45 protein-coding genes, 1 pseudogene and 1 riboswitch (1 of these 47 only partly in view) are annotated in these 57,671 nt (G+C 74.2%); of the genes and pseudogenes, 25 read left to right on the forward strand and 21 right to left on the reverse strand.

All coding sequences use genetic code 11. The features are described from left to right. Positions 1-111 precede the first annotated feature (111 nt). On the reverse strand, positions 112-1,197 hold the full coding sequence (locus ACWDBE_RS09640; RefSeq protein ID WP_449789387.1) for a pyridoxal-phosphate-dependent aminotransferase family protein: 1,086 nt from the start codon (positions 1,195-1,197) through the stop codon (positions 112-114). Positions 1,198-1,316: 119 nt separating this feature from the next. Here ACWDBE_RS09640 and ACWDBE_RS09645 point away from each other — a divergent pair, with 119 nt between their 5' ends. The 7 genes from ACWDBE_RS09645 to ACWDBE_RS09675 all read left to right on the forward strand — a co-directional run bounded on the left by ACWDBE_RS09645 (position 1,317) and on the right by ACWDBE_RS09675 (position 8,971). Continuing rightward, positions 1,317-2,408 carry an amidohydrolase family protein gene (locus tag ACWDBE_RS09645; protein ID WP_449789388.1) on the forward strand — a complete coding sequence of 364 codons (1,092 nt, stop codon included), beginning with the start codon at positions 1,317-1,319 and terminating at the stop codon, positions 2,406-2,408. 185 nt (positions 2,409-2,593) lie between these two features. Continuing rightward, positions 2,594-3,271: a uracil-DNA glycosylase gene (locus ACWDBE_RS09650; RefSeq protein ID WP_449789389.1), complete on the forward strand. Its 678-nt coding sequence runs from the start codon at positions 2,594-2,596 to the stop codon at positions 3,269-3,271. A gap of 183 nt (positions 3,272-3,454) precedes the next feature. Then, on the forward strand, positions 3,455-4,474 hold the full coding sequence (locus ACWDBE_RS09655) for an SCO1860 family LAETG-anchored protein (RefSeq protein WP_449807639.1): 1,020 nt from the start codon (positions 3,455-3,457) through the stop codon (positions 4,472-4,474). Between the two features lie 223 nt (positions 4,475-4,697). After that, the gene (gene glnII / locus ACWDBE_RS09660; protein ID WP_449789391.1) at positions 4,698-5,720 is read left to right on the forward strand and encodes a glutamine synthetase; all 1,023 of its coding nucleotides are present in this window, start codon (positions 4,698-4,700) and stop codon (positions 5,718-5,720) included. A 302-nt stretch (positions 5,721-6,022) separates the two neighbouring features. Further along, a complete protein-coding gene (locus tag ACWDBE_RS09665; protein ID WP_449807640.1) occupies positions 6,023-7,120 on the forward strand; it encodes an LLM class flavin-dependent oxidoreductase in 1,098 nt (365 codons plus the stop codon). Between the two features lie 93 nt (positions 7,121-7,213). Beyond that, positions 7,214-7,807, forward strand: coding sequence for a hypothetical protein (locus ACWDBE_RS09670; protein WP_449789393.1), 594 nt, complete (start codon positions 7,214-7,216; stop codon positions 7,805-7,807). Positions 7,808-7,903: 96 nt separating this feature from the next. Beyond that, positions 7,904-8,971: a cobalamin-independent methionine synthase II family protein gene (locus ACWDBE_RS09675; protein WP_449807641.1), complete on the forward strand. Its 1,068-nt coding sequence runs from the start codon at positions 7,904-7,906 to the stop codon at positions 8,969-8,971. 58 nt (positions 8,972-9,029) lie between these two features. Here ACWDBE_RS09675 and cobC read toward each other — a convergent pair whose 3' ends face one another. After that, positions 9,030-10,586: an Rv2231c family pyridoxal phosphate-dependent protein CobC gene (gene cobC, locus ACWDBE_RS09680; RefSeq protein ID WP_449807642.1), complete on the reverse strand. Its 1,557-nt coding sequence runs from the start codon at positions 10,584-10,586 to the stop codon at positions 9,030-9,032. Positions 10,587-10,881: 295 nt separating this feature from the next. On the opposite strand from cobC, the gene ACWDBE_RS09685 reads away from it, so the two are divergent. From ACWDBE_RS09685 to ACWDBE_RS09700, 4 genes and pseudogenes are all read left to right on the forward strand, one after another. Further along, positions 10,882-11,835: an alkaline phosphatase family protein gene (locus tag ACWDBE_RS09685; RefSeq protein WP_449807643.1), complete on the forward strand. Its 954-nt coding sequence runs from the start codon at positions 10,882-10,884 to the stop codon at positions 11,833-11,835. A 5-nt stretch (positions 11,836-11,840) separates the two neighbouring features. Beyond that, positions 11,841-13,178, forward strand: a pseudogene (locus ACWDBE_RS09690) (MFS transporter); the annotation flags it as partial. Between the two features lie 175 nt (positions 13,179-13,353). Beyond that, positions 13,354-14,385, forward strand: a complete 1,032-nt coding sequence (locus tag ACWDBE_RS09695; RefSeq protein ID WP_392878372.1) for a TolB family protein — start codon at positions 13,354-13,356, stop codon at positions 14,383-14,385. Between the two features lie 123 nt (positions 14,386-14,508). After that, positions 14,509-15,318: a hypothetical protein gene (locus tag ACWDBE_RS09700; protein WP_449789400.1), complete on the forward strand. Its 810-nt coding sequence runs from the start codon at positions 14,509-14,511 to the stop codon at positions 15,316-15,318. Positions 15,319-15,453: 135 nt separating this feature from the next. Here the strand turns inward: ACWDBE_RS09700 and ACWDBE_RS09705 are convergent, their stop codons facing one another. Then, a complete protein-coding gene (locus tag ACWDBE_RS09705; protein WP_449807644.1) occupies positions 15,454-16,404 on the reverse strand; it encodes an EamA family transporter in 951 nt (316 codons plus the stop codon). A gap of 159 nt (positions 16,405-16,563) precedes the next feature. Between ACWDBE_RS09705 and ACWDBE_RS09710 the strand changes: the two genes are divergently transcribed. Next, complete coding sequence (locus ACWDBE_RS09710) at positions 16,564-17,073, forward strand: MarR family winged helix-turn-helix transcriptional regulator (RefSeq protein ID WP_449807645.1); 510 nt, start codon at positions 16,564-16,566, stop codon at positions 17,071-17,073. A gap of 179 nt (positions 17,074-17,252) precedes the next feature. After that, positions 17,253-17,801 carry a hypothetical protein gene (locus ACWDBE_RS09715; protein WP_449807646.1) on the forward strand — a complete coding sequence of 183 codons (549 nt, stop codon included), beginning with the start codon at positions 17,253-17,255 and terminating at the stop codon, positions 17,799-17,801. Here the strand turns inward: ACWDBE_RS09715 and ACWDBE_RS09720 are convergent. Beyond that, on the reverse strand, positions 17,731-18,399 hold the full coding sequence (locus ACWDBE_RS09720) for a class I SAM-dependent methyltransferase (protein WP_449789406.1): 669 nt from the start codon (positions 18,397-18,399) through the stop codon (positions 17,731-17,733). The genes ACWDBE_RS09715 and ACWDBE_RS09720 overlap by 71 nt on opposite strands. Before the next feature lie 476 nt (positions 18,400-18,875). Further along, positions 18,876-20,069, reverse strand: coding sequence for an FAD-dependent monooxygenase (locus tag ACWDBE_RS09725; RefSeq protein ID WP_449789407.1), 1,194 nt, complete (start codon positions 20,067-20,069; stop codon positions 18,876-18,878). Between the two features lie 119 nt (positions 20,070-20,188). On the opposite strand from ACWDBE_RS09725, the gene ACWDBE_RS09730 reads away from it, so the two are divergent. Beyond that, positions 20,189-20,800 carry a TetR/AcrR family transcriptional regulator gene (locus ACWDBE_RS09730; RefSeq protein WP_449789408.1) on the forward strand — a complete coding sequence of 204 codons (612 nt, stop codon included), beginning with the start codon at positions 20,189-20,191 and terminating at the stop codon, positions 20,798-20,800. A gap of 9 nt (positions 20,801-20,809) precedes the next feature. On the opposite strand, the gene cpt is transcribed toward ACWDBE_RS09730, so the two are convergent. From cpt to ACWDBE_RS09760, 6 genes are all read right to left on the reverse strand, one after another. Then, positions 20,810-21,394, reverse strand: coding sequence for a chloramphenicol phosphotransferase CPT (gene cpt / locus ACWDBE_RS09735; protein WP_449807647.1), 585 nt, complete (start codon positions 21,392-21,394; stop codon positions 20,810-20,812). 163 nt (positions 21,395-21,557) lie between these two features. After that, positions 21,558-22,979: a cobyrinate a,c-diamide synthase gene (locus ACWDBE_RS09740; RefSeq protein WP_449807648.1), complete on the reverse strand. Its 1,422-nt coding sequence runs from the start codon at positions 22,977-22,979 to the stop codon at positions 21,558-21,560. 4 nt (positions 22,980-22,983) lie between these two features. Then, positions 22,984-23,589: a cob(I)yrinic acid a,c-diamide adenosyltransferase gene (gene cobO, locus ACWDBE_RS09745; RefSeq protein WP_392878351.1), complete on the reverse strand. Its 606-nt coding sequence runs from the start codon at positions 23,587-23,589 to the stop codon at positions 22,984-22,986. Positions 23,590-23,595: 6 nt separating this feature from the next. Next, positions 23,596-25,761 (reverse strand): putative cobaltochelatase, encoded by a 2,166-nt coding sequence (locus tag ACWDBE_RS09750; protein WP_449807649.1) that lies wholly within the window; start codon positions 25,759-25,761, stop codon positions 23,596-23,598. Further along, positions 25,758-27,272 carry a cobyric acid synthase gene (locus ACWDBE_RS09755; protein ID WP_449789412.1) on the reverse strand — a complete coding sequence of 505 codons (1,515 nt, stop codon included), beginning with the start codon at positions 27,270-27,272 and terminating at the stop codon, positions 25,758-25,760. Before ACWDBE_RS09755 ends, ACWDBE_RS09750 begins: the two co-directional genes overlap by 4 nt. After that, the gene (locus ACWDBE_RS09760; protein WP_449789413.1) at positions 27,269-28,318 is read right to left on the reverse strand and encodes a cobalamin biosynthesis protein; all 1,050 of its coding nucleotides are present in this window, start codon (positions 28,316-28,318) and stop codon (positions 27,269-27,271) included. The genes ACWDBE_RS09755 and ACWDBE_RS09760 overlap by 4 nt, the downstream gene beginning before the upstream one ends. A 107-nt stretch (positions 28,319-28,425) precedes the next feature. Then, positions 28,426-28,558, reverse strand: a riboswitch (cobalamin riboswitch). Between the two features lie 371 nt (positions 28,559-28,929). Between ACWDBE_RS09760 and ACWDBE_RS09765 the strand changes: the two genes are divergently transcribed. Then, positions 28,930-30,036: an alpha/beta hydrolase gene (locus tag ACWDBE_RS09765; RefSeq protein WP_449789414.1), complete on the forward strand. Its 1,107-nt coding sequence runs from the start codon at positions 28,930-28,932 to the stop codon at positions 30,034-30,036. Positions 30,037-30,807: 771 nt separating this feature from the next. Then, positions 30,808-32,133, forward strand: coding sequence for a hypothetical protein (locus tag ACWDBE_RS09770; RefSeq protein ID WP_392878342.1), 1,326 nt, complete (start codon positions 30,808-30,810; stop codon positions 32,131-32,133). Positions 32,134-32,343: 210 nt separating this feature from the next. Here the strand turns inward: ACWDBE_RS09770 and ACWDBE_RS09775 are convergent, their stop codons facing one another. From ACWDBE_RS09775 to ACWDBE_RS09815, 9 genes are all read right to left on the reverse strand, one after another. Next, positions 32,344-33,222: a CDP-alcohol phosphatidyltransferase family protein gene (locus tag ACWDBE_RS09775; RefSeq protein ID WP_392913973.1), complete on the reverse strand. Its 879-nt coding sequence runs from the start codon at positions 33,220-33,222 to the stop codon at positions 32,344-32,346. Further along, positions 33,209-33,901, reverse strand: coding sequence for a phosphatidylserine decarboxylase (locus tag ACWDBE_RS09780; protein WP_402405705.1), 693 nt, complete (start codon positions 33,899-33,901; stop codon positions 33,209-33,211). The genes ACWDBE_RS09775 and ACWDBE_RS09780 overlap by 14 nt, the downstream gene beginning before the upstream one ends. A 488-nt stretch (positions 33,902-34,389) precedes the next feature. After that, a complete protein-coding gene (locus ACWDBE_RS09785) occupies positions 34,390-35,592 on the reverse strand; it encodes an acyl-CoA dehydrogenase family protein (protein WP_392913972.1) in 1,203 nt (400 codons plus the stop codon). Positions 35,593-35,829: 237 nt separating this feature from the next. Continuing rightward, a complete protein-coding gene (locus ACWDBE_RS09790) occupies positions 35,830-36,333 on the reverse strand; it encodes a MaoC family dehydratase (protein WP_449791867.1) in 504 nt (167 codons plus the stop codon). Positions 36,334-36,344: 11 nt separating this feature from the next. Beyond that, positions 36,345-37,307 (reverse strand): HpcH/HpaI aldolase/citrate lyase family protein, encoded by a 963-nt coding sequence (locus ACWDBE_RS09795; RefSeq protein WP_392878332.1) that lies wholly within the window; start codon positions 37,305-37,307, stop codon positions 36,345-36,347. A gap of 42 nt (positions 37,308-37,349) precedes the next feature. Continuing rightward, positions 37,350-39,380: a protein meaA gene (locus ACWDBE_RS09800; protein WP_449807650.1), complete on the reverse strand. Its 2,031-nt coding sequence runs from the start codon at positions 39,378-39,380 to the stop codon at positions 37,350-37,352. Continuing rightward, positions 39,380-40,717, reverse strand: coding sequence for a crotonyl-CoA carboxylase/reductase (gene ccrA / locus ACWDBE_RS09805; RefSeq protein ID WP_449791869.1), 1,338 nt, complete (start codon positions 40,715-40,717; stop codon positions 39,380-39,382). The genes ACWDBE_RS09800 and ccrA overlap by 1 nt, the downstream gene beginning before the upstream one ends. 368 nt (positions 40,718-41,085) lie before the next feature. Then, entirely contained in the window at positions 41,086-42,009 is a 924-nt protein-coding gene (locus ACWDBE_RS09810) for a TetR family transcriptional regulator (RefSeq protein WP_449807651.1), read from the reverse strand. A 257-nt stretch (positions 42,010-42,266) separates the two neighbouring features. Beyond that, positions 42,267-44,042 (reverse strand): 3-hydroxyacyl-CoA dehydrogenase family protein, encoded by a 1,776-nt coding sequence (locus tag ACWDBE_RS09815; protein WP_449791871.1) that lies wholly within the window; start codon positions 44,040-44,042, stop codon positions 42,267-42,269. Between the two features lie 543 nt (positions 44,043-44,585). Between ACWDBE_RS09815 and ACWDBE_RS09820 the strand changes: the two genes are divergently transcribed. From ACWDBE_RS09820 to ACWDBE_RS09830, 3 genes are all read left to right on the forward strand, one after another. Then, positions 44,586-46,049 carry a glutamine synthetase gene (locus tag ACWDBE_RS09820; protein WP_449807652.1) on the forward strand — a complete coding sequence of 488 codons (1,464 nt, stop codon included), beginning with the start codon at positions 44,586-44,588 and terminating at the stop codon, positions 46,047-46,049. A 3-nt stretch (positions 46,050-46,052) separates the two neighbouring features. Further along, positions 46,053-47,171, forward strand: coding sequence for an amidohydrolase family protein (locus ACWDBE_RS09825; protein ID WP_449791873.1), 1,119 nt, complete (start codon positions 46,053-46,055; stop codon positions 47,169-47,171). Between the two features lie 253 nt (positions 47,172-47,424). Continuing rightward, a complete protein-coding gene (locus ACWDBE_RS09830) occupies positions 47,425-48,909 on the forward strand; it encodes a S8 family peptidase (protein ID WP_449791874.1) in 1,485 nt (494 codons plus the stop codon). A gap of 149 nt (positions 48,910-49,058) precedes the next feature. On the opposite strand, the gene ACWDBE_RS09835 is transcribed toward ACWDBE_RS09830, so the two are convergent. Continuing rightward, positions 49,059-49,958: a HipA family kinase gene (locus ACWDBE_RS09835; protein WP_449807653.1), complete on the reverse strand. Its 900-nt coding sequence runs from the start codon at positions 49,956-49,958 to the stop codon at positions 49,059-49,061. Between the two features lie 91 nt (positions 49,959-50,049). Between ACWDBE_RS09835 and ACWDBE_RS09840 the strand changes: the two genes are divergently transcribed. From ACWDBE_RS09840 to ACWDBE_RS09865, 6 genes are all read left to right on the forward strand, one after another. Further along, entirely contained in the window at positions 50,050-50,490 is a 441-nt protein-coding gene (locus ACWDBE_RS09840; protein WP_449791876.1) for an SRPBCC family protein, read from the forward strand. Positions 50,491-50,694: 204 nt separating this feature from the next. Then, positions 50,695-51,849, forward strand: a complete 1,155-nt coding sequence (locus ACWDBE_RS09845) for a glycosyltransferase (RefSeq protein ID WP_449791877.1) — start codon at positions 50,695-50,697, stop codon at positions 51,847-51,849. Between the two features lie 396 nt (positions 51,850-52,245). Next, positions 52,246-53,760 carry an exopolysaccharide biosynthesis polyprenyl glycosylphosphotransferase gene (locus ACWDBE_RS09850; protein ID WP_449791878.1) on the forward strand — a complete coding sequence of 505 codons (1,515 nt, stop codon included), beginning with the start codon at positions 52,246-52,248 and terminating at the stop codon, positions 53,758-53,760. A gap of 6 nt (positions 53,761-53,766) precedes the next feature. Beyond that, positions 53,767-55,173 (forward strand): O-antigen ligase family protein, encoded by a 1,407-nt coding sequence (locus tag ACWDBE_RS09855; protein WP_449807654.1) that lies wholly within the window; start codon positions 53,767-53,769, stop codon positions 55,171-55,173. Next, positions 55,170-56,915 (forward strand): murein biosynthesis integral membrane protein MurJ, encoded by a 1,746-nt coding sequence (gene murJ, locus ACWDBE_RS09860; protein ID WP_449807655.1) that lies wholly within the window; start codon positions 55,170-55,172, stop codon positions 56,913-56,915. Before ACWDBE_RS09855 ends, murJ begins: the two co-directional genes overlap by 4 nt. Next, positions 56,905-57,671, forward strand: the 5' portion of a protein-coding gene (locus ACWDBE_RS09865; RefSeq protein WP_449791881.1) for a polysaccharide deacetylase family protein. Its footprint extends 85 nt past the window's final position; the window shows 767 of its 852 coding nt (coding positions 1-767); its start codon is at positions 56,905-56,907; its stop codon lies beyond the right edge, outside the window. Before murJ ends, ACWDBE_RS09865 begins: the two co-directional genes overlap by 11 nt.

A 57,671-nucleotide genomic window follows, 5' to 3' on the forward strand; every position in this document is an offset into this window, starting at 1 on the left:
TGCGGGGCCGCGGCGGGCGCCGGCGCTCCCCGCCCCCCCGCCCCCCGCGGCCCCCCCACCCGGGCCCCCCCCGGCGCTCCGCCCGCCGGGGGCCCCCGCGCCCGTACCGGGTCAGGCCCGGACGGTCACGTTCCAGGCGGCCTCGGCGGCGGCCAGGGCGGGCGCCGGGTCGGCGTCCGTCGCGTCCGCGAGGGCCGACAGGCAGGCCCGGACGGTGTCCAGGGCGGCCGCCTGCCCGTAGTGGTTGACCCGCAGCATCGAGCCGGCCAGCGCGCCGCCGCCCGGCTGGACGGGCAGGGCCGGGTCGAGGCGGGCGGCGAGGGCCGTCGCGTCGACGCCGTCCTGGGTGCGCAGGGTGGTGGCGACCGGGGCCGCGTGGGCGTCCTCGACGACGTACGGGGCCAGGGTGCCGAGCGCGCGGACGCCGGCCCGGGTGGCGGCGGAGGCGGCGCGGTGGCGGGCGATCACGGCGGGCAGGCCGTCGGCGGCGATCCGGTCCAGGCAGGCGCCGAGCGCGAGCATCTCCAGCTGGGCCGGGGCGTGCGGCAGGACGGCGCGGCCGGCGTCCGTCCAGCGCTCCTTCCAGTCGAGCAGCGACAGGTAGGAGCGGCGCGGGGCGGCCGGGTTGGCGGCGATCCGCTCCCAGGCGCGCTCGGAGACGGACACGGCGGAGACCCCGGCCGGACCGCCCATCGCCTTCTGGCCGCCGATGACGCACAGGTCGACGCCCCACTCGTCGGTGAGCAGCGGCTCGGCGGCGACGGACGCCACCGCGTCGAGCATCAGCAGCGCGCCGTGCTCGCGGACCGCGGCGCCGATCCCGGCGACCGGGTTGGTGTTGCCGGTGGCGGCCTCGGCGTGCACCAGGGAGACGAAGTCGATCTCCGGGTGGGCCTCTAGGGCCGCGGCCACCTGCTCGGCGCTCACCGCGCTGTCGAAGGGCACGGCCAGGTCGACGACCTTCGCGCCGCAGGAGCGCAGCCAGTTGCCGAAGGTCTGCCCGTACGGGCCGGTGACGATGTTGAGGGCGGTCGAGCCGGGGTGCGCGGCGCCGCGGATCGCGGCCTCCAGGGGGAGGAGCGCCTCGCCCTGGGTGACGATCACGTCGGCCTCGGTGTGCAGCAGCGCGGCCACCTGGTCCTCGATCGCCGCGAACTCGGCGGCGCTGAGCGGGGGCAGGTCGAGGAAGGGGCTCACGTCTTTTTCGCCTTTCGCGGGGGTGGGGTGCGGAAACGAGTCTGCCGCATCATGACTGCTTACACGGCACCCGCCCGTCGGTAGAGTGCGGCCATGAGCGAGCGGAGCGAGGCGGGCGCATGAGTGATGGTGCGGTGCTGCACGTGCGGGGTCGGGTGCTGGTCGGGCCCGAGGACGTCCGGGACGAACTCTGGGTGGTGGACGGCCGGGTGAGCTTCACCCGCCCGCCGACCGCCGAGGACGTGCGGACGGTGACCGGCTGGGTGCTGCCCGGCCTGGTGGACGCGCACTGCCACGTCGGACTGGACGCGCACGGCGCGGTGGACGCCGAGACCAGCGAGAAGCAGGCGCTCACCGACCGGGACGCCGGCACCCTGCTGATCCGCGACGCCGGCTCGGCCGCCGACACCCGGTGGATCGACGAGCGCGAGGACCTGCCCCGGATCATCCGGGCCGGCCGGCACATCGCCCGCACCCGCCGCTACATCCGCAACTACGCTCACGAGATCGAGCCCGGCGACCTGGCCGCCTACGTCCGGGCCGAGGCCCGGCGCGGGGACGGCTGGGTGAAGCTGGTCGGCGACTGGATCGACCGCGAACGCGGCGACCTCGCCGCCTGCTGGCCCGGCGACGCGCTGGCCGAGGCGATCGCGGCGGCGCACCAGGAGGGCGCCCGGGTCACCGCGCACTGCTTCTCCGCCGAGTCGCTGCCGGACCTGCTGGCGGCCGGGATCGACTGCGTCGAGCACGCCACCGGGCTGACCGAGGAGCTGATCCCGGTCTTCGCCGAGCGCGGGGTGGCGATCGTGCCGACCCTGGTCAACATCGCCACCTTCCCGGACCTCGCGGTCGGCGGCGAGGCCAAGTTCCCGGCCTGGGCGGCGCACATGCGGCGGCTGCACGAGCGCCGGTACGACACCGTCGGCGCCGCGCACGACGCGGGCATCCCGGTGTTCGTCGGGACGGACGCGGGCGGCTCGCTGGCGCACGGGCTGGTCGCGGACGAGGTGGCGGAGCTGGTGAAGGCGGGACTGAGCCCGGCCGAGGCGCTGTCGGCGGCGAGCTGGGGCGCGCGCGAGTGGCTGGGGCGGCCCGGGCTGGAGGAGGGCGCGCCGGCGGACTTCGTGGTGTACGCGCAGGACCCGCGAGCGGACGTCCGGGTGCTCGCGGACCCGCGGCTGGTGGTGCTGCGGGGGCGGCCGGTCGGGTAGTCGCGCGGGGCCGCCGCGAGGGCCCGGCGGGACGGTCGTGCGGGCTGGTCCGTACCGTCGCGCGGGCCCGCCCGTACCATCGCGCGGGCCGGTCCGGGCCGTCGCGCCGGCCTTCCTCGGCGGCCCTTCGATCGCATGATCATCCGCTGAAAGCCCTGTCGGTGTAGGCCGATAGGGTGGCGACCATGGCACCGCGTCCACTGAACGAGATCGTCGAGCCCGGCTGGGCCGCCGCCCTGGAACCCGTCGCCGGACGGGTCGCCGAGATGGGCGACTTCCTGCGCGCCGAACTGGCCGCAGGCCGCACCTACCTGCCCTCCGGCCCGAACGTGCTGCGGGCCTTCCAGCAGCCCTTCGCCGACGTGCGGGTGCTGATCGTCGGGCAGGACCCGTACCCGACCCCCGGCCACGCCGTCGGGCTGAGCTTCTCGGTGGCGCCGGAGGTGCGGCCGATCCCGGCGAGCCTGATCAACATCTACCGGGAGTACGGCACCGACCTGGGGCTGCCGCAGCCCACCAACGGGGACCTCACCCCGTGGACGCGGCAGGGCGTGCTGCTGCTCAACCGGGTGCTCACCGTCCAGCCGCGCAAGAGCGGCCAGCACCGCGGCAAGGGCTGGGAGGCCGTCACCGAGCAGGCGATCCGGGCGCTGGTGGCGCGCGGCGGCCCGCTGGTCGCGATCCTCTGGGGGAGCGACGCCCGCAACCTGCGCCCGCTGCTGGGCAACGTCCCGTCGGTGGAGTCGGTCCACCCCAGCCCGATGTCGGCCGACCGCGGCTTCTTCGGCTCGCGGCCGTTCAGCCGGGCCAACGAGCTGCTGGTGCGGCAGGGGGCTCAGCCGGTGGACTGGCGGCTGCCGTAGCAGACAGGCCGTAGCGGACCGTCCGTAGCGGACCGGGCCGTAGCGGGCCGGCCGTAGCAGAGTCGAGTCAGTGCAGAACGCCAATATCACTCCAACGAGTGAAATGACTTTCTGTGTTACTCATGTGACGGATTGTTCGAGAAGACTGGCGTCTCATCGTTTCATCTGTGTGGGGGTATCGCCATGTCTTCTCGCCGAATCGTTTCCGTCGCCGCGGCCACCGCCGTGGTGGCGAGCACGCTGCTCACCGCCGGGCCCGTCCAGGCGGCCGAGCCCGCCCCGTCGCCCGGCAAGGCGCGCGCCGTCACCGCCGAACTCAACCTGGACGTCAGCCTGTTGAACAAGGCCGTGGACATCCCGGTGAACGTCGCGCTGAACAAGGTGGAGTCGCCGGCCCAGCGCGACGGGTCGGTCCTGACGGCCACCGTGGCCGGGGTCGACCAGACCGGCCCGGTCGAGCTGGTCAAGGCCGACATCGGCAAGTCGGTGACCAGGGTCGACGCCAAGGGCGCCACCGCCTCCGTCAAGCTGGTCAATGCCGACGTGCACGCCCCCGGCCTGCCCGCCACCGCGCTGCTCGGCCTGGAGGCGATGAGCGCCGAGGCGACCTGTCCGGTGGACGGGAAGCCCACCGCCGACGTGGTCGCGCCGGTCAAGCTCAGCGTGCTCGGCAAGCCGGTCACCGTCGGCCTCTACGGGCCGACCAAGGTGGACGTGCCGCTGGTCGGCAGCGTCTCGGTGGAGTTCTCCAAGAAGACCGTGACGACGACCGCCGCCGCCGCCTCCGCGCTGGAGGTGCAGGTGGAGGTGAACCCGCTCAACCTGAACGTCGCCAAGGTCACCGGGAAGGTCACCGTCGCCTCGGTGAGCTGCGAGAAGCCCTCCTCGCCGGCGGCCGGCCAGGCCACTCCGTCCGGCCAGGCCACTCCGGCCGTCCCCTCCGGTCAGGCCACCGGCGGCGGCGCGCCCACCGGTGCGCCCGCCGCCCAGCCGGTCGCCGACACCACCGCCTCCCGCACCGCCGCCCCGCAGGCCGCGGTCGAGAAGACGGAGAAGGCGGAGAAGGCGGAGAGGCTGGCCGCCACCGGCGGCAGCAGCGCCACCGGCCCGCTCGCCGCGGGGGCCGCCGCCCTGGTCGCGGGCGGGGCGGCCGCGCTGTGGGCCACCCGGCGACGCCGCGCCGCGCACGCCCGCCGTCACTGACCACGGCGGCCGCCCGCGACCGCATCCGTCGTCACTGACCACGCGGGTGCCGTCACCGACGGCACCCGGGACGGCGGGAGTGCCGCCCGCGGCACTCCCGCACCGTGACGGTGTCAATGCGGACGGTTGGTTCACATGCGCGTTACACGAGAGGAACAACCGGGAAACGGCGGCTTGCGACGCTACGCGGGCACCCACCACCCAGCAATGCGAGGGACACGACGTGGCAATCAAGGCCGAGTACATCTGGATCGACGGCACCAAGCCGACCGCGAAGCTCCGTTCCAAGACTCGCGTCCTGCCCAACGCCGACAAGATCCCCACCTGGGGCTTCGACGGTTCCTCGACCAGCCAGGCCGAGGGCCACGCCTCGGACCGCGTGCTGGACCCGGTGCGCGTGGTGCCGGACCCGATCCGCGGCGGCGACCACATCCTGGTCCTCTGCGAGGTCCTGGAGACGGACGGCACCCCGCACGTCTCCAACACCCGCGCCCTGCTGCGCGAGGTCGCCGAGAAGTACGCCGCGCAGGAGTCGATCTTCGGCATCGAGCAGGAGTACACCTTCTTCAAGGGCTCCCGCCCGCTCGGCTTCCCGGAGGGCGGCTACCCGGCCCCGCAGGGCGGCTACTACTGCGGCGTCGGCGCCGAGGAGGTCTTCGGCCGCGAGATCGTCGAGCTGCACCTGGACCGCTGCATCGACGCCGGCCTGGCCATCTGCGGTATCAACGCCGAGGTCATGCCCGGCCAGTGGGAGTTCCAGATCGGCCCGGTCGACGCGCTGACCGTCTCGGACGACATGTGGATCGCCCGCTACCTGCTCTACCGCACCGCCGAGGAGTTCGGCATCGACGCCACCCTGGACGCCAAGCCGGCCCGCGGTGACTGGAACGGCGCGGGTGCCCACACCAACTTCTCCACCAAGGCGATGCGCGAGGGCTACGACGCCATCATCACCGCCTGCGAGTCGCTCGGCGCCTCCCAGGAGAAGGTGCTGGAGCACGTCAACCAGTACGGTGACGACATCCAGTCCCGCCTCACCGGCAAGCACGAGACCGCCCCGTGGAACGTCTACAGCTACGGCGTCTCCGACCGCGGCGCCTCGGTGCGCATCCCGTGGCAGGTCGAGGTGGACAAGAAGGGCTACATCGAGGACCGCCGCCCGAACGCCAACGTCGACCCCTACGTCGTCACCCGCCTCCTGATCAACACCTGCTGCGAGGCCCTGGAGAAGGCCGGCCAGGTCTGATCCACCCGCCCCACCCGGGCACCCGCACCACGCCCCGCAGGCCCCCTCCCGGTGCAGGAGGGGGCCTGCGGGCGTTCCGGCGCGTGTGTGGCCCTCGGGACGGGGTGGTGTCCGGGGTGGACGGTGGGCCTTGATCGGGTGGGGGAGTTCGCGGAGAATCGGGCCGTGACTGCTTCGGACCGGCCCCTCCTCGTGCGCAGGCTGCACGTGGACCTGGGGCGGGTGTGGGCGGACGGGTGTCGTGGTCGGTGGGTTCCGTCAACCGACCTCAGGCAGTACCGGCCCCAGGAGTGTGTCCGTCCATGGCTCTCACCTTCCACTGGTTCCTCCCCACCAACGGCGACAGTCGGCTGATCGTCGGCGGCGGGCACGGCTCCACGCCCGGCGCGGCCGGGTCGGACCGGCCGCCGAGCATCGGTTACCTCGGCCAGATCGCCCGCAGCGCCGAGCAGTTGGGCTTCGAGGGGGTGCTGACGCCGACCGGGGCCTGGTGCGAGGACGCCTGGCTGACCACCGCGATGCTGAGCCAGGTGACCGAGCGGCTGAAGTACCTGGTGGCCTTCCGGCCCGGGCAGATCAGCCCGACGCTGGCCGCGCAGATGGCCGCGACCTACCAACGGCACACCGGCGGGCGGTTGTTGCTCAACGTGGTGACCGGTGGGGAGTCCGCCGAGCAGCGCGCCTACGGGGACTTCCTGGACAAGGACGCCCGGTACGCCAGGACCGGGGAGTTCCTGGACGTCACCCGGCGGCTCTGGGCGGGGGAGGCGGTCGACCACCACGGCCCCCACCTGCGGGTCGAGGGGGCGCGGCTGAACCGGCTGCCGGACCCGGTGCCGGCGGTGTACTTCGGCGGCTCCTCTCCGGCCGCCGGTGAGGTCGCGGCCCGGTCCGCGGACGTCTACCTGACCTGGGGCGAACCGCCCCTCCAGGTCCGCGAGAAGATCCGCTGGATCCGCGAACTGGCCGCCGCCCGCGGCCGGACCGTCCGGTTCGGCATCCGGCTGCACGTGATCACCCGGGACACCGCCGCGCAGGCCTGGGCGGAGACCGAACGGCTGCTCGCCGCGATGGACCCGCGCCGGGTGCGGGAGACCCAACGGGCGCTCGCCGAGAGCGAGTCGGAGGGGCAGCGGCGGATGCTCGCGCTGCACGGCGGCTCGGCGCGGCGGCTGGAGGTGCACCCCGGCCTGTGGGCCGGCATCGGGCTGCTGCGCGGCGGCGCGGGTACGGCGCTGGTGGGCAGCCACCGCGAGGTCGCGGACCTGATCTGCGAGTACCACGGCCTGGGCATCGACGAGTTCGTGCTGAGCGGGATGCCGCACCTGGAGGAGGCGTACTGGTTCGGTGAGGGCGTGCTCCCGCTGCTCGCCGCCCGCAACCTCTGGAGCCGCCCGTGACTCCCGGGTCCGCCCGTGACTCCCGGCGCGGGAACCCGATCGTGACCGGCAAATCGCTGGTCAAGCGCCTCTGACGGATCGAGAATTCATGGCATGACCCAGCAGCCCCTGCTCCTCCTCGACGTGGACGGACCGCTCAACCCCTACGCCGCGCCGAAGCGGAGGCCCGAGGGCTACACCACCCACCGCCTGCGCCCCTCCTGGTGGGTGGCGAAGCAGGAGCACCTGGCGGCGGTCCAGGCCCGGCAGGCGACGCGCGCCAAGCACGCCAAGCCGCCGGCCGTCCGGGTCAAGCCGCTGCGGGTCTGGCTCAACCCCTCGCACGGCGAGGAGCTGCTGGCGCTGCCGTACGAACTGGTGTGGGCCACCGGGTGGATGGGTGAGGCGAACACCCACATAGGCCCGCACATCGGCCTGCCCGAACTCCCGTACATCCGCTGGTCCGACCTGTTCGGTACGGACCCGGGCGGGTTGCACTGGAAGACCAGGGACGTGGTCGCCTGGGCCGCCGGGCGCCCGTTCGTCTGGGTGGACGACGAGCTCGGCCCTCAGGACGAGGAGTGGATCGCCGCCCACCACCCGGGTCCGGCGCTCGCCCTGCACGTCAACCCCCGGGTCGGCCTGCTGTCCGACGACTTCGCCAGGCTACGGGAGTGGGCGGAGGGTCGCGCTGTTCCGGGGGCGTGAACCATGGGAGGTGGGGCGCGCGGGGCGTGAATGATCCGGTGTAGTGCGCCGTGCGCCCCGTTGTGCACGTCGCGCCGCGCTTTCTAACGTCCCATCATGACCATTCCCACGGAGCCCATCGGCAGCATCCCGCGGCCGAGTACCCTGCTGAACGCCCTGGCCGAGCACGCCGAAGGCCGCTTGCCCGACGCCGACCTGAAGAAGCTGCAGGACGAGGCCACCGCCGACACCCTCGCCAGGCTCGCGGAACTCGGCTGCCCCGTCCTGGTGGACGGCGAGCAGGCGAAGCCGAGCTTCGTCACGTACCCCCTCACCGGGCTGACCGCCCTCGACGGGAACGGCGCCGTCATCCCCTTCGCCGACGGGCACACCCGGCAGCTGCCGCGGCTGACCGCCGGGCCCTTCCGGTACCGGGTCCGCGCCGAGACCTACCTGCGCGAGGCCCTCCGCCACACCTCGCAGCCCGTCAAGCAGGCCGTCATCGCGCCCTCGGCGCTCAGCCTGCTCTACCCGGCCGACGGCATCGACGGCTACTCGCGCGAGGACTTCCTGAAGGACCTGGCCGACGAGGCCGAGGCCGACATCAGGGGCTGCCTGGACGCGGGCGCCAACGTCGTCCAACTCGACTTCACCGAGGGGCGGTTGTCGCTCAAGCTGGACCCGTCGGGCGGTCTGCTGGACGACTTCGTGGCGCTCAACAACCGGGTGCTCGACCGGTTCACCGAGGAGGAGCGTGCCCGCCTCGGCGTGCACACCTGCCCGGGCGGGGACCAGGACTCCACCCACAGCCTGGACGTCGACTACGCCGAGCTGCTGCCGAAGCTCTTCCGACTGAAGGTCGGCAACTTCTACGTGCAGCTGGCGAGCGAGGCTGATCCCGACCGCGTTCTCGCCGTCATCGCGGATCAACTCCACCCCGGGATCCGGGTGTTCGTCGGGGTGACCGACCCGATCGACCCCAGGGTGGAGACCCCGGAGGAGGTGTGCGACCGCGTGCTGGCCGCGGCCCGGCACATCCCGGTCGACCAGCTCGGCACCACCGACGACTGCGGGTTCTCGCCGTTCGCCGACGACACCTCCACCGCGCGTGAGACCGCCTTCGCCAAGATCGCGGCGCGGGTGCGGGGCACCGCCCTGGCGGCGGAGGCGCTCGGACTCCGGTAGGGGTTCCTGTTCGGCCGTTCGCCGGGCGCCTGGACGGCCGGCCGGGCCCCTCCGGCGGTCAGGCCGAACCGAGCACGGCCTCAAGGGCGTTGAGGAAGTGGTCGGTGGTCGCCTCGTCCCGGACGGCGATCCGCAGCCACTCCTCGCCCAGCCCCGGGAAGGTGTCTCCGCGCCGGACGGCGAAGCCGTGCTCGCGCAGCCGCTGCCGGACGGCGGCCGCCTCCGGCATTCGCACCAGGACGAAGGAGGCGGCCGGTTCGCCGTACAGCCGCACCGAGCGGAAGGCGGCCAGGCCCTTCACCAAGTGGTCACGCCGGAGCGCGAGTTCGGCCGCCGCCCGGTCCGCCTCGGCGAGCGCCGCAGGGCCGCTGCACACCTCGGCGGCGGCCAGCGCCGGGGTGGACACCGGCCAGAGCGGCTGGGCGGCGGCGAGGCCGGCGATCAGTGGCGCGGGCCCGAGCACGTAGCCGATCCGCAGTCCGGCCAGGCCCCAGGTCTTGGTGAGGCTGCGCAGCACGACGACCCGGCCGGGCAGGTCCCGGACGGAGGCGAGGGACTCCCGCTCGCCCGGGACGGTGTCCATGAACGCCTCGTCCACCACCAGGGTGCGCCCCGGCCGGGCCAGCGCGGCGACGGCCTCGGCGGGGTGCAGCACGGAGGTCGGGTTGGTCGGGTTGCCGAGGACGACCAGGTCCGCCTCCTCGGGGACGGCGCCCAGCCGGAAGCCGTCCTCGGGGGAGAGCAGCACCCGGTGCACCCGGTGTCCGGCGTCCCGCAGCGCTGCCTCCGGCTCGGTGAACTGCGGGTGGACCACGACGACGTGACGAGGCGTCAGAGTCCTGGCCAACAGGACAAAGGCCTCCGCGGCCCCCGCGGTGAGCAGCACCTCCTCGACCGGGCGGGCGTGCCGGGCGGCCACCGCGGCGCGCGCGCTGCTCTGGTCGGGGTAGGCGGCGAGTTCGCCGAGGGTGGCCGCGAGGTGCTCGCGCAGCCAGGCCGGGGGAGTGCCGGTGCGGACGTTGACGGCGAGGTCGACCAGGCCGAGCCCGTCGGCGCGCACCTCGGCGTCGCCGTGGTGGCGCAGGTCGGGTTCGGGGGTGGTCACGTGAGGTCTCCTTGCGGGGTGGTGCGGGTGGGGCTGGTGCGGGCCGGGAGGTGCGGCGGGCGTGACGGGCGGTGCGACCTGCGCGACCTGCGCGGCGGGCCCGTCCGGTGCCGCGGCCCGGGCGATCGCGACCGTGGCCCGCGCCGACTTCCGCTTGGTGACCAGGAGCCGGCCGCCCGGAGCGCTCGCCAGCGCCGCCGCCTCGGCCACGCTCGCGGTGCCGACGGCCGTACCGACCGTGGCGGAGGGGTTCGGCACCGGCACGCCCGCCAGGGCCTCGGGCGGGTGCTCGTCCACCGGCACCCCGCCGAGGCGGTCGGCCGTCCAGCGCACGGCCGGGTGGTCCGCCCTGCCCGTCACGGTCGCCAGCCGGGCCACCGCGGAGCGGTCCAGCCCGGCCTCCCGGAGGGTGTCCGTCAACAGCCGCAGCACCTCGGTCCGCTCGGCGCCGCTGCTCGCGCCGATCCCGACCACCAGGGTGCGCGGGACGACGGCGACCAGTCCGCTCACGTACCGCACCCCTTCGTCCCGAACTCCGGTGATCCCACCACGCCCGGCCGGAACGGGTCAATCGTGGCGGGTGTGACATCGGACGCCAGGCGAGGCGCTGTGCTCGATGCCGGGCCAGGCGCTCTGCCCGACGCTGTGCCAGGTGCTGTGCCCGACGCCGCCGGTCCGCCCCGGGCCGCCGCGCGCGGCAGGTGTTCGTCTGTTCTTCACTTGTGTTGTGGGGTACACGACACTGCGGTGCTCGTACTGTTCTCGGCGCTCCCGCCCGGGAAGCCCCCGACCTCCGGAGGACCTCATGGCCTTCGCACGACTGCGCACCCCCGGAACCCTCGTCCCCGTCCCCGTCCCCGGCGTCCCCGGCGCCCTCCCGCGCCCCTTCCGCCGCCGCCCGCTCACCGCGCTGGCGGTCGGCCTCGGCCTGGTCGCCGGCTCGCCCGGCCTGTGGGCCGCCGCCGGCAGCGCGGCCGCCGACGCCGCCGCCGGGCTGCCCGCGCCGGACCACGTGGTCGTCGTCGTGCTGGAGAACCACGCCTACAAGCAGGTGATCGGCAGCTCCAAGGCCCCGTACATCAACAAGACCCTGGTGGCCGGCGGCGCGACGCTGACCACCTCCTACGCGCTCACCCACCCCAGCCAGCCCAACTACTACATGCTGTTCTCCGGCAGCTCCCAGGGCATCGTGGACGACGGCTGCGTGGACGTCGGCGCCCTGCAGGAGCCCAACCTCGCCTCCGAGCTGATCGGTGCCGGCCAGACCTGGGCCAGCTACAACGAGGGCCTGCCCGCCCCCGGCGCCACCGACTGCAGCAGCGGCGACTACGCCCAGAAGCACAACCCGTGGTTCGGCTTCGGCAACGTGCCGACCTCCAGCGCGTACGGCATGGACGCCTTCCCGAGCGACTACAGCACCCTGCCGAAGGTCTCGTTCGTCGTCCCGGACCTCTGCGACGACATGCACGACTGCTCCGTCGGCACCGGCGACTCCTGGCTCCAGACCAACCTCGACGGGTACGCGCAGTGGGCGAAGAGCCACAACAGCCTGCTGCTGCTCACCTTCGACGAGGACGACAAGCTGTCCGGCAACCGCATCCCGACCCTGGTCTACGGCGCCCACGTCGCACCCGGCAGCAGCACCGCCATCACGTACAACCACTACGACGTGCTGCACACCCTGGAGGACCTGGCCGGGGTCAACACCCACGCGGGCAACTCCGCCGGCGCCGCCGACATCACCGGAATCTGGAACTGACGCCCGTGTACGTCGCGGACTCCCGCAGCTCGAAGGCCCCCGGCGGGCCGGCCACGCAGGCCGCGCCGGCCGGCTCCGCCTCCCCGGCCGCCGGTCCGGTGCGGCGGGGCACCGGCCCGCGCACCGTGCCCGGGGCGGTCATCGCCCTCGGCACGGTCAGCCTGGTCACCGACGTCTCCTCCGAGATGGTCACCGCCGTCCTCCCCCTCTACCTGCTCACCGGCCTCGGCCTCTCCCCGCTCGGCTTCGGCCTGCTCGACGGAATCCAGAACGGCTTCAGCGCCCTCGTCCGGCTGGTCGGCGGCCACCTCTCCGACCGCCGCGGCCGCGACGGCGCCGCCCGCCACAAGGCCGTCGCCGCCGTCGGGTACGGGCTGTCCGCGCTGTGCCGGCCCCTGCTGCTGTTCGTCCACACCGTGCCGCTGATCGGCGCCGTGATCGCCGTCGACCGCACCGGCAAGGGTCTGCGCACCGCGCCGCGGGACGCGATGATCTCGCTCGCCACCGAACCGGCGCACCGTGGCCGGGCGTTCGGCGTGCACCGGGCGATGGACACGGCCGGCGCCCTGCTCGGCCCGCTCACCGCCTTCCTGGTGCTGCGGCTGGCCGGCGGGCCGCTGCTCGCCGACGGCGGGGAGCGGCACGGCTATGACGCGGTGTTCACCGTCAGCTCGTGCGTCGCGGCGCTCGGCGTGCTGATCCTGCTGCTGTTCGTGCCGAACCGGCGGCGGGGTGACGACTTGTCGACTTCCGCACCCTCGCTGCGCGCCGGCCTCGCCCTGCTGCGGCTGCCGGGGCTGCGCAGGCTGACGTTCTGCGCCGTCCTGCTCGGCCTCACCACCGTCAGCGACTCCTTCCTCTACCTGCTCGTCCAGCGCCGCCTCGACCTGCCCGTCTCCCTGTTCCCGCTGCTGCCGCTGGGCACCGCCGCCGCCTTCCTGCTGCTCGCCGTCCCGCTCGGCGCGCTCGCCGACCGGATCGGCCGCCACCGGCTCTTCCTGGCCGGGCACGGGGTGCTGCTGCTCGCGTACGGGCTGCTGCTCTCGCCGCTGCGCGGGCTGCCTGCGGTGCTCTGCGTACTGGTGCTGCACGGCACCTTCTACGCGGCCACCGACGGCGTGCTCGCCGCCGCGGCCGCCGACGCGGTACCCGCCGAGCAGCGCGGCTCCGGGCTCGCCCTGGTCGGCACCGGGCAGGCGCTGGCCCGGTTCGCCTGCTCGCTGCTGTTCGGCGCGCTGTGGGGCGCCGTCGGCGGCCCGGCCGCGCTGGGCTGGTCGGCGGGGGCGCTGGCGCTGTGCGTGCTCGGCGCGGCGGCGGTGCTGCGCCCGTCCGGCGCCGTGGCCCCGGGCCCGTCCGGTGCCGTGGATCAGGGCCCGTCCGGTGCCGTGGCCCCGGGCCCGTCCGGCGCCGTGGCCCCGGGCCCGTCCGGACCGGGCGGCGGCGAGCCCGAATCCGTCGGCGGGCAGCCCGAGCCCGCCGTCGCCGCGAAGCCGTCGGAGACGACCAGGAGGAGACCCGATGAACCTGCGGAACCGGACCAGGGTGATCATCCTGCTGGTCGCCGTCGTCCTGCTCGGCGCGGTCGGCACCGGGGCCGTCCTGAACGCCGCCGGCCGCACCGCCCGCCGGGACCAGGCCCAGCCCGGCGGGCCGTCCGTCGAGTCGGGGCCGGTGTCACTACAGGTGCAGAGCGGCGGACGACAGCTGTTGTTCCGCAACATGGCCTGGGGCCCGCACCGGGACGAGATCACCACCGTCGCCGCCGACCACCCGGACGGACCCCGCACCGCCTCCGGCGTCCAGTGCCTGCGCTTCCACGCCGCCGCCGGCACCGGCATCTGCCTCCAGGCACAGCGCGGCGCGCTGGAGGACAGCTACCGCGCCGTCGTCCTGGACGACCACCTGCGAGAGCTCCGCTCGTTCCCGGCGGCCGGCATCCCCACCCGCTCACGGGTCTCGCCGTCCGGGCACCTCGCCGCGTGGACGGTCTTCGTCAGCGGCGACTCCTACGCGGGCAGCGACTTCTCCACCCGCACCTCGATCGTGGACGTCCGGGACTGGAACCTGCGGGAGAACCTGGAGGACTTCGCCGTCGTGCTGGACGGCCACCCGTACCAGGCGCACGACGTCAACATCTGGGGCGTCACCTTCGCCGACGACAACACCTTCTACGCCACCCTCGCCAGCGCCGGGCGGACCCACCTCGTCCGCGGCGACCTCGCCGCCCGCACCCTCACCGCCCTGCACGACAACGTCGAGTGCCCCTCGCTCTCCCCGGACGGCACCCGCGTCGCGTACAAGAAGCGCGTACCCGGCCTGCCCGCCGACTCCCCGTGGCGGCTGTACGTGCTCGACCTCGCCACGATGACCGAGACCGCCACCGCCGAGCAGCGCAACATCGACGACCAGGCGCTCTGGTCCGGCGACGGCACTCTGGTCTACGCGCTGCCCGGCGACTACGGTGCCGATCTGTGGACCGTCCCGGCAGACGGTTCGGGCAGCGCGCAGCCGGTCACCAAGGCCGCGGTCGCCCCCGCCTACCTGGGCTGAGGAACTCTCGGCTACGGTCCCACGTCGAGCAGAGTGTGACGTCCCTGATCGGGCATATTGAACGAATGCCCTGATCAGACGTCCTGATCGAGCGTTCTGATCGAACGGGGGAGCGAGACAACCGTGGACGGCATCCCACCCGAGCGCATGGTGACCGACTCCTGGCCCGCCCTGCACGGCCGCCCGGTCCTACGGCGCACCGTCGCCGTCGGGCTGGTGCTCTGCGTGTCCGTCGCCGCCGCCCTCGTGGTGCGCGGCGTCAACGCGCTCACCGCCGGCACCGCCGGCCGCGAGACCGACCGCGACCGCGCCGAACGCCTCGCCGGCCTCCACCCGTCCCAGCACCCCGGGGTCGGCCGCTTCTACGTCCCGGTCGGCGCCGTCTACACCCACACCTCCGACGGCGCCCCGGTCGCCTACCTGCACTACCGCCTCGGCGGCGGCAGGGCCCCGGGACTCGGCGACTTCCTCAGCGCCTACGACCTCCCCTCACCCGGCCCGGCCTCGCGGCTCCCGGCCGACCTGGTCGCCGCCCTCGGCGGCGACGAACCGGCCGAGGCCCCGGAACTCCCCGCCTCCCCGCTGCCGCCCGCCGCCACGCCGTCCGCGTCCACCTCCGCGTCCACCGAGGGCCCGTCGCCGGAGGCCGACCCCGACAGCCCGGGCGGCACCGCCGGCACCGCGGGAAACCGGGCGGACCCTCTCACCGCCCCCGCGGACCCCGCCGCCCCGACCCCGGCCGTCGCCCCGGCCCCCGACGAGCCCACCGCCGACGACCCGGCCCCGATCCCGACCCCCACCCCGACCTGGACCCCCACCCCCAGCCCCACCGCCGTCCCCACCCGCACCCCCACCGCCCGCCGCATCTACGTCGCCACCATCCCCGGCGGCCTGCCCGGCGCCGCCGACATCTACATCCGCGCCACCGGCTGACCCACCGCCGGGGCCCGGGTGTCGCCGTCCGAGCAGCCCGTTCATCCCCCCGGCCGACCGACGCGCACACGCACACGCACACGCCTGCGCCCCACCGGGACGGGCTCGGCGGGGCGCAGGCGTGTGGTGGCGCGGTCAGCGGGTGGTGGCCGGTGTGGGGTGGGGTGTGGGGGCAAGAGGTGCCGCGGGGGGCGTGGGGGCGGGGGTCGAGGCCGGCGTGCGGCGGGCGGGGGCCTGGCCGACGAGCATGGCGGCGAGGGCGAGGAGGAGGCCGAGGAGCTGCCAGGGGGTGAGGGTCTGGCCGAGGACGAGAAGGCCGCCGAGGGTGGCGACGACCGGGTTGATCAGGCCGAGGAAGGAGGCCGGGCCGGCGCCGAGGTGCTCGATGCCGCGGAACCAGAGGAAGTAGCCGAGCGCGGTGCCGAACACGCCGAGGTAGGCGAAGCCGGCCAGGTTGGTGGCGCTCAGCGCGGGCGGCGCGCCCTCGACCAGGGCGGCGAGCGGGACGAGGAAGACCGAGCCGGCCAGGAGCTGCCAGGCGGTGAGGTCGAGCAGGGTGGCGCCCTCGGGGCGGCCCCAGCGGCGGGTCAGGACGGTGCCCATGGCCATCAGCGAGATCCCGGCGACCATCGCGGCGATGCCGACGCCGTCCAGCCGGGCGCCGCTCTTGAGCACCAGCAGGGCCACTCCGCCGACCCCGACCAGTCCGGCGACCACCGCCCGCCGCCCGGGCCGCACCCGCAGCACGCCGATCGAGAACCCGGCGACGAGCAGCGGCTGGATCGCCCCGATGGTGGCGGCGACGCCGCCGGGCAGGCGGTAGGCGCCGACGAACATCAGCGGGAAGAACAGCCCGATGTTGAGCATCCCGAGTACGGCCGCGCGCCCCCACCAGCGCCCCTTGGGAAGTCGGCGGCCGATCAGCAGCAGGAGCAGCCCGGCCGGGAGCGCGCGGAGTGCGGCGAGCAGCAGCGGGCGGCCCTCGGGCAGCAGCTGGGTGGTGACGAGGTAGGTGGTGCCCCACGCGGCCGGGGCGAGTGCGGCGGTGACGGCGATCCCCGCGCGCTTGCGGTCCATGACGGCCATGGCTTCCCCCTGAACGTTGATTATCTGAACGTTGAGATATTTTCTACGCCCGAGATCGATGAACGTCAAGTATGTGAATGTTAAGATATCCAGGTTGGACAGGCGGGTCCGGACGGCCTCGGGCGGTCGCGGACAGACGGCTCCGGGAGGGCGGCGGACATGCAGCAGCGCGACACCGTGGACGACATCGTCGAGCAGTGGGCCCGGGCCCGCCCCGACCTGGACGCCGGGCCGATGGCGCTGATCGGCCGGCTGCGACGGCTCAACGTCCGGGTCGACAACGCCCTGCGCGAGTACTTCAGCGCCTGCGGCCTGGACTCCTCCGAGTTCGACGTGCTGGCCACCCTGCGCCGCTCCGGCGAGCCGTACGAGCTCAACGCCCGCGCGCTGCTCAAGTCCGCGATGGTCACCTCCGGCGCCATCACCAACCGCGTCGACCGGCTGTCCGCCAAGGGCCTGGTCGAACGCAACCCCTGCCCGAGCGACCGCCGCGCTGTCCTGGTCCGCCTCACCCCGGCGGGCAAGGAGCTGATCGACGGCGCCCTGGCCGGCCACGTCGACAACGAGGAGCGCATCCTCTCCGCCCTCGACGCGGAGGAGCGCACCCGGCTCGACGCCCTGCTGCGCAAGCTCCTCATCGCCCACGGGGACACCGAGCCGCTCCTCTGAATCGGGCCGCCGTCCGGATCGGCCGTCCGAGTCGGGCCCCGTCCGAGTCGGCCCGGCCTGGGCCGTCGCCAGGGGCTGCGCAAGCGGGCTGCACCGACGGGGCCGCACGCCGGGCGGCGTGTCCAGGCGCGTCCCGACCGCGTTATCCCCTGCGGAAGCCCACCGGAGGAGAGGCCCCGATGAAGAGGAAGACCCCCAGGGACATCGCCGTCGACGACCAGCTGCGGGCCGCCGGGGCCGAGGGCGCCCAGTGGCTCACCGCCTCCGGGTGGGGGCCGCCCGTCAGAGTGCCGGTGCAGAAGGCCGCGAAGTGGCAGCAGGAGACCCGGGCCCGGATGCTGGCGTCGCAGCAGGACGAGTCCTGCACGTGGTGCGACCACCTGCTGTACGGCAGCCCGCAGCCCGTCGTCGTGCACGCGGAACACCCGACCCACCTGATTTGCCGCGCCTGCTCGATCGCCGCCCGGCCGCGCCGCGTCTGCCTGGACTGCGGGGAGCCGGCCTCCTCCGCGTCCACGGCCGACGGGCGCGAGGACGTCTTCATGGGCGCGGTGGCGATCTACACCCGGCTGCGCTGCGCCGCCTGCCACCGGTCCGACCCGCCCGCTCAACGGCACCTTCGGCAGGCGGGCCTGACGCGGCCGCCCCGCAGGCCGCTCAACGTCGCGCGACCAGCGCGTACCGCTCGTCGTCCACCGGGCCGCCCCACAGCTCGGCCTCCCCGGTGAGCGGCTCGACCCGTAGCTCGGACACCAACGGCCGGACGGCCGCGGCGAGTTCCTCCGCCCCGACCCCGCCGCCCCACGGCAGCCGCCCTGCACCGGCCGGGTACGGCGGCGGGACGTCGGCGGTCCGCCCGGCCTCGCGCCAGCGACCCTCGACCAGGACCAGTCGGCCGCCGGGCCGCAGCAGTCGCACCCAGGCGCGCAGCGCCCGCTCGGGCTCGGGGAGCGTCCAGAGCAGGTGGCGCGACAGCAGGACGTCGAAGCTCCCGTCCCGGAGCGGCGGCGCGCCCGCGTCGCCCACCAGGAAACGCGCCGTCAGCCCCGCCGCGACCAGCTTCGCCCTGGCCCGCCCGACCATCCGCGGCGCCAGATCCACCCCCGTGACCCGGTGCCCGTCCGCCGCGAGCAGCAGCGCCAGCGACCCGGTGCCGCACCCGGCGTCCAGCACGTCCGCCGGCCCACCCGGCACCCACCCCCGCACCCGCCGCACCCACGCCGCCCGTACCGGCCCCGCCCGCAACCCGTGGTCGGGCTCCTGGTCGAAGGCCGCGGCGGCCGCGTCCCAGTACTCGGCGATGGCCCGTCGGCCGGAGTCACCCATGGCACGCATCATCGCAACACCCACCGACACGCGCGGCCTGGTGACCCCGCCGCGATGGACTGCGGAACGTGTTCCGAACTTTCGTCGAGCCATGTCGACTCCCAGCGTGGCGTGCTCGGAGTCGTCGAAGAACTCCGAGCGTGTCGCGGACACCGTGGAGCGGGCCCAGCGCGTGCACGTCACGCGGCGGGGCGGCGAGAGCCGTCGCGGATCCGGAACCGACGGCCGAACTCCCCGGGCCCCTGCCCGGTGACGATGACGGCGAGGTGGCCGAGCCGTGAGCTGCCGCCGTGGGAGTGCGAGGCGACCGCCGGCGACCGGGTGCGGTAGGTCGTGGACGAGGCGGCCCGCGCCGTCCACCTCGTCTACGCCCCGCCCCCGGCGCGCGAGGGGCACCGACGCACAGCCTCTGACCCGGCCTCGACGCCGACACCCCGTGGTGTGCGTGCTCTTCGGCCCCGGGACTGCATGCCCCCTCACCCCGTCTCGCCCAGGGCCGGCGGCTGCCAGCCGTACGTCGGGGCCGAGCGGCTCAGCAGGGCGCGGGCGGGGAGGAGGCCGGCGAGGGTGAGAGCGGCGGTGCGCAGGCCGGTGGCGGCGGGGGAGCGGAGGGCGACGAGGTCGCCGATCCGGCGGGAGCCGGCCACCACGGCGGTGGTGCGGGGGAGCCGGGCGGCGGTGTAGGAGGGCAGGGCGGCGGCCGGGTCGGTACCGGGGGTGAGCAGGGAGGCGAGGACGACGGCGTCCTCGATGGCCTGGCAGGCGCCCTGGCCCTGGAAGGGACACATCGCGTGGGCGGCGTCGCCGAGGAGGGCGACCCGGCCGTGGTGGTGGGCGGGCAGCGGGTCGGCGAGATCCCAGACGTCGTGGCGCAGGACGTGCTCGGGCTCGGCCAGCGCGAACAGCTGCGGTACCGGGGTGCACCAGTCGCCGTAGCGGCGCAGGAGTTCGGCCCGCTCGTCCCCGTCGGCGGCCCGCTCGCCGGCCGGGGCGAGGGCGGCGCCGTAGACGTAGACCCGCCCGTCGGCGAGCGGGACGATCCCGGCGAGGCATCCGCGCCCCCACACCTCGCCGGCGGCGGCCGGGCGGCGGTCGGGGGTGACGACGGCGCGCCAGGTGGTGAAGCCGCTGTAGCGGGGGCCGGGGTGTCGGGGGAAGAGCCGGCTCCGGGTCGGGGAGCGGATGCCGTCGGCGGCGACGACCAGGTCGGCCGTCTCCTCCCCGTCGGTGGTGCGGACGACGGCGGGCTCGGTGGGGCCGCCGGGGGTGACGAGGGTGGCGGGCGAGCCGGTGCGGACGGTGCCCTCCGGGAGCGCGTCGACCAGCGCGTCGATGACGTCGGCGCGGGCGACGGCGGCGATGGTGTCGCCGAAGTAGGCCTCGAACGCCGTGGTGCTGGTTCGGGCCAGCCAGCGGCCGGAGGGGTGGCGCAGCCCGATGGCGGGGTGCGGGGTGGCGAGGGCGCGCAGGCGCTCGCCGACACCGAGCCGGTCGAGGGAGCGCAGGGCGTTGGGGGCCAGGGCGAGCCCGGCGCCGACGGGTTCGAGGGAGTCGGCGCGCTCGTGGACGCGGACCGGGACGCCCCGGCGGTGGAGGGCGAGGGCCGCGGCGAGACCGCCGATGCCGCCGCCGATGACGATCGCCTGCCGACTGCTCTGTGGGCTGCCCACGGGAGGGCTCCTCTCCTTGCACTACGTCCGTAGTGTGCGTCTGCCCAGCACCGTACTACAGATGTAGTCCACTGGAAACTACTGCTGTAGTGGTTTGGGATCGTCCGAGGAGAGAGGCCATGATCGGACCCATGACGCCCCCGCGCCCCACCCTGATCGCCGACGCCGCCATCACCCTGATCGCCGAACGCGGCCTGCGCGGGCTGACCCACCGCGCCGTGGACGAGGAGGCCGGACTGCCCTCAGGCTCGACCTCCAACCTCGCCCGGACCAGGGCCGCCCTGCTGGAACTCGCGCTCACCCGGATCGTCGAGCGGGAGACCGAGGAGCACCCGGTCCTCACTGCGGAGCCCTCCGCCGCGGCGTCGCCCACCCCCGCCTGCGCGCGGGACCTCCTCGTCCGGGTCGGCGCCGACCTGCTGCACCAGGCACTCACCACCGGCCGCCGGCTCACCCTGGCCCGCCTGGAACTCGCCCTGGAGGCCACCCGGCGGCCCGAACTGCGCGCCGTCTACGACCGGCTGGGCGGGCGCTTCGCCGACATCGCCGCCGCGCTGCTCGCCCGGAGCGGCTCGGCCGCCCCGACGGCGGACGCCCGGCGCCTGATCCGCTGGTGCGACGGCGTCCTGTTCAACGCGACGGCGGGCAGCGGGCACTGGCACGTCCCGTCGCCGGAGGAACTGCGCGACGAGGTGGCGTCCTACCTCGCCGCGCTGCTCGACCGGGAGTAGCCCGCGACCCTACGCGGGGGTGCCGGCCCGCCCGTCCGCCGGCCCGTCCGACGAGTCGGCGGCCGCCACCCGTGCCGCCACGGCCCGGGCACAGTCCGCCGCGGCCGCCCGCGAGCTGTCCACCACCAGGTCGTACGCGACCCCCCGGTGCACCGCCTCCGCCTGCGCGGCGGCCATCCCGGCCACCCGGTCGCCGCGTGCGCCCTCCCTCCGCGCGGCCACCGCAGGATCGCAGCGCACCCCGACCCAGAGCACGTCCAGGCCCTCCAGTGCCGCCCGCCAGCGGGCCTGTGAAGCCGCGCCGCCGAGGAACACCTCGTCCACCACGATCCGGGCCCCGGCCCGGGCCATCGCCGCCACCCCGAGCGTCCAGGCGGCGTCCAGCGCGGCGAACGCCGGTCCGACCTCGACCGTCCCGTCCCCGCTCTCCAGCCCGCCGATCCCCTCGCCGCCGCTGCGCAGCGAGGGTGGCAGTGCCTCGACCATGGTGTCCGTTCCGAGGTGCAGCCAGGGCTCCGGCAGCAGCTCCTGCAGGCATCGCGCGATGCTCGACTTGCCGGAGCTGGACCCGCCGTTGAGGACGATCACATGCATGCGCGCAGCCTAGGCCCGGACACCGCACGGTGTCGCGGCGTTATCCGCCGGGGGCGCACCCGCCGCGGCGCTATCCGCCGGGGGCGCACCCGCCGCGGCGCTATCCGCCGGGGGCGCACCCGCCGCGGCGCTATCCGCCGAAGGTCGTTACCCCGCCGCAGCGTTATCCGCCGAAGGCCGCACCCGCCGTAGCGGCCCCCGCCGCGAAGGCCGCCGCCGCGGCCGTGAAGGAGGACGCCAGCGCCGGTGCGCCCGCCCAGTGCAGGTGCAGGTAGGAGGCGTGCACGTTGCCGCCGGCGAAGCCCTCGGTGCGGGGGCCGGTCGGCAGGCGCCAGCCCCAGGCGGGGAGTTCGCCCGCGCCGGGCTCGCAGACCGTGCGGTGGAACTCGTGGCCGCGCACTCGGGTGCCGGCCGGGGCGAGGGGGGAGTCGTGCAGGGCGACCGCCTCCCGGTAGCCGAGGGTGAGCCGTTCGGTCATCCGGGCGTCGACGGCCAGTACGCCGCACATCGGCAGACCGTCCAACTCCCGCCCCAGGTAGAGCAGTCCGGCGCACTCGGCGGCGATCGGCCCGCCCGCGGCGGCGAACGCGGCGATGGCGTCGCGCAGCGGGGCGTTGCCGCTCAGCTCGCGGACGTACAGCTCCGGGAAGCCGCCGCCGATCACCAGGCCGGCCGTCCCCTCGGGCAGGGCCGAGGCGTGCAGCGGATCGAACGGGACCACCTCCGCGCCCGCCGCGCCGAGCAGTTCGGCGTTCTCGGCGTACGAGAAGGAGAAGGCCGCGCCGCCCGCCACCGCGATCCGCGGCCGGCCGGCCACCGGGGCGACCTCGGCCGACGGGTCCCACGGCTCGGCGTCCAAGCCCGGTGCCGTCCGGGCGAGTTCGAGCAGGGCGTCCAAGTCGACCGAGGAGGCCACCAGTTCACCCATGTCGGCGACCGCCTTGAGGGCCTCGGCCGAGCGTTCCACCGCGGGGATCAGTCCGAGGTGGCGGGACGGCGTGGCGACCGCCGCCGAGCGGCGCAGCGCGCCCAGCACCGGTACGCCGGAGCCCTCCTCCAGTGCCTCGCGCAGGAGTTGCTCGTGCCGGTCGGAGGCGACCCGGTTGAGGATCACCCCGGCGAGCCGCACCTGCGGGTCCCAGGAGGCGAAGCCGTGCACCAGCGCGGCCACCGAGCGGGACTGCGAGGAGCCGTCGACCACCAGCACCACCGGTGCCCGCAGCAGCTTGGCGACGTGCGCCGTCGACGCCAGCTCGCCGCGCCCGGAGGCCCCGTCGAACAGGCCCATGACCCCCTCGACCACCGCGACGTCCGCCCCCGCCGCGCCGTGCAGGAACAGCGGCGCGATCCGCTCCGGCCCGCACAGGAAGGCGTCCAGGTTGCGGCCCGGGCGTCCGGCGGCGAGCGCGTGGTAGCCCGGGTCGATGTAGTCGGGGCCGACCTTGTGCGGCGACACCGCCAGCCCGCGCGCGGCGAGTGCCGCGATCAGGCCGGTGGCGACGGTGGTCTTGCCGGCGCCCGAGGAGGGCGCGGCGACCACGAGGCGGGGAACGGTGCGGGGAACGGTGCGGGGGGCGGTGTTCAACGGTCTACCACTCGATGCCGCGCTGGCCCTTGCGGCCGGCGTCCATGGGGTGCTTGACCTTGGTCATCTCGGTGACCAGGTCGGCGAATCCGGTCAGCGCCTCGGGCGCGTACCGGCCGGTGATGACGACGTGCTGGCTGCCCGGGCGGTTCTCGAGCACGGACACCACCTCCTCCGGGTCGATCCACCCCCAGTGCATCGGGTAGGTGAACTCGTCCAGCACGTAGAAGCGGTACGTCTCGGCCGCGAGGTCCCGCTTGACCTGCTCCCAGCCCTCCTTGGCCGCCTCCTCGCTGGACATCTCCTGCTCGGCGGAGCGCTGGATCCAGGACCAGCCGGAGCCCATCTTGTGCCAGTCGACGGTGCCGCCCTCGCCGGAGGCGCCGAGCACGCGCAGCGCGTTCTCCTCGCCGACCTTCCACTTGGCGGACTTCACGAACTGGAACACCCCGACCGACCAGCCCTGGTTCCAGGCCCGCAGTGCCATGCCGAACGCGGCCGTGGACTTGCCCTTGCCGGGGCCGGTGTGCACGGCGGTGATCGGCTGCGTGCGGCGCTGACGCGTCGTCAGGCCGTCGTCGGGGACGCTCTCGGGGACACCCTTGGGCATGTCGGCTCAGGCCGCCTTTCGCATCGTGGTGGTCGCGCGGTTCGCGGATCGGTTCGCGGAGTGGTTCGTGGAACGGTTCTCGGGCCGGCTCGTGGGTCGGCTCGTGGAGCGGTTCTCGCGGACGAGCGAGGCGACGCCCTCGGGGCGCAGTTCGTCCAGGCTGACGGCGGTGCCGCCGAGCAGCCCGGCCAGGGTGCGGGCCAGGCCCAGGCGGACCGGGCCGGACTCGCAGTCCAGCACCACGCTCGCCGTGCCCTGCGCCGCGAACAGCGCGGCCGCGCGCTGGGACTGCGCCAGCGCGTCCCGCCCGCCGGTGGCCCGGCCGTCGGTCACCACGACCAGCAGCGGGCGCCGGTCCGGATCGCGCAGCCGCTCCACCCGCAGCACCTCGTACGCCCGCAGCAGGCCGGCGGCCAGCGGGGTCCGTCCGCCGGTGGGCAGCGACTCCAGCCGGGCCGCGCCGACCTCCACCGAGGAGGTGGGCGGCAGTGCCAACTCGGCGCCCGTGCCCCGGAAGGTGATCATGCCGATCTTGTCGCGCCGCTGGTAGGCGTCCATCAGCAGCGACAGCACCGCGCCCTTGACGGCGGTCATCCGCTGCCGGGCGGCCATCGAGCCGGAGGCGTCCACCACGAACAGCACCAGGTTCGACTCCCGCCCCTGGCGCACCTGTTCGCGGAAGTCGTCCTTGCGCAGCAGCAGTGCCCGCCCGCTGCGCCCGCGCGCCGCCTGATACGGCGCGGCGGCCTGGAGGGTGGCGGTCAGGTGCAGCCGGCCGAGCGCGCCCTGCGGGCGGCGGGCGCGGACGGTGTGCCCGCCGGTGGTCTCGGCGGGGGAGCGGCGGCCCTGGGCGCCGCGCCCGGTGCCCTTGACGGTGAACAGCCTGGTCCGGTACGGGTCCCCGGCCGCGACCGGCGCCGACTCCCGTGCGGGAGCCGGGTGTTGGGCCGGTACGGGCGGCTGCGCGGGGGCGTCGACGCCCTCGGTGGCGGGTGTCTCGGGCGAGTGTGCCTCGGGGCCGCCGTCGGACGGCTCGGGGGCGCCGCCGCCGTCAGGGCCGCCGCCGTCGGGTCCGCCGTCCTCCGGCCCCCCGTCCGGCCCGCCGTCGCCGTCGCCGTCCGGGCCGGGCCCGTCGCCCTCGGGCTCCGGGTCGTCCTGCCGGGCGTGCTCCTCCAGGGTGCGGTCCAGCTGCTCCTCGTCCAGCCCCGGCGCGTCGAAGGGGTTGCGGCGGCGCCGGTGCGGCAGCGCCAGCCGGGCGGCTCGTCGGACGTCCTCCTCCAGCACCTCGGTGCGCCCGTCCCAGGCGGCCAGCGCGACGGCGGTGCGGGCCATCACGATGTCCGCGCGCAGTCCGTCCACCTCGAACGCGGCGCACACGGCGGTGATCTGACGCAGCGCCACGTCGGTGAGCTCGACCGCCGGCAACAACTCCCGGGCAGTGGTGATGCGTTCGGCGAGCGCCCGCTCCTCCTCGGCGAACCGCGCGGCGAAGCCTGCCGGGTCCGCGTCGTAGGCGAGCCGGCGGCGGACCACCTCGGCGCGCTCGACCGGGTCCCGGGTGGCGGCGATCTCGACGGTCAGGCCGAACCGGTCGAGCAGCTGCGGCCGCAGCTCGCCCTCCTCCGGGTTCATGGTGCCGACCAGCAGGAACCGGGCCGCGTGCCGCACCGACACGCCCTCGCGCTCGACGTACGAGCGCCCCATCGCGGCGGCGTCCAGCAGCAGGTCCACCACGTGGTCCTGGAGCAGGTTCACCTCGTCGATGTACAGCACGCCGCGGTGCGCCCTGGCGAGCAGCCCGGGCTCGTACGCCTTGACGCCCTCGGCCAGTGCCCGCTCCAGGTCCAGCGAGCCGACGATCCGGTCCTCGGTCACGCCGACCGGCAACTCGACCAGCTGGGACGGCCGTTCGGACGCGGACGGGGTGGCGTGCGGCCCGTCCGGGCACTGCGGGTCGGGTGCGGCCGGGTCGCAGGCGAAGCGGCAGTCGTCCACGGTGGCGATGGACGGCAGCAGGCCGGCCAGCGCGCGCACCATGGTCGACTTCGCGGTGCCCTTCTCGCCGCGCACCAGCACGCCGCCCACGGCCGGGGAGACCGCGTTCAGCAGCAGCCCGAGCCGCAGGTCGGCCATGCCGACGATCGCGGTGAACGGATAGCGGACGTCGGTCATGCGTCACTCCCAGGGGCCCCGGGCGGGAGGAACGGCAGCGATCCGGCCGCCGGCACCCCGCCCTCGATCAGCTTCCACAGCGCGTCGGTGTCCGCGTGCTCCTCGATCAGGTCGCCCAGCCGGTCCAGCCGGGCCTCGCGCGCCGCGGCGAAGGAGGTGTCCGGCGCCGGGACGAACGCCCGCCCGGACAACTCGGCGACCTCGCGCAGGAGTTCGCGACGGAATCCGTCGTTCTCCAGCGCGCCGTGCCAGGTCGTGCCCCAGACCGCGCCCACCCGGCAGCCGTCCAGGAAGGCGTCCCCGCCCTCGACCGCCACCACTCCGTGGTGGATCTCGTAGCCCTCGACCCGCTGCCCGTACGCCTCGCCGACCGGGCGGGCCAGCACCTTCTCGGCGCCGAACCGCACGTGCGTCGGCAGCAGCCCGAGGCCCTCGACGGCGCCCGCCTTCGACTCGACCTCGTCCACGATCGAGTGCGCCAGCATCTGGTAGCCGCCGCAGACCCCGAGGACCGGCAGGCCGGCCGCCGCCCGCGCCCGCAGGGCCGGCTCCAGGCCGCGCTCGCGCAGCCAGGCGAGGTCCGCGACGGTGGCCCGGGTGCCGGGCAGCACCACCAGGTCGGCGTCGGCCAGCTCCTCCGGCCTGGTCGCCCAGCGCACCAGCACGCCCGGCTCCTGCACGAGCGCGTCCACGTCGGTGAAGTTGGACAGCCGGGGGAAGCGCACCACGGCCACCCGCAGCACGTCCGCGCCGAGCGGCCCGGGCCCGTCCGCCCGGTCCACCACCGTGGACAGGTCCAGCGAGTCCTCGGCGTCCAGCCAGAGCCCGGGCAGCATCGGCAGCGTGCCCAGCACCGGACGGCCGGTCAGCTCGCGCAGCATGTCCAGTCCGGGTGCCAGCAGGCGCGCGTCGCCGCGGAACTTGTTGACGAACCAGCCCGCCACGTGCCGCTGGTCCTCCGCCGACAGCAGCGCCAGCGTCCCGTACATCGCCGCGAAGACCCCGCCCCGGTCGATGTCCCCGACCACCACCACCGGCAGGGCGGCGGCGGTGGCCAGGCCCATGTTGGCGATGTCGCGGTCGCGCAGGTTGATCTCGGCGGGCGAGCCCGCGCCCTCGCAGACCACCACGTCGTAGCGGCGGCGCAGGTCGGCCAGGCACTCCAGGGAGCGCTCCAGCAGGACGGGCTTGCGCTCGCGGTAGTCCAGCGCGCCCACCTCGGCCACCGGCCTGCCGAGCAGCACCACCTGGCTGCGGCCGTCCGCGCCCGGCTTGAGCAGCACCGGGTTCATCGCCGCCTCCGGCTCCACCCGGGCGGCCTGCGCCTGCATCGCCTGGGCGCGGCCGATCTCGGCGCCGTCGGAGGTGACGAAGGAGTTCAGCGACATGTTCTGCGCCTTGAACGGCGCGACCCGCACGCCCTGGCGGGCGAGCCAACGGCAGATCCCGGCCGTCACCACGCTCTTGCCCGCGTCCGAGGTCGTCCCCGCGACCAGCAGTGCGTTGCTCATCCCCGTCCCCTCATCCTCGGCAGCAGTCGCTTCGTCGGCACCCGTTCCGCGGGCACCCGTTCTGTCAGCGCCCGTTTCGCCAGCACCCGCAGCAGGACGTGCCCCGCGACCGTCGTACCCAGCGCCAGCGCGCCCACCCGCCGGGAGAGCGCGCAGGCCCGCTCGATGTCGTCCACCGTCACCGGCCGCAGCTCCGCGCCCAGTACCGGCCGGTTCTCCACGCGCTCGCCGTACCGCAGCGTCCCGCCCAACCGGACGCCCACCGCGCCGGCGAACGCCGACTCGGCCTGGCCCGCGTTCGGGCTCGGGTGCGCGGAGCCGTCGCGCCGCCAGACCCGCCAGGCCGTCCGCGGTTCGGGCGCGGCTGCCACCGTCAGCAGTGCCGTCAGCCGGGCGCCCGGCCAGCCCGCCAGGTCGTCCAGCCGGGCCGAGGCCCAGCCGAACCGGGCGTAGCGCGGCGAGCGGTGGCCCACCATGGCGTCCAGGGTGTTCACGGCGCGGAAGGCGAGCAGGCCGGGCGTGCCGGCCAGGGCGCCCCAGGTCAGCGCGTTGACCACGGCGTCGGCGGTGTTCTCCGCCACCGACTCGACCACCGCCCGGGCGATCTGCTGCCCGTCCAGCGCGCTCGGATCCCGTCCGCACAGGTGCGGCAGCCGTTCCCGCGCGGCCGTGAGGTCGCCCGCCGCCAGCGAGCGGCCGATGGTGCGCGCCTCCCGGGTCAGCGAGGTGCCGCCGAGCACCGTCCAGGTCGCGGCCGCCGCCAGCGCCGCCCGGCCCAGCGGGCGCCGGCCCACCGTACGGTCCAGGGCGAGTGCGCCCGCCGCGACCGCGCCCACGCACAGCGCCGTGTACCCGGCCCCGGCGGCGCGGCCGTCGCGCCACAGCCGCCGCTCCAGCCGGGTCGCGGCGCTGCCGAAGACGGCCACCGGGTGGCCCCGGCGGGGGTCGGCGAAGCGGGCGTCGGCGGCGTAGCCCGCGGCGGCGCCGAGCGCGAACGCGGCGGCGCGGGTCAGCGGACGGCGCGCGGAAGGCGCGGGCGGGATCATCGGTCGCACGGCGGAGGGCAGCTCGGGGTCGGGCAGGGCGGGGCAGCCTGCATCGCGTGCGTGTCCTCACTCAGGGTCCGCGCCCTGGATCGACGTGACGGCGGCGAGAGTCTCCTGGCTTCCGGGTCGAACGCACCCTCGGAGCCTTCCAGCGGCCGTCGACGGCCCGCCGTGGCGATGTTCCGAGCGTGCTCCCCGGTGACAGTGGCGGGACCGCGCCGGACTTCCACCGGCTTCCTCTCCATGCCTCCGTTTGGCCCCAGGATCCCATCACGGGCTCGAACCGGGAGTCAACCGAGGTCACGGAGGGGTTGGTCACACGCGGACGCCGCTGACGCCCGTGGGACCGGTCGGCGCTGCGGGCCGAGGACGGGGCCTGCCACTGCCTGCCCTCGTCCTCGTCCTCGGCCTTCGTCTTCCCGCCGGCCCGCCGTCCTCGCCACCCGTCCGCGGCGCCACCTCGGCAGAGCCAGGGCCGCCGGCTCCTCGGCAGGGCCGGTCCGCCGCCCGGGTGACCCGGACGGCCCAGCCCGGTGGCCGGGCGGGCGGGGCGCCGGTGAACTGGTGTCCGAACACCGTCCGGTCCGTGAGGCAGGAGAGCGGGGAGCGAAATGCGTTGGGGAACCGCAGCCGTCGTGGCGGCCGCCGCGGTCGGGGCCGCCGTGCTGGTGATCGGCCGTCGGGCATCCGAGCGGATGGTCCGTCCGGTGACCACCGTTCAGGAGTCCGCTCCGGTCGTGGTCCGCGGCCTCGCCCCCGGCCGGGTCACCTTCACCCGCGGCCCCGGGAGCCTGCGCCCCGGCCGCTGGGCGGTCGAGTGGGCGGACGGCGGTCACGCGGTCGTCGAGGAGATCCTGCACGGCGACGAGCAGGAGGTCACCCGCCGGCTGGTCCGCGCCGACCGGGGCACCCTCACCCCCGGCACCGAGGTCCGCTTCACCCCGCGGGTCCACCTCGGCGACCCCACCGAGGCGCTCGGCCTCGCCTTCGCCGACACCGCCGTCGACGGCGAGCTCGGCGCCCTTCCCGCCTGGCAGCTCGACGGCAAACGCGGCACCTGGGTGATCCTGGTGCACGGCCCCGAGGCCGACCGTCGGCAGACCCTCCCCGTGCTCCCCGTCCTCGACCGGCTCGGCCTGCCCGCCCTCGCCGTCACCTACCGCGGCGACCGGGGCGCCCCCGCCTCCCCGGACGGGCTCAGCCACTTCGGCGAGACCGAGTGGCGCGACGTCGAGGCGGCGATACGGCTGGCGCTGCACAGCGGCGCCGGCAACGTGATCCTCTACGGTTGGTCCCTCGGTGCGACCATGGTCCTCCACACGGCGGCCCGCTCCGCCTGGTCGCACGCCGTCCGGGGCCTGGTCCTCGACTCGCCCGTGCTCGACCGCCCGGCCTCCGCCCGCCGGGACGCCGCCCGCTCCGGCTTCCCGGGCGTCGCGGCGGAACTCGGCGCCCTCGCCGCCGAGGGGCGGACCGGCGTCGAGCTCGCCGACTTCGGCCGCATCGCCGAGGGCGCCGACCTGCGGGTGCCCACCCTCCTCCTGCACAGCCCCGAGGACCGGATCGCCCCCTTCGGCGCCGCCGAGAAGCTGGCCGCCGCCCGCCGCGACGTGGTCAGCCTCCAGGCCTTCCCCGGCGCCGACCACGCGACCCTCTGGAACAGCGCCCCCGAGCGCTATACCGAACTCCTCCGCCGGTGGCTCACTCCGTTGCTCTAGCCGCCTTCCGCGCGAGTCCTGTCGCGCGAGCCGTTCCGCGCGAGCCGTTCCGCGCGAGCCGTTCCATGCGACCCTTTCCGCGCGAGTGCTGCCGTACGAGCCGTCCCGCGTGAGCCCCCCTCTCCGCGCGGGGCGCTTTCGGCCGGGTCCCGTCGGTTTTTCCGTTCGGCTTCCCCCCGTCCACGAATGAACGTTTCTCCCATGACGTCGAGCGCGCACGAGAAGTCGGCCCGTCCGACTTCTCGTGCAGCACGATCCCCCAACCCCCGCCAGCCATCCGTCCGGATTCGGGCTGGACAGCCCGGCCGGAAGTCGGGGGGAGGGGATTGCCGGTGCGAAATCCGGCACGTCGTCAGGGGCAATAGTTGGTCCGATCCCTTACCCCCCACCCGTACGCACGGTGACCGGCCGAGTATTCCCGGCAACCGAGGCGCCTGGGATGGCATGGGCAGGCCATACGTTTCCGGCCAGGCGGTTTGCCGCTGTTGCCCGATCTTGCGGAGGTGCCGCCGCCGCTCGCCCTGTCGTACGGACAACCGGATGTGACAGAAGGCCGGTACAAGGGGAAGACTGCTCGACGTGACGTCTCGGAACCCGCGCGACCGTGATGCCCCGCTCCCGCCGACGATCGGTACCGGTGCGACGGTGACCCGTCTCCCCGGAACGGCCCAACGGCCCGCCGGTGGCAGGCCGGGTGGGGCGGGTGTCCCCCGTAACGGAGTACCCCGGCGACGGGGGCCGGCTCCGGCTCCCGGGCGGGGTCGGGTTCCCGTGCCGGAGGGCTTCCCGGCACCCGCCGAGCTGGCGCCGCTGGCCCGCCGGATGCTGGTGGACGCCGTTCGGGTCGCCCGCTGGGCCGGCGAGCTGGCCGAGGTCGACAAGCGCGGCGAGCTGCTCCCCGAGGATGCCCGTGCGGCGGGCCGGGCGCTGGCCATGACGGTCGGCGCCGCCGCCAAGGCATGGGGGCAGGCGCTGCTGGTGGGTCTGGTCGAGGCCCGGGACGGCGGAGCCGGCCCCGGCTGGCGCCTGCACGCCTGGGAGCACGACGACGAGGCCGTGGTGCGCGGCTGGTCGGCGCTGTTCGACGCCTGGACCCTGCTCGCCCCGGTGCCGCCCGCCGCGCTGCGCGGCGTGTTCGCCGTACTCGCCGGGCAGGCCGTGGACCAGGCTCCGCAGCTGCTCTCCTTCCTGCACCTGGTGGACGGCCCGGTCGCCGAGAGCGAGCTGCTGGAGCTGCTGCGCCGCGGGCTGGACGAGCGCCGGGTCGGCGCGGGCCTCGGCGGGCCGGGCCTGTCGCCGGTGCCGCACGCGGCCTCGGCCGTCTCCGCCGTCCGCGGCACCTGCCGCGCGCCGCAGATCGACACCCCGGCCGCGCCCTCGGACGTGGCCGCCGTCCTGGACTGGATGCTGGACGGCCTGGCGGCGGTCGGCGCCCTGGTGCGCAGGAACGATGCCGCGGAGCTGTCGCCGCTCGGCCACTGGGCGGTGCGGGCCAAGCTGGAGGAGATCTGCACGGTCGCCCAGACCGCGGCCGGGCACATCGAGCAGAGCGCCTTCGAACTGCTGAACGCCTGCGCCGACTACTCGCCGGGCCCGGCCCGCGCCGAGTTCCGCGCCTGGGTCGCGGCCCGTCCGGCGGACCGCGCGGTGGGCGAGCTGCTGGAGGCCGCCCGGGGCGACGACGCGCTGGTGCGCGGCCTGGCCTTCGAGGCGCTGCGGGTGGCCGGAGGGCCGGCCGAGCAGGCGGTGCGTGCGGCCGTGGACGCGCCGGTGCTGCGCCCCTACGCGCTGCTGTGGCTGGCGGAGCGCGCGGACGAGGGCGTCTCCCCGGCGGATGTGCTGGGCGCGGAGGACGCGGCCTGGCTCTGGGTGGACACCGCGGCCGCGGTGCTCGACCACGGGGAGACCGAGTTGCTGGTGGGCCACGTCGAGGGCGCCTCGGCGGGCGACCCGGTGCGGCTGTTCGCCCGGGCCCGGCAGTCCGGGCATCCGCGGGCGGCCTCGGTGCTGACGGCGGTCTCGGGCGTGCACCCGGACCCGGGCGTGGCCCGGGCGGCCCGTCGTTCGGCGTTCAGCGTGCACACCGGTGGCGCCTGATTTTTATGACATTTGAGATGGAGTTCGTCGTCCCCGGCGACGGCGGCTCCGTCGTGCACTGACCGCGCCTCCGTCGTTCACGTCGCCGTCAGTACCGACCGTGTGTTGGGCGCCCGCACCCGAGGCGGTCGAGTGTCGTGAAAAGTCATAAGAGTCAGGGCCCGGAACCTGTTGGTTCCGGGCCCTGACTCTTATGACTTTTGCGGGGAATCAGCCGATCCGAGACTCAGCCCGCCGAGCGCGGACGTCGCCGACCTTCTGCCCCACCTTGCGGCGGATGACCAGCAGCGGCGCCATCGCGGCGAGCGTGATCTGGGCGAACGCCCCGACGTGCATCAGGTTGTCGCCACCGGGCAGCCCGGTGGCCCAGGCGGCCAGGCAGCCGATGGAGACCACGATCCAGCAGAGCGTGGCGGTGGCCAGCAGCCCCTGCGGCTTCGGGTACTCGATCCGGCTGACCATCAGGTACGCGGCGCCGAAGATGGCGAGCAGACCGGGCAGGAACGGCGGGTCGAGCAGCACGATGGCGATCACCGTCATCGCGCCCATCGGGCAGGGCATGCCCTGGAACACCCCTGGCCGCATCTTGACGGCCGAGAAGCGGGCCAGCCGCAGGACCACCGCGAGCAGCACCGTGATCGCGATGAGCGCCGACAGCTTGGTGTTGGACCCCTGGGAGACCATGCCCCAGACCGCGACGAAGTAGGCCGGCGCGATGCCGAAGCTGATCAGGTCCGCCAGGTTGTCCAGTTCCGCTCCGAGGGCGGAGGAGCGCAGCTTGCGCGCCACCAGGCCGTCGAAGAGGTCGCACATCGAGCCGATCAGCAGCAGCGTCACCGCGGTGGCGGCGCTGTGCCGGTCCGGAGCGGCGTCCGGGTTGGTGATGTGGGGGACCAGGACCCCGGTGGTGATCGAGTAGATCGCCAGGAAGCCGCAGACGGCGTTCCCCAGGGTCAGGAAGTCGGCGGTGGACAGGTGCTGAGGAGAGCGCGGGGCGCGCAGCTCGCGGTCGCGCGCCCAGCGGCGGCGCCGCAGGGCCGTCTCCTCGTCGTCCAGGCCGACGATTGTTTCAGGATCAGTCACGGTCAAGGCGCGTCACCCCGGCTGTGGTCTTCTGGCCGACCTCGACGCCGACCTCGACGCCGGCCGGCAGGTAGGTGTCGACCCGGGACCCGAACCGGATCAGGCCGATCCGGTCGCCCTGCTCGACCTTGGTTCCGGCGTCCACGTACGGCACGATGCGGCGGGCCACGGCCCCCGCGATCTGGACCATCTCGATGTCGCCGAGCTCGGTGTCGAAGTGCCAGACGACCCGCTCGTTCTGGTCGCTGTCCTTGTTGAACGCGGGGACGAAGCCGCCCGCGACGTGCTCGACCGACGTCACCGTGCCCGGCAGGGGCGCGCGGTTGACGTGGACGTTCAGCGGGCTCATGAAGATCGCGACCCGGGTGCGACCGTCCGGCCAGGCGTCGATGCTCTGCACCACGCCGTCGGCGGGGGAGATCACTCTGCCCGTGCCGACCTCACGCTCGGGGTCGCGGAAGAACCACAGCATGCCCGCGCTGAGCGCGCAGGCGGGTACCGCCGCCAGGGCCCACTTGCCGCTGCGCCGGGTGAGGGCGGTGGTCACGGCGGCCGTGGCGAGGGTGGGGACGAACCAGGGGGTGGCTCCGCGCGCGATGGTCACGCGGGGTCGCCGACCGGCCGTCGGGGCTGCGAGGGCATCGCGGTCCGTGACGGAGGTGTGAGGGGACGGGCTGATGGGCATCGAAGACCTTTGTCGCGGGGGATCATGGCCGCTGGACGGGGGCCACCGCGGGATCGGTAATAGAGGGACGGCTTGCTGTCCCGGTGGATGCTATCGGGAGCACACGGTGGGTGGGCAACCCGCCTGCTCGTTCATGTGTCCGGTGGCGGCGCGTATGCGCGTCCACCCCTACGACCGTAGCTCGACCCGGTCCGGTTCCCAAGGGACCCGACGGGGCTGGTGACTCTTGTCTCAACGGGTACGCCGACGGAACCCGTCGGGCGAAACGGCCGTAGCGGCCGGAAGCGGGTGTGCGGAAGCGGCCGCAGGGCGTGTCGTTGCAGCTGTACGCCCTGCGGCCGCTTCGGGAGGGCCGTGCCGGACCCAGGCGGACCAGGCCGGGCCCGTGACGGGGCACGGCGCTCCGCCGGGACGGGCCCGCACGCCCGTCGACCGGCGGCTCGAGGAACCGCCCGGCGACGTGGTCCGTCGGGCGGGCGGCCCGGGGATCAGTCGGCGATCCGGTACTCCTCGAGGAGCCGGCGTCCGACGATCATCTTCTGGATCTCCGCAGTACCTTCACCGATGAGCAGCATCGGGGCCTCGCGGTAGAGGCGCTCGATCTCGTACTCCTTGGAGAAGCCGTAGCCGCCGTGGATGCGGAAGGCGTCCTCGACGACCTCCTTGCAGTATTCGGAGGCGAGGTACTTGGCCATGCCGGCCTCGAGGTCGTTGCGCTCGCCGCTGTCCTTCTTTCGGGCGGCCATGACCATCATCTGGTGGGCGGCCTCGACCTTGGTGGCCATCTCGGCGAGCTTGAACTGGATCGCCTGGTGCTCGGCGATCTTCTTGCCGAAGGTGGAGCGCTGCTGGGCGTAGGAGATGCCGAGCTCGAAGGCGCGGCGGGCGACGCCGCAGCCGCGGGCGGCGACGTTGACGCGGCCGACCTCGACGCCGTCCATCATCTGGTAGAAGCCGCGGCCCGGGACGCCGCCGAGGATGCGGTCGGCCGGGATGCGGACGTCCTGGAGGACCAGCTCGGTGGTGTCGACGCCCTTGTAGCCCATCTTCTCGATCTTGCCGGGCACGGTCAGGCCGGGAACCTTGGGGTTCGGCCCGAAACCGGCCTCCTTCTCGATCAGGAAGGTGGTCATGTTCTTGTACGGGGTGTTGCCGCCCTCGTCGGTCTTGCAGAGGACCGCGACGAGGGTGGAGGTGCCGCCGTTGGTGAGCCACATCTTCTGGCCGTTGAGGACGTAGAAGTCCCCGTCCTTGACGCCCTTGGTGGAGATGGCCGAAACGTCGGAGCCGAGGCCCGGCTCGGACATCGAGAAGGCGCCCCGGATCTCGCCGGCCGCCATCTTCGGCAGGAAGTAGTCCTTCTGCTCCTGGGTGCCGTGGGCGTTGATCATGTGTGCCACGATGAAGTGGGTGTTCACGATGCCGGAGACGGACATCCAGCCGCGGGCGATCTCCTCGACCACCAGGGCGTAGGTGAGCAGCGACTCGCCGAGGCCGCCGTACTCCTCGGGGATGGTGAGGCCGAACAGGCCGAGCTGCTTCATCCCCTCGACGATGGCGGTCGGGTACTCGTCCTTGTGCTCCAGCTCGGTCGCGACCGGAATGATCTCCTTGTCGACGAAATCCCGCACGGTGGCGAGGATGTCCCGCTGGATCTCGGTGAGGCCGTCGGTCTGTGCGAGGCGTCCCATCGTGCGGCTCCGAAAGGTCTGAGGGTCTGCGGAAAGTCGGGGAATCCCGGGGGGGGGATTGCGGGGGCCCTGCCGGCGTGGCTGCGGCAGCAGGGCCCCCGTACCGGGTGGGGCGCGGCCGATGACGGCGGCCTGCCCGTCCGGGGTCTCTCGAGGGACCCGCCCCGGAAGGAGGGCTCCCTATAAAGGGGAGAGGGGGACCAAAGGGGAGAGGTGGACCTGGGAAGGGCGAGCGGCTCAGGCGAGCGGGGTCGGACGGCCGGGCTGCTCGCCGCCGCGCTCCTTGGCGTACGTCTCGGTCGGCACCATCACCTTGCGGCGGAAGATGCAGACGACCGTGCCGTCCTGCTTGTACCCCTTGGTCTCGACGTACACGATGCCGCGGTCGTCCTTGGACTTGGACGGCCACTTGTCGAGCACGGTGGTCTCGCCGTAGATGGTGTCGCCGTGGAAGGTCGGCGCGACGTGGCGCAGCGACTCGATCTCCAGGTTGGCGATCGCCTTGCCTGAGACGTCCGGGACGGACATGCCGAGCAGCAGCGAGTAGATGTAGTTGCCCACCACGACGTTCTTGCCGAAGTCCGTCGTCTTCTCCGCATAGTTGGTGTCCATGTGGAGCGGGTGGTGGTTCATGGTGAGCAGGCAGAAGAGGTGGTCGTCGTACTCGGTGACCGTCTTGCCGGGCCAGTGCTTGTAGACCGCGCCGACCTCGAACTCCTCGTAGGTGCGTCCGAACTGCATGGCGTGGGCCCTCAGCTTTCCGGGATCTCGAACTTGGTGGTGCGCTGCATGCCCGCGGCGCGGCCCTTGCCGGCGATGACGAGCGCCATCTTGCGGCTGGCCTCGTCGATCATCTCGTCGCCGAGCATCGCGGAGCCCTTGGCGCCGCCCGCCTCGGAGGTGCAGTAGTCGTACGCGTCGAGGATCAGCTCGGCGTGGTCGTAGTCCTCCTGGGCGGGCGAGTAGATCTCGTTCGCGGCGGAGACCTGGTCCGGGTGGAGCACCCACTTGCCGTCGAAGCCGAGGGCGGCCGAGCGGCGGGCGACCTCGCGGTAACCCTCCTGGTTGCGGATCTGGAGGTACGGGCCGTCGATCGCCTGGAGGTCGTTGGCGCGGGCGGCCATCAGGATGCGCATCAGGATGTAGTGGTAGGCGTCGGCACCGTAGCCGGGCGGCTGCTCGCCGACGACCAGCGACTTCATGTTGATGGAGGCCATGAAGTCGGCGGGGCCGAAGATGATGGTCTCCAGCCGGGGCGAGGCCTCGGCGATGGCGTCGACGTTGATCAGGCCCTTGGCGTTCTCGATCTGCGCCTCGATGCCGATGCGGCCGACCTCGAAGCCCATGGTCTTCTCGATCTGGGTGAGCAGCAGGTCGAGCGCCTTGACCTGCTCGGCGTCCTGCACCTTGGGCAGCATGATGCAGTCGAGGTTGGTGCCGGCACCCTCGACGACGGTGATCACGTCGCGGTAGGTCCAGTGCGTGGTCCAGTCGTTCACCCGCACGACGCGGGTCTTGCCGCCCCAGTCGCCGTTGTTGAGTGCGTCGACGATGTTGTGGCGCGCGCTCTCCTTGACCAGGGGGGCGCAGGCGTCCTCCAGGTCGAGGAAGACCTGGTCGGCCGGCAGGCCCTGGGCCTTCTCCAGGAAGCGCGGGTTGCTGCCGGGCACCGCGAGGCAGGAGCGGCGCGGGCGCAGGCGGTTGACTGCAGTCATAAGAATCGAGGGTTCCTTCCCAGTGGTCAGCTGGTCAGCTGGTCAGTTCGTGGCCGCGGTCGGTGCGGGCGTCCACGGCTGGAGCTTGTTGGCCAGCCGGATCTCGTCCACGATCCGGCCGATGATGGTCGTGATGCCGAAGTCCTTCGGGGTGAACACGGCGGCGACGCCGGCGGCCTTGAGGGCCTCGCCGTCCGCTGCCGGGATGATGCCACCCACGATCACCGGGACATCCTCCACCCCGGCGCGGCGCAGCCGCGTCAGCACGTCGGGCACCAGCTCGCTGTGCGCGCCGGAGAGGATGGACAGGCCCACGCAGTGCACGTCCTCCGCGACGGCGGCGGAGACGATCTGCTCCGGGGTCAGCCGGATGCCCTGGTAGACCACCTCGAACCCGGCGTCGCGGGCCCGGACGGCGATCTGCTCGGCGCCGTTGGAGTGCCCGTCCAGGCCGGGCTTGCCGACCAGCAGGCGCAGCTTGCCGGCGCCCAGTTCCGCGGCGGTCGCGGCGACCGCGGCGCGGACCTGCTCCAGCTCGCCGCCCGGCTCGGCGGCCACCGCGACGGGGGCGCCGCCGACGCCGGTGGGCGCGCGGTACTCGCCGAACACCTCGCGCAGGGCGAAGGCCCACTCGCCGGTGGTGACGCCGGCCCGGGCGCAGGCGAGCGTGGCCGGCATCAGGTTGGCCTCGGTGGCGGCGACGGTCTTGAGCTCGGCCAGCGACTCCTGGACGGCGGCCTCGTCGCGCTCGGCGCGCCAGGCCTCCAGGGCGGCGAGCACGGACTGCTCGGAGGCCGGGTCGACCACCATGATCGCGCTGTCGAGGTCGGCGGTGAGCGGGCTCGGCTCGGTGGTGTCGAAGCAGTTCACCCCGACGATCTTGTCCTCGCCGGACTCGATCCGGGCCCGGCGGGCGGCGTGCGAGGCGACCAGGTTGGACTTCAGGTAGCCGGACTCGACGGCGGGAATCACCCCGCCCATCTCCAGTACCTTGGCGATCTCGGCCTCGGCGCCGGCCAGCAGCTCCTCGGTCTTGGCCTCGACCACCTCGGAGCCGTTGAAGATGTCGCCGTACTCCAGGAGGTCCGACTCGTACGCCAGCACCTGCTGGATGCGCAGCGACCACTGCTGGTCCCAGGGCCTGGGCAGGCCGAGCGCCTCGTTCCAGGCGGGCAGCTGGACGGCCCGGGCGCGGGCGTCCTTGGAGAGGGTGACGGCCAGCATCTCCAGGACGATCCGCTGGACGTTGTTCTCCGGCTGGGCCTCGGTCAGACCGAGCGAGTTGACCTGGACGCCGTAGCGGAAGCGGCGCTGCTTGGGGTCGGTGACGCCGTAGCGTTCCAGGGTGACCTTCTCCCACAGCCGGGCGAAGGCGCGCATCTTGCACATCTCCTCGACGAAGCGCACCCCGGCGTTCACGAAGAAGGAGATCCGGGCGACCACCTCGCCCATCCGCTCGGCCGGCACCTGGCCGGAGTCGCGCACCGCGTCGAGCACCGAGATGGCGGTGCACATCGCGTAGGCGATCTCCTGGACGGGCGTGGCGCCGGCCTCCTGCAGGTGGTAGCTGCAGATGTTGATCGGGTTCCACTTGGGGATGTTGCCGACCGTGTAGGCGATCATGTCGGTGATCAGCCGCACCGACGGGCCGGGCGGGAAGACGTGCGTCCCGCGCGACAGGTACTCCTTGACGATGTCGTTCTGGGTGGTGCCGGTGAGCGTGGCGATGTCCGCGCCCTGCTCCTCGGCGACCACCTGGTAGAGCGCCAGCAGCCACATCGCGGTGGCGTTGATCGTCATGGACGTGTTGGTCCGTTCGAGCGGGATGCCGTCGAACAGGGTGCGCATGTCGCCGACGTGGCCCACCGGGACGCCGACCCGGCCGACCTCGCCGCGGGCGAGGACGTGGTCGGAGTCGTAGCCGGTCTGGGTCGGCAGGTCGAAGGCGACGGACAGGCCGGTCTGGCCCTTCGCCAGGTTCCGCCGGTAGAGGGCGTTGGAGTCGCTCGCGGTGGAGTGGCCGGCGTACGTGCGCATCAGCCAGGGGCGGTCGCGCTTCTGGGGCTCGGTCATCAGACGTTCCTGAAGCGGTTGATGGCGGGCAGGTGCTTCTCCCGCAGCTCGTGGTCGGTCACGCCCAGGCCCTCCTCGGGGGACAGGCAGAGCACGCCGACCTTGCCCTGGTGCTTGTTGTGGTGCACGTCCAGGGCGGCCTGGCCGGTCTCCTCCAGGGAATAGACCTTGGAGAGGGTCGGGTGGATCCTGCCCTTGGCGATCAGGCGGTTGGCCTCGAAAGCCTCGCGGTAGTTGGCGAAGTGCGAGCCGACGATCCGCTTGAGCGACATCCACAGGTACCGGTTGTCGTACTGGTGCATGTAGCCGGAGGTGGAGGCGCAGGTGACGATGGTGCCACCCTTGCGGGTGACGTACACCGAGGCGCCGAAGGTCTCCCGGCCCGGGTGCTCGAAGACGATGTCCACGTCCTCGCCGCCGGTGAACTCGCGGATCTTCGAGCCCAGGCGCTTCCACTCGCGCGGGTCCTGGGTGTTCTCGTCCTTCCAGAACCGGTAGCCCTCGGCGGAGCGGTCGATGATCGCCTCGGCGCCCATGGCGCGGCAGATCTCGGCCTTCTGGTCGCTGGAGACCACGCAGATCGGGGTGGCGCCGCCGGCCAGCGCGTACTGGGTGGCGTACGAGCCGAGGCCGCCGCTGGCGCCCCAGATCAGCACGTTGTCGCCCTGCTTCATGCCGGCGCCGTTGCGCGAGACCAGCTGGCGGTAGGCGGTGGAGTTGACCAGGCCCGGGGAGGCGGCCTCCTCCCAGGTGAGGTGCCTGGGCTTGGGCAGCAGCTGGTTGGTCTTCACCAGGGCCAGCTGGGCCAGGCCGCCGAAGTTGGTCTCGAAGCCCCAGATGCGCTGTTCCGGGTCCATCATCGTGTCGTTGTGGCCGTCCGCGGACTCCAGCTCGACCGAGAGGCAGTGCGCGACGACCTCGTCGCCCGGCTTCCAGGCGTTGACCCCGGCGCCGGTGCGCAGCACCACGCCGGCGAGGTCGGAGCCGACGACGTGGTACGGCAGGTCGTGGCGCTTCGTCAGCGGCGACAGCCGGCCGTAGCGCTCCAGGAAGCCGAAGGTGGAGACCGGTTCGAAGATCGAGCTCCAGACGGTGTTGTAGTTCACCGCGCTGGCCATGACGGCGACCAGCGCCTCGCCGGGGCCCAGCTCGGGCAGGGCCACCTCGTCGAGGTGAAGGGACTTGCGGGGGTCCTTGTCGCGGCTTTCGAGGCCCGCGAACATCTGCTCCTCGTCCTTGTGGAGCGTCACCGCTCGGTAGGACTCGGGGAGCTTGATCGCCGCGAAGTCCGCCGACGTGCTGTCGGTGCTGAGGATCGCGTCGAGGATTTCCTGCATGGCTGCCTCCGAAGGCGTACCTGTGTGAGGGGCACAGGGCGTCTGGGGGAGCCGGGAGCGGACACCGGCTTCGCTGAGGTGGGTGGTGGGCGGGTCAGGCTGGGCGCCCGGGTGGACCGGGCCGTGCTGGCTCTGCTCCCGGGGTGTGGGAACGCCGGACGACGGCGCGCCGAGGTGGGGAGCCGCGGCGCCGCGACCGGTGAGTAACAAGGTAGTGGCACCCTGTGCCACTCGTAAAGACACCGGGTGTCACGAATTCGGGCGGCCTTCGGGGCTGCGTGACGCGCGTTGAGCGGGCATGCGAAGGGCCCGCGCCGATCGGTCGGCGCGGGCCCGATGTAGAGCTCTGACCTGCGTGAATACTGCGTCTACGACTCCTGGGCGCCACTCAGTGCGGCCCGGATGCTGTCCACCACGACGTCCAGTGGAGCGTCCGTCCGGGCGACTGTGATGAGTACCTCACCCCCGGGGCTGGCACTCAGTGCGCTCTGTGCCCCGGTGTCCCCGGGGGTCCCATTGGCACCCGGTGCCACCAGCGAGCCCCGGCGTCTGGCACCCGGTGCGCTGGAGGCCCAGAAGGTCCGCCGGATCACCTCGAAGGAGTGGTCCAGCTGCGCCTCCACGTCGCCCCGGCCGCCGGCCCGCAGCCAGCGCCGCAGCACGTGGTTGTGCGCCGCGACCACTGCCGCCGCCGAGACCTCGGCCAGCATCGAGTCGTCCTCGCCGCCCCGCTGCCAGCCGGTCGGGATGGACTCACCGGTGTCGAAGCGCCCCAGCAGGTAGCGGGTGAACAGCCGCTCGTAGCGGGCCACCACGGCGATCTCCCGCTCGCGCAGCGCCGGAACCTGACGGATCAGCTGGTACCGCGCCACCGACACCCCCGGGGTGGAGGCGTACATCCGCAGCACCTCCTTGATGCCGCGGCAGACCACGTCCAGCGGGTGCTCCTCCGGCTCCGCGCTGGCCAGCAGGTCGGCGACCCGGACCAGGGTGTCGTCGTGGTCCGGGAAGATCGCCTCCTCCTTGGACCGGAAGTACCGGAAGAAGGTGCGCCGGGCCACCCCGGCGGCGGCCGCGATCTGGTCGACCGTGGTCTCCTCGTAGCCCTGCGAGGCGAACAGCTCCATCGCCGCCGTGGCCAGGTCCTGGCGCATCTGCTGGCGCTGCGCCGCCGCCCGGCGGCTGCCCGGCCCGCCCTCCGGTCCGGTGCCCCCGGTCGAGGGAGCGGTCCGGTCGGTGCCGCCATGCGGCCCGGTGGGGTGCTGCGGGGAGGTTGACTGAACCCGATCCATGTCCGGAACGCTACACGGCCCGGACGGCGCGGCCGCGGCCCTTCCCCGTCGCACCGGTGCGACCGGGCCGGTCACGGCCGGGCGGGGCCAGCGCGAGGACACCGTCCCGGGGCTCCAACCGGGGCGCGCGGACGCCGCGGAGGGCGTGGCGGCCGCGGATCCGTGCGGCTGCGCCCCGTACGGCTGCGCGGCGAGCGGTCCGGCCGGCGGGGCCCCGTACGGCGTCTCGTACGGGCCGCCCCCGGCCTGCGGCGTGGTCACCGGCGCGCGTGGTCGCGGAAGCCGCGGCCGGTCTTGCGGCCCAGGCAGCCCGCCGCGACCAGGTGCTCCAGCAGGGGCGCGGCGGCCAGGCCGGGTTCGCGGAACTCCTGGTGCAGCACCCGCTCGATGGTCAGCGAGACGTCCAGGCCCACCACGTCCAGCAGCTCGAACGGGCCCATCGGGTAGCCGCAGCCGAGCTTCATCGCGGTGTCGATGTCGTCCACCGTCGCGTAGTGCTCCTGGAGCATCCGCACCGCGTCGTTCAGGTAGGGGAAGAGCAGCGCGTTGACGATGAAGCCGGCCCGGTCGCCGCACTCCACCGGGTGCTTGCGGACCCCGGCGGTCAGCTCCAGCACGGTCGCGGTGACGTCCGGCGCGGTCAGCACGGTGGAGACCACCTCGACCAGCTTCATCGCCGGGGCCGGGTTGAAGAAGTGCATGCCGATCACGTCCTGCGGCCGCGAGGTGGCGGTCGCGCAGCTGATCACCGGCAGCGAGGAGGTGGTGGTGGCGAGCACCGCGCCCGGCCTGACGATCTTGTCCAGGGTGGCGAACAGCTCCCGCTTGACCGCCAGGTCCTCGGCGACCGCCTCGACCACCAGGTCCACCTCGGCCAGCTCCGCGTACTGCCCGACCGGGGTGACCAGCGCCAGCGCGGCGTCCCGCGCCTCGGCGGACAGCCGGCCCTTGGCCACCGAACGCTCCAGCGACTTCGCCAGCTGCGCCTTGGCCGCCTCGGCCTTCTCCTGGCTGCGCGCCGCCAGCAGCACCGGGTGCCCGGCCTTGGCGAACACCTCGGCGATCCCGGTGGCCATCGTCCCCGAGCCGCAGACGCCGACGGTGCGCACCTGCCGCCCCGGCACCCCGGGCCTGGCCGGCCCGGTCGCCGCGTCCACCGCCCGGGAGGAGCCCGGCGCCTCGTAGGTGTAGAAGCCGCGGCCTGTCTTGCGACCCAGCAGCCCGGCCGCGACCAGCTGGCCGAGGATCGGGGCGGGCGCGTGCAGACGGTCCCTGGACTGCTCGTACATCGCCTCCAGCACGGTGCGCGCGGTGTCGATGCCGATCAGGTCGAGCAGCGCCAGCGGGCCCATCGGCAGGCCGCAGCCGAGCCGCATCGCGGCGTCGATGTCCTCCCGCGAGGCGTACTTGGACTCGAACATCGCGGCGGCCTGGTTCAGGTAGGCGAACAGCAGGCCGTTCACCACGAAGCCGGCCCGGTCGCCGGCTGCCACCGGCTCCTTGCCGAGGTCGCGGGCGAACTCGGCGGCGTCCTCGGCGGTCCGCGGGGAGGTCAGCACCGTACGGACCACCTCGACCAGCTTCATCCCGTGCACCGGGTTGAAGAAGTGCAGGCCGAGCACCCGCTCGGGACGGGCGGTCGCCGCGGCGATCCTGGTCACCGACAGCGCGGTGGTGCCGGTGGCCAGCACCGTGTCCTCGGGGCAGATCCGGTCCAGCTCGGCGAAGACCTCCCGCTTCAGCTCCAGTTGCTCGGGTACCTCCTCGATCACCAGGTCCGCCCCGGCGGCGGCCGCCAGCTCGTGGCCGACCGAGATCCGGGCCAGCAGCCCGGCGCGCTCCTCGGCGGTCAGCCGCTCCCGGGCCACCGCGTGCGCGGTGGCCTCCTCGATCCGGGCCAGCGCCCGGGCGGCCGAATCCTCGGTGGCCTCGATGCCGATCACCCGGCGGCCGCTCTTGGCGACCGCCACCGCGACGCCGGCACCCATCGTGCCGAGGCCGACGACGGCGACAGTGGGGAAGGGACGCTCCATCTGTCCTGACTCCTAGTCATGAAGGGCGCGCGCGTGCTCCGACGGGCACGCCGCCGGGCCGGTACGCCGGGGCGGCCGCCGCCGGAGGAGGGTCCACGCGCGGGGCTGGGGAGATGACGGGGGGCGGCGCATCGGGGCAGCGGCCGGTCCGCTCCGGCCGAACTGCGGATGTGCCGTGGTGCTCAGGCGCTCGAAGGTGAAGGAAGCGGCTCTGAATACGAGGAGAACCCGGCCTGCCGCGGTCCGCGGCACCGGCCGGTGAAAGCGCACCGCGCGGGCGCCGGAGAAGCGGCGACCACAACCTGCCGCCGGTGCGGCTCCCGAAGCCCGGCGGTGGTGCGTGTCCGGCCACTGTAGCGAAGCTACTCGCGAGTAGGAAGGGGGCGTGGGCGGAAAACCCGTCGGAGTCGCCAAACCCGCCGGAGCCGTGGGGGAACCGGCCGCCAGGCTCGCCCCGAACGGGTGAACGGGTGAACACGGCTGCCAACGGGACCACCCGATAGGGGAGTTACCGGACCCCGGTCGGCGGGGCAGCATGAGGACATGACCGCCCGAACCGCCGCCGCCGGCCCCACCGCGCCCGGCCCCGCCGAGCCGCCCGCCACGGCCGAACGGCTCGCTGCCGCCGCCGCGGCGGCCGTCGCGCTGCCGCCGCGCGACGAGCGGGCGGAGCACGCCGAGGCGGCCGCCGACCGGCTGCGCACCGACGCCGTCGAGGCGGTGGCCGTCACCTGGGTGGACAACGCCGGCATCACCCGGGTCAAGGCCGTGCCCCTCGGCGGCCTGGTGCACGCCGCGCAGTGGGGCGTCGGCACCGCCCCCTGCTTCGACGTGTTCCTCGCCGACGACACGATCACCACCAGTCCGATCATCGGCGGCCCCACCGGGGACCTCAGGCTCTACCCGGACCTCGACCGGATCGTCCCGCTGGCCGCCCAGCCCGGCTGGGCCTGGGCCCCGGGGGACAGGTACACCCAGGCCGGCACCCCGCACCCCGGTTGCCAGCGGCTGTTCGCCCGCCGGGCCAGGGCCGTGGCGGCCGCGCGCGGCCTGAGCCTCAAGGCGGGGATCGAGGTGGAGTGGACGGTCGCCCTGGCCGGCACCCCGCAGGAGGACCCGCAGTACCCGACGCACGGCCCGGCGTACGGGATGCACCGCCTCACCGACCTCTCCGACTACCTGCGCGACGTGCTGCGCGCCCTCGGCCGGCAGGGGCTGAGCGTCCTCCAGATCCACCCCGAGTACTCCCCGGGCCAGTTCGAGGTCTCGGTCGCCCCCGAGGACCCGGTCGCCGCCGCCGACACCTCCGTCCTGGTCCGGCACACCGTCCGGGCCGTCTCCGCCAGGCACGGGCTGCGGGCCTCCTTCGCCCCGGTGGTCGAGACCGGCGGCGTCGGCAACGGCGGGCACCTGCACCTCAGCATCTGGCGCGACGGGCACAACCTCGGCCACGGCGGCCCCGGCCCGCACGGCCTGACCGCCGAGGCCGAGGGCTTCCTCGCCGGGGTGCTCGACGCGCTGCCCGAACTGCTGGTGCTGGGCTGCTCCAGCCCCGCCGGGTACCTGCGGCTGGTGCCCTCGCACTGGGCCGGCGCCTACCAGTGCTGGGGCCTGGAGAACCGGGAGGCCGCGCTGCGCCTGGTGACGGGCTCCGCCGGAGAGCGGTCCGCCGCCGCGAACGCCGAGGTCAAGTGCTTCGACGCGAGCGCCAACCCGTACCTGGCGGTCGGCGGGGTGATCGTGGCCGGCCTCGCCGGGCTGGACCAGCGCCGCGCGCTGCCACCGGAGTTCACCGGGGATCCGGCGGCCGCCGAGCCCGGCATGGTGCCGAGGCTCCCGACGAGCCCGGCCGAGGCGATCGCCGCCTACGAGCACTCCGCGGTGCTGCGCGAGGCGCTCGGCGAGCCGCTCTACCAGGCGGTGCTGGCGGTGCGCCGGGCGGAGCGGGAGCAGTACGCGGCCGCCACGCAGGAGGAACTGGTCGCGGCCACCCGCTGGCGGTACTGAGGGGTGCCCCGGCCGGAGCGGCCCGCGCTGGTCGACCACCACTGCCACAGCGTGGTGGCGGCCGAGCTCACCGACGACGCCCTGGCCGGGCTGCTCACCGAGTCGGACCGCCCTCCCGCGCCCGGCTGTTCGCCCTTCGACAGCGCGCTGGGCCTCGCGGTGCGACGCTGGTGTCCGCCCGCCCTCGGCCTGCCGGCGCACGCCCCGGCCGCCGACTACCTGGCCCGGCGGCGGGAATTGGGTGCGGCCGAGGCCACCGGGCGGCTGCTCGCGGCGGCCGGCCTGGACGCCTGCCTGGTGGACACCGGGCTGGCCACCGCGGCGGGCCACGCGTTGCTGCCGCTGCCCGAACTCGCTGCGGCCACCGGGGCGTCGGTGCGCGAGGTGGTCCGGCTGGAGTCGGTCGCCGAGACGGTGGCGGCCGGTGCCGAGGACTGGCCGCGGGCCGTCGCGGGGGCGCTCGCGTCGGCCGCCGCCGGGGCCGTCGCGGTCAAGTCGGTGCTCGCGTATCGGCACGGCCTGGCCGCCCCCGCCGAACGCCCCGCCACCGCGGCCGTGGTGGCCGCGGCCGGCGCCCACCTGCGCGGCGGGGGAGGCCGGCTGACGGACCGGGTGCTGCTGCACCACCTGCTCTGGACGGCGGTGGACGTCTGTGCCGAGCTCGGCCTGCCGCTCCAACTCCACACCGGCTTCGGCGATCCCGACCTCACCCTGCACCGGGCCGACCCGTCCCTGCTGACGGACTTCGTGCGGGCCGCCGAGCCCAGCGGTGTCCCGCTGGTGCTGCTGCACGGGTACCCGTACCACCGGCAGGCCGCCTGGCTGGCCCAGGCCTTCCCGACGGTGTACACCGACCTCGGGTTGACGGCCTCGTACGCCGGGCCGCGGGTGGCCGCGGTGCTGGGCGAGATGCTGGAACTGGCCCCGTTCGGAAAATTGCTGTTCTCCACCGACGCGTACGGGCTGCCCGAACTCTATTTGGTGGGCACCTGTCAGTTCCGGTACGGACTGGCCGCGGTGCTCGGGGAGTGGCGGGCCGACGGCGCCTGCTCCGCGGCCGACGCCGAGCGGCTGGCGCGGGCTGTCGCGTCCGGCAACGCGCGTCGGTTGTACGCGTTGTAGGGGTGCGATCCGTGCTGGTGGCCGAGGTCGCGGAGGGTGTGGCGGCACGTCGGCGAACCATCACTTTTTAACACTCTTGACCTCTGTTGCCTGTGTTGATCGCCGGTGCCCTTAACCCCGGTCCCTGGTCAAGATGTGACGATTAGATGACTACCTCTTGCGCTTATAACCAAATATTCATTAGCGTCCCGGTCATTCCCAAGCGCACCTGCCCATCGCAGCTGCCGCCTGACGACTCGGGAGGCCAACCCTCATGCGTGTTCCTCGGATCAGCCGTACCCGGCACGCGGCGGTGGGCGTCGTGCTCGCCACCGCCGGCGCCCTCGCGCTGCCGGCCGGCACCGCCGTCGCGGCCCCCACGGCCGACTCGACGACCGGTCCGCTGATGAGCTACGTCGTCAACACCAAGGCCAACCACGGCCAGGTGCAGAAGGTCGAGAAGGCCATCACCGGTCTCGGCGGCACCGTGGTCCAGTCGTACGAGCAGGTCGGCGTCGTCGTCGCCCGCTCGAACGACACCAAGTTCGCCGAGAAGCTGCGCCTGGCCAAGGGCGTCGACTCGGTCGGCGCCAGCCGCACCAAGGGCATCCAGGCCGCCGACCAGGGCAAGGCCGACGTCGCCGCCGAGCCGGCCGCCGCGGCCGCCCCGGGCCAGGAGCCCTACGACGCCTACCAGTGGGACATGCGTCAGATCGGTGCCGACAAGGCCCACAAGATCTCGCTGGGCAGCCGCAACGTCACCGTCGGCGTGCTGGACTCCGGCATCGACGCCACCCACGAGGACCTGGCCGCCAACGTGGACGCCTCGCAGTCGGTCTCCTGCATCGACGGCAAGACCAACACCGACTGGAAGGCCTGGCAGCCGACCACCAGCGACCACGGCACCCACGTGGCCGGCACCATCGCCGCCGCCAAGAACGGCAAGGGCGTCGTCGGCGTCGCGCCGAACGTGAAGCTGGCCGCCGTCAAGGTCGTCGACGACGGCGGGTTCATCTACCCGGAGAACGCGGTCTGCGGCTTCGTCTGGGCCGGCGAGCACGGCTTCAAGGTGACGAACAACAGCTACTTCGTCGACCCGTGGATGTTCAACTGCAAGACGGACAAGGACCAGGCCGCGATCTCCGAGGCCGTCCGCAAGGCCGTCGCCTTCTCGCAGCGCAAGGGCGTCCTCAATGTCGCCGCCGCGGGCAACGAGAACATCGACCTGGCGCACAAGACCGTCGACGTGGCCAGCCCGGACGACACCACCCCCGGCTCCCGCCCGGTCACCAACGACTGCCTGTCGCTGCCGACCGAGTTGCCCGGCGTCATCGCCGTCTCCGCGGTGGGCTCCGACGGCGTCAAGTCGTACTACTCCAGCTACGGCAAGGGCGTCGTCTCCGTCACCGCGCCGGGTGGCGACCGCCGCTTCCAGCTCCCGAACACCCCGGACAAGGACGGCCGCATCCTGTCCACCATCCCCGGTGGCAAGTACGGCTACATGCAGGGCACCTCGATGGCCACCCCGCACGTCGCCGGCGTGGTCGCGCTGCTCGCCAGCACCTTCCCGTGGGCCAGCCCGGACGAGCTGACCGAGCTGCTGACCACCCACGCCGAGTCCGTCCCGTGCCCGACCGGCGAGTTCAACCCGGGCGGCGCCGGCACCTGGAAGGCCACCTGCGAGGGCGGCGCGGACGACAACGGCTTCTACGGCGCGGGCCTGATCAACGCCGAGAAGGCGGTCCAGTGGTGGCGCTGACGCGCTGACACGCTGATCGCGGACACCTCCGAACAGTAGAGCCGGGGAGCGGGACCACACGGTCCCGCTCCCCGGTCGCGTTCCCGCGCCGGCCGCGCCGCGCCGGCCGCGCCGCGCCAACCGCGCCGCGCCAACCGCGCCGCGCCCAGCTACCCCTCGTCGAAGTGGTGCTCCCAGACCGTCTCCACCGACGGCTTGCCGTGCAGGTCCGGCACCTCCTGCAGCCAGGCCGGCCGCCCCGCCCTGGTCCGGGCCGCCCGCCGCCGCTCCGCCTCGAGCAGTTGCTCGGGCGTGGCGAAGCCCTCCGGCAGCCACTGCCCGGAGAGCACCACCCGGGCGGCCAGATGGGTGACGTAGGCGTGCCGGACGGCGTCCACCGAGTCGAAGCCGGGCTCGCCGGCCAGCCACTCGTCCGGGACCAGCGCCACGACCTCCTCCAGCAGCGGCACGGTGACCAGCGGCCCGAGCTCCTCGTCGGCCAGCCGGACGTCCGGGGCCGAGCCGCCCAGCGCGTGCGCGCTGAGGTCGTACCGCTTGCCGACCGCCGCCTCGGCCCCGGCCCAGCGGTGGTGGAAGATCAGCGCGGCGCCGTTGTCGATCAGCCAGAGCCGTCCGTGCCAGACCACCAGGTTGGGGTTGTGGACGGTGCGGTCGACGTTGCCGGTCAGCGCGTCCAGCCAGACCACCCGGCCGGCCTCGGCGGAGTCCACCGCGATCATCCCCGGCCGGAAGTCCCGCGCGCCGGGCAGCAGGTCCATCCCGAGGTTGAGGCCGGCGCTGGCCTTGAGCATGTCCTGGATCTCGGTGTCCGGCTCGTCCGCGGCGACGGCCGGATCGAAGTCCACCAGCCGCAGCTCCGGCACCCGCAGGCCCAGCCGCCGCGCCAGCTCGCCGACGATCACCTCGGCGATCAGCGCCTTGCGGCCCTGTGCGGCCCCGGTGAACTTCACCACGTACGTTCCCAGGTCGTCGGTCTCCACCACGCCGGGGACGGAGCCACCGGCCCGTAGCGGGTCGACGTAGCGCACAGCAGTCACCAGATCGAGCACACCGGCCACCCTATCCCGCCGCGTCGCGGGCGTGAGCCTGTGATTGGCTTGCCGGACAGAGCGGTTCCCGCAACACGAGGAGAGCAAGGTCATGGGACAGGTGCAGGCCACCACCGAGCGGGTCTACGACGCGGCCCCCGAGCGGGTGTACGAGGCCTTGGCCGACTACCAGGTGACCCGCCCGAAGCTGCTGCCCGCGCAGTACAGCGAGTACGAGGTGCGGGTCGGCGGCACCGGTGCCGGCACCCAGGTGCACTGGAAGCTCCAGGCCACCGAGAAGCGGGTGCGCGACTGCCTGTTCACCGTCTCCGCGCCCTCGCCGGACCAGCTGGTGGAGAAGGACGCCAACTCCAGCATGGTGATCACCTGGACCGTCTCGGCCGTCGGCGAGGGCCGCTCCAAGGTCACCGTGACCGCCACCTGGCAGGGCGCGACCGGCATCGGCGGCTTCTTCGAGCGCACCTTCGCGCCGAAGGGCCTGAACCGGATCCACGACCAGGTGCTCGCCAACCTCGCCGCCGAGGTCCGCTGAAGCCTCCACGGCCCGCCGGGGCCGCGGAATCGCCAACCGCGCGATTCGCGCGCGTAGATCCATCGAACCGCTCGAATCGCCCGGGAATTCGAGCGGCTCGGTCTCCCGTACGAGCCGAAAGCCGTACGGGTGGCCGAACCACCACCTGCGGGTGACGACGGCCGCCCGGCGCCGGGGAGCCACCCTAGGCTCGCCGCCGTGCATATGACGATCCTTCACATTTCGCAACCGGTGGACGGCGGGGTCGCCCGCGTCGTCGCCGATCTGGTCCGGGGTCAGCGGGAGGCCGGGCATCGGGTCATGGTCGCCTGTCCGCGCGGCGGCCGGCTGGCCGAGGAGGCCGGCGCGGTGGGCGCGCTGGTCCAGGACTGGCCCGCCCGGCGCTCGCCCGGCCCGGGCACCGCCGCCGAGGCCTGGCGGCTGCGCCGGATCGTCCGGGCGGCCGCGCCCGACGTGGTCCACCTGCACAGCGCCAAGGCCGGACTGGCCGGGCGGCTCGCGGTGCGCGGCACGGTGCCGACCGTCTTCCAGCCGCACGCCTGGTCCTTCGCCGCTGTCGACGGCGCGCTCGCCGCCGCCACCCTGCGCTGGGAGCGCTTCGCGGCCCGCTGGTCGCACCGGCTGCTGTGCGTCAGCGTCCAGGAGCGGGCCGACGGCGTGGCGGCCGGGGTGCACGCCGACTGGGCGGTGGTGCCCAACGGTGTCGACGTGCGCCACTTCGTGCCCGCCGACCGCCGCGCCGCCCGGATCGCGCTCGGCCTGGACCTGGACGCCCCGCTGGCGGTGTGCGTGGGGCGGCTGTGCCGGCAGAAGGGCCAGGACGTGCTCCTGGCCGCCTGGCCGGAGGTGCTGCGCCGGGTGCCGCGGGCCCGGCTGGCACTGGTCGGCGGCGGGCCGGAGGAGCAGCGGGTCGCGGAGTTGGTCAGGCGGACCGCCGAGCCGGCCCGGGTCCGGCTGGTCGGGGACGTGCCGGACCCCCGCCCGTGGCTGGCGGCGGCCGACCTGGTGGTGCTGCCCTCGCGCTGGGAGGGGATGGCGCTGGCCCCGCTGGAGGCGATGGCGGCCGGCCGTCCGGTGCTGCTGACCGACGTGTCCGGGGCCCGGGAGTGCCTGCCGCCGTCCGAGCTCGCGCACGCGGTGGTCCCGTCCGAGGACGTGCGGGCCCTCGCCACCCGAATGGGGGACGCGCTGTCGGATCCGATCGAGTGCGAGCGGCGCGGTGCGCGGCTGCGCGACCACGTGGCCGGCCGGCACGACGTGCGCACCGTGGTCGAACAGGTGGACGTCCTCTACCGCCACCTGCTGGGTGCGGGTCCGGCGTCGGGGTGGCGTCGGGCCCGTGTCCCAGAGCGGATCTGATCGTTTCACATGCCGTGAATGCCCGCCGTTTCCGGCGTTGTCGTATTCGCACCCTCGACCGGATATCGAGGCGAGGAGTCAAATCCGAAATACCTATTACTGGGCGGCTGGAATGAAACGGCAAGTCAACTTCCGTCCGGTACGGCCTGGTTCTGTATTGTCGGATTTTGCCTGCTTCGTTCAGATTTCATGCCGGGAATTCACGGCAGAGCCCCGCGTGACCGATTCCCTCGTGATTGGTCCCTCGGCGATCGGCCCCGCCACCGGACGTCCGAAAGCCGTCAGCGGCAGCAGGCGCTGTCAGGACCGCGCCCACCGGGCCGGGACGGCCGCCCCGCGCCAGCCGGTGCCGGGGGACCGTCACCCCGGGCACACAGCAGGGGAGATCGTGCGCTGATGACCATTGACCACGACAGTGTGCCGCGATACGCCGGACCCCTGTCCGGCCCCCGTCGGCCCGGCACCGGGCTGCTCGACCGTCCGGCGGGAGCAGCACATCCCCGGTCGGTCCCCTCGCCGCGCCGGTCCCGTGGCACGGTCCGATCCCGGCCGGCCCTGTCGCTCGCCCTGGTCCAGGCCGACATCCTCGCGCTCTGCTCCGCCGGCGGCATCGCCAGCCGCGTCATCGACCCGGCCGGCCCGCTCGACCCGCTGCTCGGCGTCCCCGCCGTCCTGCCCCTGCTGCTCCTGCTCAACCTCACCGGCGGCCTCTACCGCTCCCGCCTCACCCTCTCCGTCCTGGACGAACTGCCAGCACTGGCCGCCCGGGCCGTGGTCGCCACCGCGCTCGCCGTCACCCTGTCCGGCTGCCTCGGCGGCCGCTGGCCCGACTGCGGCCCGGCCCGGCTCACCCTCCTGCTCGGCGCCCAGCTGCTGATCGCCGCCGCCGGCCGCGCCGTCCTCTACCACCTGGCCCGGCGGATCCGCCGCAGTCGCCCCAGCCCCGTCCTGGTGCTCGGCGCCGGCCGGCTCGGCCACCGGGTCGCCGCCGTCCTGCGCGAGCACGGCGAGTACGGGATGCGCCCGGTCGGCTTCCTCGACGCCGACCCGCCGCTGCTGCCCGGCGACACCGACCTGCCCGTGCTCGGCGGCCGCGAGGCGCTGGAGCGCGAGGTGCGCCGGCACGGCGTCCAGCACGTGATCGCCACCGCCGGCGGCGCCGACGAGGCCGAGACCGCCGCCGCCCTGCGCGAGGCCACGCGGCTCGGGTGCCAGGCCTGGCTGGTGCCCGCCCTGCGCGAGTACGGCTCGCTGCCCGTCACCCCGGTCACCGGCGGCGACCACCTGTGGGGCTTCCCCTGCCTGCGGGTCGGCCGCCCCGCGCGCCGCCGCCCCGGCTGGATCGCCAAGCGCACCCTGGACCTCACCGCCGCCGCGGTCGGCCTGCTGCTGCTCGCCCCCGTCCTGGCGCTCTGCGCCCTCGCCGTCCGCTTCGACACCGGCCCCGGCGTGCTCTTCCGCCAGCAGCGCACCGGCCTCGACGGCCGGGCCTTCACCCTCCTCAAGTTCCGCACCCTGCGCCCGAGCAACGAGCACGAGTCCGCCACCCGCTGGAACATCGCCCAGGACCACCGGATGGGCGCCGTCGGCCGGCTGCTGCGCAAGAGCTCGCTGGACGAGCTGCCCCAGCTGTGGAACGTCCTGCGCGGAGACATGAGCCTGGTCGGCCCGCGCCCCGAACGGCCGTACTTCGTCATGAGGTTCGGCCAGGCCTACCCCGAGTACGCCGACCGCCACCGGGTCCCGGTCGGCCTCACCGGCCTGGCCCAGGTCAACGGCCTGCGCGGGGACACCTCCATCGAGGACCGGGCCCGCTTCGACAACCGCTACATCGAGAGCTGGAGCCTCTGGCAGGACGTCAAGATCCTGTGCCGCACCGCGGCCCTGATGCTCCACCCGGACGGGAGCTGACCCCGCGTGGCCCTGACCCTCCCCGCCTTCCCCCACCCCGTCTTACGGAGGGCCCTGCCCGTACTCACGGAGCGCACCAGCCCGCTGGCCGCGGCCACCGTCCTGCTGGTCTGCGTGCCCACCGGGCAGAAGGACGTCGCCGCCGCCGTCCACATCACCGCCGCCGACCTCGCCTCGCTGGCCCTGGTCGCCCTCACCGCGCTCGAGCTGCTGCGCGGACGGCTGCCCGCGATCAGCCGCACCACCTGCGCGCTGTTCGGCGGGATCGTCGTGGCCGCCGCCGTCGCCACCATCGGTTCGATCGACCCGGCCGCCGGCGTCACCGGCTTCGTCCGGCTCACCCAGGTGTTCGTCCTGGTCCCCGTCGCCGTCCTCTGCTCACTGCGCGACCGCACCGACCAGCGCCTGGTCCTCGGCTCCTTCGTGCTCGCCGCGCTGATCCAGGGCGCGGTCGGCGCCAAGCAGTACCTCACCCACACCGGCGCCTCCTACACCGGCCAGCCGATCCGGGCCGTCGGCACCTTCGGCGCACTCGACGTCATGGCGATGTCCAGCGTGGTCAGCTACGGCCTGCTCGCCGCCCTCGCACTGGCCCTCGCCGAGCGCGGACGAGGGGCCGGGCGGCGCACCCCCGCCCGCCGGGCGGTGGACGGCAGCCCGGCGCCGTGCCCCGACGGCAACCCCCGCCTGCGCCGCGCGATGTTCGCCGCCGCCGCCTTCCTCGTCTTCCCGCTGGCCGTCTCCTTCAGCCGCGGCAGCTGGATCGCCACCGGCCTCGCCGCCACCGTGCTGCTGCTGCGCGCCGACGCCCGGCTACTGGTGCGCGGCGCCGTCGTCGGCCTGGCCGCCGTCGTCATCCTGGTCGGCGGCCTCGGCCTCGGCGGCTCCGGCGTCACCCAGCGGCTCAGCTCGATCGGCTCGGTCTCGGCCGCCCCCGACCAGTCCGTCTCCGACCGGTACGACCTGTGGTCCACCGCCGGACTGATCTGGCAGGACCACCCCGTGCACGGCGCCGGGCCCAAGGCCTTCCAGCAACTGCGCGACAGCCACGCCCCGTTGCGGCTGTCCTCCGGCAGCGACGCCGCCGACGCCACCATCGGCTTCCAGCGCGAACCGCTGCTCTCCCCGCACAACATGTACTTCCTGGTGCTCAGCGAGCAGGGCCTGATCGGCATCACCGCCTACGCCGCGCTCTTCCTCGCCCTGCTGCTCGGCTGCCTGCGCCACCGCCACGGCCCCGGGCTCGCCGCACTCGCCCTGCTCACCTGGGTCCTGGTCGACTTCCTGTACGCCGACATCGGCGGCACCACCACCGTGCTGACCTCCGTCGTCCTCGGCCTCGCCGCCCACGCGGCCACCCACCGCCCAGGGCTCCCCGCCACCGACCGCCCCGCCGCCGGAGCGGCCCGGTGACCACCGACCAACCGGCCGCCGCCGTCGCCCCCGCCGCCCTCCCGGCCCCCCGCGGCGCCACCGGCGAGGACCCCGCCGCCGAGCCCCACCCGGGCCCCCGGCGCGGCTTCCTCGCCAAGGCCTTCGGCATCACCGCCGTCCTCAGCGCCGCCGGCTCCGGCCTCGGCCTGCTGCGCGACCTCCTGCTGGCCCGCTACTTCGGCGCCAACCAGGGAACCGACGCCTTCCTGGTCGCCTGGACCGTCCCCGAGACCGCCGCACCGCTGCTGATCGAGGACGCCATGTCCTTCCTCATGGTGCCCGCCTTCGCCCTCGCCCTGGTGCTGCGCGAGGAGGACCCGGACGCCCCCGACCCGGTCCGCCAACTCGTCCGCGCCTCCCTGCCCTGGCTGCTGCTCGCGCTCGGCGGCCTCGCCCTGTCCGCCGCGCTCGGCGCCCCGGAACTGGTCGCACTGCTCGCCCCCGGCCTCACCGACCCCGGCCTGGCCGTCACCTGCACCCGGATCACCGCGATCACCGTGCTGCCCTTCGGGGTGGCCGGCTACCTGGCCGCCGCGCTGCGCGCCCACCACCGCTTCACCGCCCCGGCCGGCATCTACGTCGCCCACAACCTCGGCATCCTCGCCGTCCTGCTCTGCCTCCACTCCCACCTCGGGGTGCGCTCCGCCGCCCTCGGCGTCGCGGCCGGCAGCCTGCTGATGGCCGGCCTGCTGGTCGGCCCGTTCCTGAGCCGACTGCGCCAGGGCCCGCCCGGCACCGGCCGCGGCCGCCGCTCGCGCCGCACCCTGGTGCTGATGCCGCTCGCCCTGCTGCCGGTGGCCGCCTTCACCCTCACCCGCCAGTCCCAGGTCTTCGTCGAGCGCTACCTCGGCTCGGCCCTGCCGCCCGGCACCATCTCGCACCTCAACTACGCCGCCAAGGTCTCCCAGCTCGCCATGACGGCGGGCATCCTGATCTGCACCGTCACCTTCCCGCTGGTCGCCCGGGCCCTCGCCGCCGGGGACCTCACCGCCGCCCGCGACCGGGTGGAGAAGGACCTCGGCCAAGCGGCGGCCGTCGTCCTGCTCGGCACCGCCTTCCTGATGGCCTGCGCCCCCTCGGTGGTCTCGCTGCTGTTCGAACGCGGCGCCTTCGGCCCGCACGACACGGCCGCCACCGCGGACGTCATCCGGGTCTACAGCTTCGGCCTGCCCGCCCAGGCACTGATCGGTGTGATGATCCGCCCGTACTTCTCGCTGTGCCCGGTGGTCCGCCGGGCCGACGACCCGGGCACCGAGGACGGGCGCAGCCGGCTCCTGGACTGGTACCCGGTCGCCGCCATGCTGCTCGGCCTCGGCGTCACCGTCACCACCGGCCTGCTCGCCACGCCCCGCTTCGGTGCCCTGGGGCTGGCCGCCGGCAACGCGGCCGGCATCACCACCACCGCCGCGCTGCTGCTGCACGGCCTGGTGCTGCGCGGCATCCCGCTGCGGCTGCACCGGGTGCTCGGCGGACACGGCCGGCTGGTGGCCGCCGCCGCCGGGGCCACCGTGCTCGGCACCGCCGCCGCCGCCCTGGCCGCCGACCCGCTGCTCTCGACCCTCCTCGGAGGCCTCACCGTGGCGCTGGCCTTCGCCGCCCTCGGCACCGGGCTCGGCGCCCGCGAGGTGCGCGGCCCGGTCCTCGCCGCCGCCCGGGCCCTGGGGCCCGGGCGGACCCCGCCAACCGTCGCCGAAGAAGGGAAGCGTCCCCATGGACGATGAACGGGGAGCCGTCCGTTCGGCCCGGGCGGGCGTCAGCAGCGCCCCGCCGCACCGGGCACCACTGCCCAGGAGCCGCCCCCCGCTCGGTGAACCACCGGTCCCCGGCTCCGCCTCGCCGTGGATCCTGATGTACCACTCGGTGGCGGTCGAGAAGGAGGACCCCTACCGGCTCACCGTCAGCCCCGAGCGGTTCGCCGAACAGATCGCCTGGCTGCACCGGCGCGACCTGCGCGGCGTCAGTGTCCGCGAGCTGATGCGGGCCCGGGCCCTCGGCCGGGACGACGGACTGGTCGGCCTGACCTTCGACGACGGCTACGCCGACTTCGCCCGGTACGCGGTGCCGATCCTCCGGGCGTACGGCTTCACCGCCACCGCGTACGTGGTCGCCGACCTGCTCGGCCGGGACAACGACTGGGACACCGAGGGCCCGCGCAAACAGCTGCTCACCGTCCAGGAGGTCACCGAACTCGCCGCCGCCGGCTGGGAGATCGGCTCGCACGGCCTGGGCCACCAGGCGCTGCCCGGCCTGCCCGCCGAGGCCCTCGCCGTCCAGGCCCGGGGGAGCCGGCGCCTGCTGGAGGAGGCCGTCGGCGGACCGGTCACCGGCTTCTGCTACCCGTACGGTGCCGTCGACCTGCCCGCCGCCCTGGCCGTGCGCGACGCCGGGTACGACTACGCCTGCGCCATCGGGCACTCCCCGCTCACCGGCCGCTTCGCCCTGCCCCGCTGCTACGTCGGCGCCCGCGACGGCGCCTG

The sequence above is a fragment of the Kitasatospora sp. NPDC001132 genome, assembly GCF_053598415.1.

Excerpts from the sequence above, each read along its gene's own strand:
- ACWDBE_RS09645 (WP_449789388.1), top strand. The coding sequence starts at position 1,317 with ATGAGTGATGGTGCGGTGCTGCACGTGCGGGGTCGGGTGCTGGTCGGG.
- ACWDBE_RS09650 (WP_449789389.1), top strand. The coding sequence starts at position 2,594 with ATGGCACCGCGTCCACTGAACGAGATCGTCGAGCCCGGCTGGGCCGCC.
- ACWDBE_RS09655 (WP_449807639.1), top strand. The coding sequence starts at position 3,455 with ATGTCTTCTCGCCGAATCGTTTCCGTCGCCGCGGCCACCGCCGTGGTG.
- ACWDBE_RS09665 (WP_449807640.1), top strand. The coding sequence starts at position 6,023 with ATGGCTCTCACCTTCCACTGGTTCCTCCCCACCAACGGCGACAGTCGG.
- ACWDBE_RS09670 (WP_449789393.1), top strand. The coding sequence starts at position 7,214 with ATGACCCAGCAGCCCCTGCTCCTCCTCGACGTGGACGGACCGCTCAAC.
- ACWDBE_RS09675 (WP_449807641.1), top strand. The coding sequence starts at position 7,904 with ATGACCATTCCCACGGAGCCCATCGGCAGCATCCCGCGGCCGAGTACC.
- ACWDBE_RS09685 (WP_449807643.1), top strand. The coding sequence starts at position 10,882 with ATGGCCTTCGCACGACTGCGCACCCCCGGAACCCTCGTCCCCGTCCCC.
- ACWDBE_RS09695 (WP_392878372.1), top strand. The coding sequence starts at position 13,354 with ATGAACCTGCGGAACCGGACCAGGGTGATCATCCTGCTGGTCGCCGTC.
- ACWDBE_RS09705 (WP_449807644.1), bottom strand. The coding sequence starts at position 16,404 with ATGGCCGTCATGGACCGCAAGCGCGCGGGGATCGCCGTCACCGCCGCA.
- ACWDBE_RS09710 (WP_449807645.1), top strand. The coding sequence starts at position 16,564 with ATGCAGCAGCGCGACACCGTGGACGACATCGTCGAGCAGTGGGCCCGG.
- ACWDBE_RS09715 (WP_449807646.1), top strand. The coding sequence starts at position 17,253 with ATGAAGAGGAAGACCCCCAGGGACATCGCCGTCGACGACCAGCTGCGG.
- ACWDBE_RS09720 (WP_449789406.1), bottom strand. The coding sequence starts at position 18,399 with ATGGGTGACTCCGGCCGACGGGCCATCGCCGAGTACTGGGACGCGGCC.
- ACWDBE_RS09730 (WP_449789408.1), top strand. The coding sequence starts at position 20,189 with ATGATCGGACCCATGACGCCCCCGCGCCCCACCCTGATCGCCGACGCC.
- cpt (WP_449807647.1), bottom strand. The coding sequence starts at position 21,394 with ATGCATGTGATCGTCCTCAACGGCGGGTCCAGCTCCGGCAAGTCGAGC.
- cobO (WP_392878351.1), bottom strand. The coding sequence starts at position 23,589 with ATGCCCAAGGGTGTCCCCGAGAGCGTCCCCGACGACGGCCTGACGACG.
- ACWDBE_RS09750 (WP_449807649.1), bottom strand. The coding sequence starts at position 25,761 with ATGACCGACGTCCGCTATCCGTTCACCGCGATCGTCGGCATGGCCGAC.
- ACWDBE_RS09755 (WP_449789412.1), bottom strand. The coding sequence starts at position 27,272 with ATGAGCAACGCACTGCTGGTCGCGGGGACGACCTCGGACGCGGGCAAG.
- ACWDBE_RS09760 (WP_449789413.1), bottom strand. The coding sequence starts at position 28,318 with ATGATCCCGCCCGCGCCTTCCGCGCGCCGTCCGCTGACCCGCGCCGCC.
- ACWDBE_RS09765 (WP_449789414.1), top strand. The coding sequence starts at position 28,930 with ATGCGTTGGGGAACCGCAGCCGTCGTGGCGGCCGCCGCGGTCGGGGCC.
- ACWDBE_RS09780 (WP_402405705.1), bottom strand. The coding sequence starts at position 33,901 with ATGCCCATCAGCCCGTCCCCTCACACCTCCGTCACGGACCGCGATGCC.
- ACWDBE_RS09785 (WP_392913972.1), bottom strand. The coding sequence starts at position 35,592 with ATGGGACGCCTCGCACAGACCGACGGCCTCACCGAGATCCAGCGGGAC.
- ACWDBE_RS09790 (WP_449791867.1), bottom strand. The coding sequence starts at position 36,333 with ATGCAGTTCGGACGCACCTACGAGGAGTTCGAGGTCGGCGCGGTCTAC.
- ACWDBE_RS09795 (WP_392878332.1), bottom strand. The coding sequence starts at position 37,307 with ATGACTGCAGTCAACCGCCTGCGCCCGCGCCGCTCCTGCCTCGCGGTG.
- ACWDBE_RS09800 (WP_449807650.1), bottom strand. The coding sequence starts at position 39,380 with ATGACCGAGCCCCAGAAGCGCGACCGCCCCTGGCTGATGCGCACGTAC.
- ccrA (WP_449791869.1), bottom strand. The coding sequence starts at position 40,717 with ATGCAGGAAATCCTCGACGCGATCCTCAGCACCGACAGCACGTCGGCG.
- ACWDBE_RS09810 (WP_449807651.1), bottom strand. The coding sequence starts at position 42,009 with ATGGATCGGGTTCAGTCAACCTCCCCGCAGCACCCCACCGGGCCGCAT.
- ACWDBE_RS09815 (WP_449791871.1), bottom strand. The coding sequence starts at position 44,042 with ATGGAGCGTCCCTTCCCCACTGTCGCCGTCGTCGGCCTCGGCACGATG.
- ACWDBE_RS09820 (WP_449807652.1), top strand. The coding sequence starts at position 44,586 with ATGACCGCCCGAACCGCCGCCGCCGGCCCCACCGCGCCCGGCCCCGCC.
- ACWDBE_RS09830 (WP_449791874.1), top strand. The coding sequence starts at position 47,425 with ATGCGTGTTCCTCGGATCAGCCGTACCCGGCACGCGGCGGTGGGCGTC.
- ACWDBE_RS09840 (WP_449791876.1), top strand. The coding sequence starts at position 50,050 with ATGGGACAGGTGCAGGCCACCACCGAGCGGGTCTACGACGCGGCCCCC.
- ACWDBE_RS09845 (WP_449791877.1), top strand. The coding sequence starts at position 50,695 with ATGACGATCCTTCACATTTCGCAACCGGTGGACGGCGGGGTCGCCCGC.
- ACWDBE_RS09850 (WP_449791878.1), top strand. The coding sequence starts at position 52,246 with ATGACCATTGACCACGACAGTGTGCCGCGATACGCCGGACCCCTGTCC.